General features: G+C 63.2%; 49 protein-coding genes and 2 pseudogenes (1 of these 51 running past the window's edge). 18 read left to right on the top strand and 33 right to left on the bottom strand.

Annotated features, from left to right (window positions below; translation table 11 throughout):
- The 15 genes from tssM to tssA all read right to left on the bottom strand — a co-directional run.
- Nucleotides 1–163: the beginning of a type VI secretion system membrane subunit TssM gene (gene tssM / locus J8I87_RS30680; RefSeq protein ID WP_209935924.1), read on the bottom strand. 3365 nt of this gene lie to the left of the window's left edge; 163 of the gene's 3528 nt are visible here — the first part of the coding sequence; the start codon lies at nt 161–163; its stop codon lies beyond the left edge, outside the window.
- 43 nt (nt 164–206) lie between these two features.
- A complete protein-coding gene (locus J8I87_RS30675) occupies nt 207–1496 on the bottom strand; it encodes a DotU family type VI secretion system protein (protein ID WP_209935923.1) in 1290 nt (429 codons plus the stop codon).
- A gap of 23 nt (nt 1497–1519) precedes the next feature.
- On the bottom strand, nt 1520–2854 hold the full coding sequence (tssK, locus tag J8I87_RS30670) for a type VI secretion system baseplate subunit TssK (RefSeq protein ID WP_209935921.1): 1335 nt from the start codon (nt 2852–2854) through the stop codon (nt 1520–1522).
- Nucleotides 2855–2896: 42 nt separating this feature from the next.
- Nucleotides 2897–4684 (bottom strand): type VI secretion system-associated FHA domain protein TagH, encoded by a 1788-nt coding sequence (tagH, locus tag J8I87_RS30665; RefSeq protein ID WP_209935920.1) that lies wholly within the window; start codon nt 4682–4684, stop codon nt 2897–2899.
- A 127-nt stretch (nt 4685–4811) separates the two neighbouring features.
- Entirely contained in the window at nt 4812–6800 is a 1989-nt protein-coding gene (locus tag J8I87_RS30660; RefSeq protein ID WP_209935919.1) for a type VI secretion system Vgr family protein, read from the bottom strand.
- Nucleotides 6801–6825: 25 nt separating this feature from the next.
- Nucleotides 6826–7215, bottom strand: a complete 390-nt coding sequence (locus J8I87_RS30655) for a DUF4280 domain-containing protein (RefSeq protein ID WP_209935918.1) — start codon at nt 7213–7215, stop codon at nt 6826–6828.
- 27 nt (nt 7216–7242) lie between these two features.
- Nucleotides 7243–9951, bottom strand: coding sequence for a type VI secretion system ATPase TssH (gene tssH / locus J8I87_RS30650; RefSeq protein WP_209935916.1), 2709 nt, complete (start codon nt 9949–9951; stop codon nt 7243–7245).
- 5 nt (nt 9952–9956) lie between these two features.
- A complete protein-coding gene (gene tssG, locus J8I87_RS30645; protein WP_209935915.1) occupies nt 9957–11036 on the bottom strand; it encodes a type VI secretion system baseplate subunit TssG in 1080 nt (359 codons plus the stop codon).
- On the bottom strand, nt 11021–12898 hold the full coding sequence (gene tssF, locus J8I87_RS30640) for a type VI secretion system baseplate subunit TssF (protein ID WP_209935914.1): 1878 nt from the start codon (nt 12896–12898) through the stop codon (nt 11021–11023). The genes tssG and tssF overlap by 16 nt, the downstream gene beginning before the upstream one ends.
- 4 nt (nt 12899–12902) lie before the next feature.
- Nucleotides 12903–13415 (bottom strand): type VI secretion system baseplate subunit TssE, encoded by a 513-nt coding sequence (gene tssE, locus J8I87_RS30635; RefSeq protein ID WP_209935913.1) that lies wholly within the window; start codon nt 13413–13415, stop codon nt 12903–12905.
- The gene (locus tag J8I87_RS30630) at nt 13408–14247 is read right to left on the bottom strand and encodes a type VI secretion system accessory protein TagJ (RefSeq protein WP_209935912.1); all 840 of its coding nucleotides are present in this window, start codon (nt 14245–14247) and stop codon (nt 13408–13410) included. Before J8I87_RS30630 ends, tssE begins: the two co-directional genes overlap by 8 nt.
- A 117-nt stretch (nt 14248–14364) precedes the next feature.
- Nucleotides 14365–14853 (bottom strand): type VI secretion system tube protein Hcp, encoded by a 489-nt coding sequence (locus J8I87_RS30625; protein WP_209935910.1) that lies wholly within the window; start codon nt 14851–14853, stop codon nt 14365–14367.
- A gap of 45 nt (nt 14854–14898) precedes the next feature.
- On the bottom strand, nt 14899–16395 hold the full coding sequence (gene tssC / locus J8I87_RS30620) for a type VI secretion system contractile sheath large subunit (RefSeq protein WP_209935909.1): 1497 nt from the start codon (nt 16393–16395) through the stop codon (nt 14899–14901).
- A gap of 25 nt (nt 16396–16420) precedes the next feature.
- Nucleotides 16421–16921, bottom strand: coding sequence for a type VI secretion system contractile sheath small subunit (gene tssB / locus J8I87_RS30615; protein ID WP_209935908.1), 501 nt, complete (start codon nt 16919–16921; stop codon nt 16421–16423).
- Between the two features lie 76 nt (nt 16922–16997).
- Nucleotides 16998–18029 (bottom strand): type VI secretion system protein TssA, encoded by a 1032-nt coding sequence (gene tssA / locus J8I87_RS30610; RefSeq protein ID WP_209935907.1) that lies wholly within the window; start codon nt 18027–18029, stop codon nt 16998–17000.
- A 735-nt stretch (nt 18030–18764) separates the two neighbouring features.
- Between tssA and J8I87_RS30605 the strand changes: the two genes are divergently transcribed.
- Nucleotides 18765–19496: a hypothetical protein gene (locus J8I87_RS30605; RefSeq protein ID WP_245254281.1), complete on the top strand. Its 732-nt coding sequence runs from the start codon at nt 18765–18767 to the stop codon at nt 19494–19496.
- Complete coding sequence (locus tag J8I87_RS30600; RefSeq protein WP_209935904.1) at nt 19472–20275, top strand: protein phosphatase 2C domain-containing protein; 804 nt, start codon at nt 19472–19474, stop codon at nt 20273–20275. Before J8I87_RS30605 ends, J8I87_RS30600 begins: the two co-directional genes overlap by 25 nt.
- 51 nt (nt 20276–20326) lie before the next feature.
- On the opposite strand, the gene J8I87_RS30595 is transcribed toward J8I87_RS30600, so the two are convergent.
- The 3 genes from J8I87_RS30595 to J8I87_RS30585 form a co-directional block, all read right to left on the bottom strand.
- On the bottom strand, nt 20327–24970 hold the full coding sequence (locus tag J8I87_RS30595; RefSeq protein WP_209935903.1) for an S-layer family protein: 4644 nt from the start codon (nt 24968–24970) through the stop codon (nt 20327–20329).
- A gap of 127 nt (nt 24971–25097) precedes the next feature.
- Complete coding sequence (locus tag J8I87_RS30590; protein ID WP_209935902.1) at nt 25098–26780, bottom strand: ShlB/FhaC/HecB family hemolysin secretion/activation protein; 1683 nt, start codon at nt 26778–26780, stop codon at nt 25098–25100.
- A gap of 8 nt (nt 26781–26788) precedes the next feature.
- Nucleotides 26789–29050 (bottom strand): CHAT domain-containing protein, encoded by a 2262-nt coding sequence (locus J8I87_RS30585; RefSeq protein ID WP_313066886.1) that lies wholly within the window; start codon nt 29048–29050, stop codon nt 26789–26791.
- Nucleotides 29051–29376: 326 nt separating this feature from the next.
- Here J8I87_RS30585 and J8I87_RS30580 point away from each other — a divergent pair, with 326 nt between their 5' ends.
- Nucleotides 29377–31410, top strand: coding sequence for a serine/threonine-protein kinase (locus J8I87_RS30580; RefSeq protein ID WP_245254280.1), 2034 nt, complete (start codon nt 29377–29379; stop codon nt 31408–31410).
- 42 nt (nt 31411–31452) lie between these two features.
- Complete coding sequence (locus tag J8I87_RS30575; protein WP_245254279.1) at nt 31453–33264, top strand: murein transglycosylase A; 1812 nt, start codon at nt 31453–31455, stop codon at nt 33262–33264.
- Between the two features lie 53 nt (nt 33265–33317).
- On the opposite strand, the gene J8I87_RS30570 is transcribed toward J8I87_RS30575, so the two are convergent.
- Nucleotides 33318–33881, bottom strand: a complete 564-nt coding sequence (locus J8I87_RS30570; protein ID WP_209935900.1) for a hypothetical protein — start codon at nt 33879–33881, stop codon at nt 33318–33320.
- 330 nt (nt 33882–34211) lie between these two features.
- Between J8I87_RS30570 and J8I87_RS30565 the strand changes: the two genes are divergently transcribed.
- The gene (locus J8I87_RS30565; protein WP_209935898.1) at nt 34212–35390 is read left to right on the top strand and encodes a TIGR03118 family protein; all 1179 of its coding nucleotides are present in this window, start codon (nt 34212–34214) and stop codon (nt 35388–35390) included.
- 15 nt (nt 35391–35405) lie between these two features.
- On the opposite strand, the gene J8I87_RS30560 is transcribed toward J8I87_RS30565, so the two are convergent.
- Together J8I87_RS30560 and J8I87_RS30555 are read right to left on the bottom strand one after the other, a co-directional pair.
- Entirely contained in the window at nt 35406–35654 is a 249-nt protein-coding gene (locus J8I87_RS30560; protein ID WP_409518843.1) for a porin, read from the bottom strand.
- Entirely contained in the window at nt 35609–36376 is a 768-nt protein-coding gene (locus tag J8I87_RS30555; protein WP_245254277.1) for a Rieske 2Fe-2S domain-containing protein, read from the bottom strand. The genes J8I87_RS30560 and J8I87_RS30555 overlap by 46 nt, the downstream gene beginning before the upstream one ends.
- Nucleotides 36377–36448: 72 nt before the next feature.
- On the opposite strand from J8I87_RS30555, the gene J8I87_RS30550 reads away from it, so the two are divergent.
- On the top strand, nt 36449–37207 hold the full coding sequence (locus J8I87_RS30550) for an IclR family transcriptional regulator (RefSeq protein WP_209935897.1): 759 nt from the start codon (nt 36449–36451) through the stop codon (nt 37205–37207).
- Nucleotides 37208–37484: 277 nt separating this feature from the next.
- Here the strand turns inward: J8I87_RS30550 and J8I87_RS45800 are convergent, their stop codons facing one another.
- Genes J8I87_RS45800 through J8I87_RS30530 form a run of 5 tightly spaced genes read right to left on the bottom strand, consistent with a single transcriptional unit; the run spans nt 37485 to nt 40241 of the window.
- On the bottom strand, nt 37485–37715 hold the full coding sequence (locus J8I87_RS45800; protein ID WP_313066880.1) for a GDCCVxC domain-containing (seleno)protein: 231 nt from the start codon (nt 37713–37715) through the stop codon (nt 37485–37487).
- A 22-nt stretch (nt 37716–37737) separates the two neighbouring features.
- The gene (locus J8I87_RS30545) at nt 37738–38232 is read right to left on the bottom strand and encodes a DoxX family protein (RefSeq protein ID WP_209935896.1); all 495 of its coding nucleotides are present in this window, start codon (nt 38230–38232) and stop codon (nt 37738–37740) included.
- Nucleotides 38229–39053, bottom strand: coding sequence for a DNA-binding domain-containing protein (locus J8I87_RS30540; protein ID WP_209935895.1), 825 nt, complete (start codon nt 39051–39053; stop codon nt 38229–38231). Before J8I87_RS30540 ends, J8I87_RS30545 begins: the two co-directional genes overlap by 4 nt.
- Nucleotides 39025–39915 carry a DUF692 domain-containing protein gene (locus tag J8I87_RS30535; protein ID WP_209935894.1) on the bottom strand — a complete coding sequence of 297 codons (891 nt, stop codon included), beginning with the start codon at nt 39913–39915 and terminating at the stop codon, nt 39025–39027. The genes J8I87_RS30540 and J8I87_RS30535 overlap by 29 nt, the downstream gene beginning before the upstream one ends.
- A 14-nt stretch (nt 39916–39929) precedes the next feature.
- Nucleotides 39930–40241 (bottom strand): DUF2282 domain-containing protein, encoded by a 312-nt coding sequence (locus J8I87_RS30530; protein WP_209935892.1) that lies wholly within the window; start codon nt 40239–40241, stop codon nt 39930–39932.
- A gap of 160 nt (nt 40242–40401) precedes the next feature.
- Between J8I87_RS30530 and J8I87_RS30525 the strand changes: the two genes are divergently transcribed.
- Together J8I87_RS30525 and J8I87_RS30520 are read left to right on the top strand one after the other, a co-directional pair.
- Complete coding sequence (locus tag J8I87_RS30525; protein WP_245254276.1) at nt 40402–41025, top strand: sigma-70 family RNA polymerase sigma factor; 624 nt, start codon at nt 40402–40404, stop codon at nt 41023–41025.
- A complete protein-coding gene (locus J8I87_RS30520) occupies nt 41022–41681 on the top strand; it encodes an NrsF family protein (RefSeq protein ID WP_209935891.1) in 660 nt (219 codons plus the stop codon). The genes J8I87_RS30525 and J8I87_RS30520 overlap by 4 nt, the downstream gene beginning before the upstream one ends.
- Nucleotides 41682–42319: 638 nt before the next feature.
- Here the strand turns inward: J8I87_RS30520 and J8I87_RS30515 are convergent.
- Nucleotides 42320–43717: a PLP-dependent aminotransferase family protein gene (locus J8I87_RS30515; protein ID WP_245254275.1), complete on the bottom strand. Its 1398-nt coding sequence runs from the start codon at nt 43715–43717 to the stop codon at nt 42320–42322.
- A gap of 244 nt (nt 43718–43961) precedes the next feature.
- On the opposite strand from J8I87_RS30515, the gene J8I87_RS30510 reads away from it, so the two are divergent.
- The 7 genes and pseudogenes from J8I87_RS30510 (at nt 43962) to J8I87_RS30480 (ending at nt 49281) form a co-directional block, all read left to right on the top strand.
- Nucleotides 43962–44612, top strand: a complete 651-nt coding sequence (locus J8I87_RS30510) for an FMN-dependent NADH-azoreductase (RefSeq protein WP_209935889.1) — start codon at nt 43962–43964, stop codon at nt 44610–44612.
- Nucleotides 44613–44630: 18 nt separating this feature from the next.
- Nucleotides 44631–44893, top strand: a pseudogene (locus tag J8I87_RS45120) (DUF3331 domain-containing protein).
- 13 nt (nt 44894–44906) lie between these two features.
- Nucleotides 44907–45611 (top strand): annotated as a pseudogene (locus tag J8I87_RS30500) (SDR family NAD(P)-dependent oxidoreductase); the annotation flags it as partial.
- A gap of 132 nt (nt 45612–45743) precedes the next feature.
- Nucleotides 45744–46697, top strand: a complete 954-nt coding sequence (locus J8I87_RS30495) for an AraC family transcriptional regulator (protein ID WP_209935886.1) — start codon at nt 45744–45746, stop codon at nt 46695–46697.
- A gap of 352 nt (nt 46698–47049) precedes the next feature.
- The gene (locus tag J8I87_RS30490) at nt 47050–47685 is read left to right on the top strand and encodes a nitroreductase family protein (RefSeq protein ID WP_209935885.1); all 636 of its coding nucleotides are present in this window, start codon (nt 47050–47052) and stop codon (nt 47683–47685) included.
- Between the two features lie 184 nt (nt 47686–47869).
- Nucleotides 47870–48415: a carboxymuconolactone decarboxylase family protein gene (locus J8I87_RS30485; RefSeq protein WP_209935940.1), complete on the top strand. Its 546-nt coding sequence runs from the start codon at nt 47870–47872 to the stop codon at nt 48413–48415.
- Nucleotides 48416–48585: 170 nt separating this feature from the next.
- Complete coding sequence (locus tag J8I87_RS30480) at nt 48586–49281, top strand: glutathione S-transferase N-terminal domain-containing protein (RefSeq protein WP_209935884.1); 696 nt, start codon at nt 48586–48588, stop codon at nt 49279–49281.
- A gap of 32 nt (nt 49282–49313) precedes the next feature.
- On the opposite strand, the gene J8I87_RS30475 is transcribed toward J8I87_RS30480, so the two are convergent.
- Nucleotides 49314–49571, bottom strand: coding sequence for a hypothetical protein (locus J8I87_RS30475; protein WP_209935883.1), 258 nt, complete (start codon nt 49569–49571; stop codon nt 49314–49316).
- Nucleotides 49572–49650: 79 nt separating this feature from the next.
- On the opposite strand from J8I87_RS30475, the gene J8I87_RS30470 reads away from it, so the two are divergent.
- The 3 genes from J8I87_RS30470 to J8I87_RS30460 all read left to right on the top strand — a co-directional run bounded on the left by J8I87_RS30470 (nt 49651) and on the right by J8I87_RS30460 (nt 52007).
- Nucleotides 49651–50157, top strand: coding sequence for a YkgB family protein (locus J8I87_RS30470; protein ID WP_209935882.1), 507 nt, complete (start codon nt 49651–49653; stop codon nt 50155–50157).
- A gap of 50 nt (nt 50158–50207) precedes the next feature.
- On the top strand, nt 50208–50744 hold the full coding sequence (locus J8I87_RS30465) for a DUF3788 domain-containing protein (protein WP_209935939.1): 537 nt from the start codon (nt 50208–50210) through the stop codon (nt 50742–50744).
- An 858-nt stretch (nt 50745–51602) separates the two neighbouring features.
- Nucleotides 51603–52007, top strand: a complete 405-nt coding sequence (locus tag J8I87_RS30460) for a hypothetical protein (RefSeq protein WP_209935880.1) — start codon at nt 51603–51605, stop codon at nt 52005–52007.
- Between the two features lie 367 nt (nt 52008–52374).
- Here the strand turns inward: J8I87_RS30460 and J8I87_RS30455 are convergent, their stop codons facing one another.
- The 5 genes from J8I87_RS30455 to J8I87_RS30435 form a co-directional block, all read right to left on the bottom strand.
- On the bottom strand, nt 52375–53136 hold the full coding sequence (locus tag J8I87_RS30455) for an SDR family NAD(P)-dependent oxidoreductase (RefSeq protein ID WP_209935938.1): 762 nt from the start codon (nt 53134–53136) through the stop codon (nt 52375–52377).
- 63 nt (nt 53137–53199) lie between these two features.
- Complete coding sequence (locus J8I87_RS30450; RefSeq protein WP_209935937.1) at nt 53200–54252, bottom strand: hypothetical protein; 1053 nt, start codon at nt 54250–54252, stop codon at nt 53200–53202.
- An 88-nt stretch (nt 54253–54340) separates the two neighbouring features.
- Entirely contained in the window at nt 54341–55597 is a 1257-nt protein-coding gene (locus J8I87_RS30445; RefSeq protein ID WP_209935879.1) for an LssY C-terminal domain-containing protein, read from the bottom strand.
- Nucleotides 55594–56868 (bottom strand): LssY C-terminal domain-containing protein, encoded by a 1275-nt coding sequence (locus J8I87_RS30440; protein ID WP_209935936.1) that lies wholly within the window; start codon nt 56866–56868, stop codon nt 55594–55596. Before J8I87_RS30440 ends, J8I87_RS30445 begins: the two co-directional genes overlap by 4 nt.
- Before the next feature lie 89 nt (nt 56869–56957).
- Nucleotides 56958–57671: phospholipase D-like domain-containing protein (locus tag J8I87_RS30435; RefSeq protein ID WP_245254273.1), on the bottom strand; the 714-nt coding region annotated here is incomplete at its 5' end.

Raw genomic sequence — 57671 nt, 5'->3', positions numbered from 1 at the left:
CGAACAGCACGGCGATCACGACCCAGCGGCTCCCGGCCGTTTCGAGCGGCGCCTTGCCCGCAAACGCGAGCAACGGCCCCTCGATCCAGACGACCAGCGCGAGCGCCAGCACGCCAAGGAACGTCAGCACGATCGGGCGGCGCAGCCAGCCTGTCAGTTTCATGGGCGGTCATCCCCGAAGAGATGCGCGCGGATAGCAGGCCGGGTCACGATGCCGCTCCGGGCGCGAGAATGGTGATGTCGACGCGACGGTTCCTCGCGCGGTTCGCCGGTGTGTCGTTGGGCGCAATCGGCTCGGTATCGCCGCGGCCTTCCGCGGTGAATCGGCCAGGCGATCCCGCGCGCGCGGCCAGCATGTCTTTCACGACATCGGCGCGCGCCTGCGACAGATGCCAGTTCGACGGAAAACGCGCTGACACCAGACGCTGGTTGTCCGTGTGTCCCGCGACGACGACATTGCCCGGCACATCCCGTAACGCGTCGCCGATGCGCTGGATCAAGCCGAGGTACTCCGACGCGAGTTCGGCGCTGCCCGATGCGAACAGGCCGTCGCCGTTGATTTCGACGACCGTCCTGTCCGGTCTTTCGGACACGCGCACGAGGCCCTGAGCGATCTCCGGCGCGAGGAATTGCGACAGCTTCGGCGCGAGCGCGGGCGGCGGCGCGGCCTTCGCCGCGGCGAGCGGCGGCGGCGCGACGCGCACGCTGTGCAAGGCGGCGAACACCGGATCGGACTCGTCGTTCAGACGCAGGCTCAGCACGAGATGCGCGCCGACGAGCAGCACACCCGCGACGGCGGCCGCGACCCACAACGGCACCAGTTGCAGCAGCGGCTTGCGTTCTCCCTTGACGGGCAACCAGTGCACGGACAGATCGCGCTCGGCCGCCCCACGTTGCGAACGGATCATCGTTTCGAGCCGTTCACGAATCGTGTCCAGCTGCGTGCGTCCGCCGTCGATCAACCGGTATCGGCCTTCGAAGCCGAGCCCGAGAATCACGTAGATCAGTTCGAGCACATCGATGTTCGCAGCGGGGTTCTGCGCGAGCCGCTGCAAGATCAGGAAGAAGCGCTCGCCGCCCGACGCCTCGTTATGAAACGTCACGAGCAGGCTGCGGCTCGCCCACATGCCCGCGCCCCACGGCGTGCTCGAAATGGCCTCGTCGAGGAACGTGCACAGACAGTAGCGCGACGCGCCGAGTTTCTCGTCGTCGATACCGTTCGCGCGCCCTTGCGTCTCGAATGCCCGCATCATCTGCATGAGCTGAGTGCGCAACGCTTCGACGTCCGGATGGGTCGGCAACTGGCGCAGCGGCACGGCCAGCTCGAGCAGCGGATTGGCCGCGCGCAGCAGCGGATTCAGGCCGCCCGTATCCGGCGAAATCGGCGCCGCGGTCGCGGCGGCCGCCACGAATGTTGTGCGGGAGCCGCCCGGTGTCGGAATCAGGATCGTCGCGCCGGGATCGTCGAGCGGGCCGCGCGGTTCATCTGGAGTCACGATGTATGTCCTCGATCAATCCCTCACCGGCGAATGGCCCAAAATTCCATCGCCAGCCCCGGGAATTCGCCCGCGACATGCAACGCCATTCCGGCGGAAGTCGCGAACTGCTTCCACAGATCGTTGCCGCGATCGAGCTCGAAGTACGTGAACCCCGCATGAAACGGCAACTGGCGCGGTGCGACAGGCAGCGCACGTAGCCCGATGCCAGGCAGCTGCAGGTTCACGAGATCGCGGATGCGCTCGACCGGTCCGATCTTCACTTGCGGCGCGAAGCCCGTCAGAATGTTTTCCGCCGGCATCTGCGCGCGCACGGCCAGCACGAACATCGCCGAAGCAAACAGGTTCCGGTCCGGCACGAGCGCCACACGCAGGCCGAACTTGCGTTCTTCGAGCGGAATCGGCACCGCATGCGGGTCCATCACCATGCTGAGCGACGCGCGCAGATCGTCGATGACGGGCGCGAAGGTCTCCTTGAGCCGGTCGTGCCGGTACACGGGATACGCGGACGGCCGCTTCGTCGGCTGGCTGAACGTGGCCAGTTCGCCTGCAAGCTGCAACGCGATCCCGTAGAGAGTCTCCGGGTGCAGCCCCGTCATCGTCGACAGATGCGCGGCGAGCGGCTCGTGCCGGTTGATCAGTTGCAGCAGCAGGAAATCCGCCACTTCCGCGACGCCCGTCACGCCGGGTTGCGCAAGACGCGCGGCCAGCGCCTCGCCGCGCTGGTGCAGCAGGCCGACAAGGTCGTCCACGAATGCGGCGAGCCGGCGCGCCACACGATAGTCGAGACATGGCGGGCTGTAGTCGCTTTCGAGCACGACGCGGTTATCCGGCAAGCGTTCGACGACGCGCGCGACACCCAGTACCGCATACGCATTCGCCACATCGGATTCGAGCGCGAGGCGCACGCGCAGCTTGCCGATCTGCATAAGCGCGGGCGTGGCATTCGGATCGTTGCTGTCGCCGACTTCGAGTTCGGACACGCGATGCCGCGCGAAATTTTCTTCACTCCCGTCATCGCCCGTTTCCGCTATGCCGGGTCGGCGCACGGGCAGCGCGAGGCAGATCAGCGCGTTGCGCGTGCCTTCGGGAATATCGAGCGGCTCGGGGAGATCGTCGTCGGCGGGCAGGTTCAATGGCGTGCCGTCGGGCATCACGCCCGCGCACGACAGCAGCGCGACCTTGCCGAGCTTGAGCAGTTGCTCGTCGATCTCCAGCGCGGTCAGCCCCCAGCTATACGCACGCAGTCCCGCAGCCCGAGTCTCGAGTTGAGTCTGCAGATAGCGGTCGTGCTGCTGCAGATGCTGCGGCTGCAGGAACATCCCCTCCGACCAGATGACTTTGCTGTTCCAGGACATGTTGTCTCGTCGTATCCAGTGGTTTTCTCGTAGCGACCAGGTTCAGCGGTTGCGTGACGGGTCTGTCCTGCCGCTCTTGCGCGCGGTGCGCAGCGCGTCGATCTGCGCTTCGTACGCGTCGTTGAACGCCTTGCCGAACAGCCGCTGGAAGTCGTCCTGAGCCTCGCGTGACACGTTCTCGTGGCGCTCGACAAACAGGTCCCACAGCCTGGCCTTGCGATTGGACAGCACCTTCTCGATCATGCCGCCTTCCTTCAACTGAGCCTCGATGTGGGCGGGATCGAAACGTCCAAGCACTTCCGCGAGTGCCGCGCGCATGCCGGCGATCACGGCCAGCTCATGCGACTCGATGTCGTCGAATGCGCACTCCAGCGCTTGCGCCGGCGGCAGATAGCCGGCGCCCCGGCCCGTCAGCATCTGCTCGAGCGCGCTGTCGACATCGGGGAAAAACTTTAGCGGGTTGTTGTCTCGCGCGACGATCAGCGTGATGTCGAGCCGCACCTCGCGACGCGTCATCGAGCGGGCGCGCAGCACGCCCATCGTGCCGCGCAACGCCTCGCGCAACATCGCGCCGACGAGCCGCGCCAGCTCCGCAGGCGGAACATTCGGCGCGCGCGAAGGATCGAGGCCGAGTCCTTCGACGAGCGCGGCGTAGGCGTCACCCTCCGCCCACGGGACGCGCGGTGTGGCGGCTTCTTCGCGCGCACCGGGCGACGCAGATGCGCATGCAGGCGTCGCGGCAGCACCCGGCGGCGGCGCATGCGTCGGGGCTTGCGGCGCGGGCACGGCAGCTTGCGCGGGCGCTGAAGCGGCGGGAGCCGGTGCCGGTTCCGGTTCGTGAACGGGCGCGAGCTCGGTGGGATCCTCGAAAACCTCCTGCTGTGCTGGCTGTGCTGGCTGTGCGAGAAGATCGTCGAATGGCGTCGCGGCTGCGCCTTCAGCGGCATCGCCGAGCAGACTGGCTGGCAGGCCTGTCGGTCCATGTTGTGTTGCGGGAACGGGCGCGCCTGGGGCTGGAGCGTGGACGGGATGCGCTCGAGGCAATGCCTGCGACGGCGTGGAGGCAAACGCTGGCGCGGACGCGGCCGCGCCGGACGCACCGCCTGGACGCGGCGACGACTCCCATTGCGCAAGCGCATCGGCGAGTGGATCGTAATCGGCGGGAATGCCTCCCGGCTGCGCGGCACGCACCGCGGACGAGCCGGACGAGCCGGACGAACCGGACCTGCCCGACGCGAGGTGCGGCACGACGGGCACTGGCGGCACCCGAGGCTCGGGCGCGGAGAACGCCTGAAACTCCGGCGCGACATGATCGCTTTCGGACCCTGCATAGCGCGGTCCCGACGCAATGGGCTTGCGCTCACCGAAGGCGGGTTGCCCAAGCGGATCGAGCGCGCCCAGACCGAACGGATCGCTTTGCATGTCGGCCGGCGACCGTTCGCCGAGCACCTTCACGGCCGCCAGCGGATCGGGTAGCCCCGTCATGCTGCGCACACCCGCGACGCGTTCTCCAATCGACACTTCGAGCAGATACGTGCCGATCATCAGCCGGTCGCCGTTCGCGAGCCGCGCCTCGCGCGTGCCGCCCAGCGCGTGCTGGTTCAGCACGCTCGGATTGCTGCCGAGATCGCACAACAGATACTCGCCGTCGCGGAACTCAATGCGTGCATGCACGCGCGAAATCGCGCGCTGCTGATCGGGCAGCACCAGGGTGCAGTCGGTTGCGCGCCCGATGGTGCCACCCGCCGCGCCGAACTCGACCACGATTGGCTCGGCGATGGGCTCGTCATTGAAGCGCGCGACGCACAACGAAAGAATCGGACCTTTCACCTGACTCCCCTGTCGGCCAAAGCGGGATGTCGACAGGAGCCGGCGCCCTGGCGCCTGCTTGCCGTCGCATGCCTTGCTCTGGCCGAATGCAAGATGGTTGCTGCGTAGTCAACCAGGCATCACGTCATCATTTCAGTTTCTTCGTGCCGTCGTCGGCGTCCTTTGGATCGGTGGGGTCGGTGGGCGACGAACCGCTGCCTGACCCCGCCGAGCCGCCCGAATTCAACAGAATCGGTGTGCCCGATACCGCGACGCTCGCCGGTCCCACCACGACGAATGCGCCCCCTGCCTTAAGCGTAATGCTCGCGCCCGCTTCAATCACGATATTCATGCCCGCCTTGATGTGGACGTTCATGCCCGCGTCGATCGCATAGTCCATCCCCACTTTTTCCTGCAGCTTCTGGCTGACGTTCAGCGAATCATTGCCCGCCACTTTCGCGTTCCGGTCGCCCGTCACGCTATCGTGCCGCGCACCCGTCACCGCAATGAACTCGTTGCCTGTCACCTTCAGATGCCGGTCGTTGCCGACGTTCGCCAGCATGTCGTTCCCGATCCACGTTTCGTGGTCTTTTTCTGCATGGAAGAACAGTTGCTCGCTGCCCTTCGTATCGTCGAAACGCATCTCGTTGAATCCGCCGCCGCCCTTGGTCGAGTTGCTCTTCCACGTTGAGAGGGCGGAATTCGCCGGCAGGTCGTACGGCGGCATCGTGTTGGCGTTGTACACGCAGCCGGTGACGAGCGGCCGGTCCGGATCGCCCTCGACGAAATCGACGAGCACTTCCTGGCCGATGCGCGGAATAAAAAATGTGCCCCAGCGCTTGCCCGCCCAACTGTGCGCGACGCGCACCCAGCAGCGCTTCATCCGTTCGCCCGCGTCGGCAGGCGGCGCAAACTGCTCCCAGTGAAACTGCACCTTGATGCGGCCGTACTTGTCGGTGAGAACCTCGTCGCCGTCGGGGCCGACCACCGTCGCGGTCTGCAGCCCGCCTATGACGGCGCGCGGTGTGATGCGTTCGGCGCGGAACTGGTTTTCCTTGCGCAGCGCGGTAAAGCTGCAATCGAAAAACGGCAGCGCGCGATTGTCGTTATAGGTCGATACGTAGGTGTCGGAATTGATTTCGTAGTCGGCGCGGACAACCAGATAGTCGTGATTCTGCGACTCGCACGCATGGCCTTGCAGCGCGAACAGACCGCCTGGCCACACGCCGCGCGCGCTCGTCCGTCCGCTGATGCTTTCGTTTCGCGCCTGACGTATTTCCACGCCGACTTTCGCGTAACGGTCGCCGTCGCCCGACTGGACGTGGCCGCTCAGATGTTCCTGCATCGTAAAGACGGGCGGATCGTAGACTTTCGGCCGTGTCGCGCGCGAGAGCAAGCCTTGCTGGTTGCTCGACGACGGCTTCTCGAAGTCGTATTCGTTGACTTCGTATTTGCCCGTCTGCAACTCGGCGCCCGACGACCATTGATACACGCATTCCTTCTCCTGGAGCGGTTCGTACCACCCGTCGTAGGAGATCGTCGCGTAGTGCTCGATCGACGTGTGAACGTCCGCCGAATCGGTCATCACTAGCGTGTGCTTGCCACCCTTGTGCTCGAAGTAGTAGTAGATGCCCTCATGTTCCATCAGCCGGCTGACGAAGTCGAAATCCGTCTCGCGATACTGCGCGCAGTGCTGCAACGACGGATAGGCCGCCGCGCATTTGTTACTCAGATCGATGTCGTAGTCCTGCAATACCCTGGCGATGATGTCGGGTACCGTCATATCGTGAAAGAAGCGGCTGTGCGACGCACGCGTGAGCAGCCACAGCCGGGGCCGCACGACGGCCTCGTAGCGCGCCATCCGGTTACGGGTTCGGTCGCCGGGCGCGATGAGGCGAAACGTGGTCACGATGCCGTTGATCTGGCGCTCGCCATCGGATGGCAGCGACACGGCAATCGACATGTCCTGGCCCAGCAGGTCGCCCGCATTGAGATCGTTGCTCAAGCCAAGCAGGTCCACACGGAACTCGCTGAGCCGGCCCAGCTCCTCGTGACCTGTCAGGCGCAGGAACAACAGATCGCCGCCGGCAGGCGCGCAACTGACGGTGACGTGGCGGAGCGGGTCTTGAGTGGTCATGGTCGCATGGCCTTGCGTCGACTTATCAGGGAATCATCGTCTTGACCGTGGCGGGATTGACGATCGTGACCACGCCGCCCCAGTTGCACATGCACTTCGAAACATTGTCGAGCGACGGCTGGTTGCCGAGCAGCACGGTCGGCGCACCCGTCACCCACGGCGACATCGTCGCGGGCACGCACGGCATCGGCGTCAGCACGCCCATCGCGGCAGCCGTCGCCGCGGCCACGGTCGGATTGCCGGGCGAACTGCACATGCCGAACGGCATGATGTTGACGAGGGGCACATGGTCCATGATGTTGGCCGCCGGCGGCCCTTCGCCCATCACGCGGTTCACCGGCAGCACGACGAGCGCCGAAGGCGCTGCGCCGAACGAGCATTGCAGCGTCGCACCCATGCTGACTTGTTGCGGCATATGAACCCTCCATCCAAGTGCGGGCGCTCAATCGAACGTATAGACGAATTCGCCGTTGCGCGCGCCGATCTGCACCTTCGACACGGTGGTGCCATTCATCATCCGCGCGAGGAACTCATTGCTGATGTGCGGCAGCAGCGTGTTCGTCAGGATCGCATCGATCATGCGGCCGCCGCTCTCCAGTTCGGTGCAGCGGCTCGCGATCAGCTTCACGACATCATCGTCGTACGAAAACGGAATCTTGTGCGAAGCGCGCACGCGCTTTTCGATGCGCCCCAACTGCAAGCGGATAATCGCGCCGAGCATCTCGTCGGACAGCGGATAGTACGGAATCACGACGAGGCGTCCCAGCAGCGCCGGCGGAAACACTTTCAACAACGGTTCGCGCAGCGCTTTCGCAATGCCCTCCGGCTCGGGCATCAGCTCGGGGTCCTTGCACAGGTTCGTGATCAGATCGGTGCCGGCATTCGTCGTGAGCAGGATCAGCGTGTTCCTGAAATCGATCACGCGCCCTTCGCCGTCTTCCATCCAGCCCTTGTCGAACACCTGGAAGAAAATCTCGTGCACGTCGGGGTGCGCCTTCTCGACTTCGTCGAGCAGCACGACGCTATATGGGCGGCGGCGCACGGCCTCCGTCAGCACGCCGCCTTCGCCATAACCGACGTATCCCGGCGGCGCGCCCTTGAGCGACGAGACGGTGTGTGCTTCCTGATATTCGCTCATGTTGATCGTGATGACGTTCTGCTCGCCGCCGTACAGCACTTCGGCGAGCGCCAGCGCCGTTTCCGTCTTGCCCACGCCGGACGTGCCCGCGAGCATGAACACACCGATCGGCTTGTCCGGATTGTCGAGACCGGCGCGGGAAGTCTGGATGCGGCGCGCGATCATCTGCGTGGCGTGAGCCTGGCCGATGATCCGTTTGTTCAGGCTTTCCGCGAGCTTCAGCACGTTCTCGATCTCGTTGCGCACCATCCGTCCCACGGGAATCCCGGTCCAGTCCTGCACGACGGACGCGACCGCCTGCTGGTCGACCGTCGGCAGAATCAGCGGGTCTTCGCCCTGATGCTGCACGAGCTTCGCTTGCAGTTCCCGCAGTTCGGCGAGGCGCGCCTCGCGCGCGGCAGGATCGATGGACGCAGCGGGTTCGATGGATGCGGCGCCCGCCGCGCCTTCGACCTTGCCTGTCTCGTTGCGCAGTTCGGCGCGCAACGCGAGGATGCGTTCGACAAGTTCTTTTTCCGCCTGCCAGCGCGCTTCGAGTTCGGCGAGACGCGCGCGTTCCGCCGTTACACGCTCCGTTGCCGCCGCGAGCCGTTCGCCCGTTTCGATACCGACAGCCGTCTCGCGCCCGATGATTTCCAGTTCCGTTTCGAGCGCGGCGATGCGCTTTCTCGAATCGTCAACGGAGGGCGGCGTCGCGTGCTGGCTCACCGCGACGCGTGCACACGCGGTGTCGAGCAGGCTCACTGCCTTGTCCGGCAACTGGCGCGCGGGAATGTAGCGGTGTGACAGCCGCACGGCCGCCTCCAGCGCTTCGTCGAGCACCTGCACCTTGTGATGTTTTTCCATGGTCGACGTGATGCCCCGCATCATCAGGATGGCCCTGGTCTCGTCCGGTTCTGGCACCTGCACGACCTGGAAGCGCCGCGTGAGCGCCGGGTCCTTTTCGATGTGCTTCTTGTACTCGGCCCATGTCGTCGCCGCGACGGTCCGCAGCGTGCCGCGCGCGAGCGCGGGCTTGAGCAGATTGGCGGCGTCGCCGGTGCCCGCTGCACCGCCTGCGCCGATCAGCGTATGCGCTTCGTCGATGAAAAGAATGACCGGCTTTTCGGAAGCCTGCACTTCCTCGATCACCTGGCGCAGCCGGTTCTCGAATTCGCCTTTCATGCTGGCGCCCGCTTGCAGCAGGCCCACATCGAGGGTTCGCAGCTGCACGTCGCGCAGCGTCGGCGGCACGTCGCCCGCGACGATGCGCTGCGCAAAGCCCTCGACCACCGCCGTCTTGCCCACCCCCGCTTCGCCTGTGAGGATCGGGTTGTTCTGACGGCGGCGCATCAGGATATCGACCACCTGGCGAATCTCTTCGTCGCGGCCGACGATCGGATCGAGCTTGCCGTTGCGCGCCTGCTCGGTCAGATCGGTCGTGAAGCGCCTGAGCGCCTCCTGCTTGCCCATCGCTGCTGGCGGCACGCCACCGCCGCTGTCGCCCGTGGCAGGCGCGCCCGCTGCCTGGAAGCCGTCGCTCGCGCTCATTCCCGCTTCGGGCGAGCCGCCCAGCAGCGCGTCGAATTCGTCGGCGAGCACTTCGAGCTTGACCCGTTCGAACTGGCGCGAGATCCCATACAGCGCGTTGCGCAGCGACGGCGTCTTCAGCAGGCCGACGACCAGATGGCCCGTGCGCACCTGCGACTCGCCAAACATCAGCGAGCCGAACACCCAGCCGCGTTCGACGGCCTCCTCGACCTGCGAGCCGATGTCGACGACGGAGCCCGCGCCACGCGGCAGCCGGTCGAGCGCATCCGTCAGATCGCGCGCCAGCGCCGACGGCTCGACGCCGAAGTGCTTCACAATGCGATGCAGATCGGAATCCTGCAATTGCAGGATCTGGTGGAACCAGTGGACAAGCTCGATGTACGGATTGCCGCGCAGCTTGCAGAACACGTTCGCACTTTCGATCGCGCGATATGCCACCTTGTTCAGCTTGCCGAACAACGCTGCACGTTTGATTTCGGCCATGTTGACTAGTCCTTGCGAGAATGTTGGGATGCTGACTGGCGCGTGCGCACGTCGCCGCGCGCGGGTTCGCCGGACCGTCGGGACAACGAAGCGGGATGCAGCCTGAGCTGACGCTCGTCCTGCGCGGCGGGACCGCTGAGCACCCAGCTCGTGTAGCCGAGCCGCGCGCCGCGTCCGAGGGCGAGACGCGGCACCTCTTCCTGTTTGAGCCACAGGTTCAGGTCCCAGTCGAGGCCGTCGCGCGCATAGTTGCGCACCCAGTCGGCCAGACGGCGCAGACTCTCGCCGCCGGGCAGAAAGCGCTCGTAGTCGGCGAACGTCAATGGACCGATGACGACGCGGAACTTGTGCTGGCAGTCCCACACGCGGGCGCCGAGCACCGTCGAGACGCCCAGTGCGGACGACCCGTCACGCGCGCCGAGCCGCGATAGCGTGTCGCGCGGCAGCGCCATCCAATGGCCGATCCATTGCTCGATGCGCACAGGCAGACTGAAAAAACGCGAAAGAATCAGTTGCAGCCCTGCGGCGGGGCGAGTCGGCGCGGCGAGCAGTCCGGCGAAATGCAGCTTGGCGAAATCGGGCACGGCGTCGCGCTCGCGCAGCGCCGCTTCGCCGAGGCCAAACGTGCTGCCGACATAGAAGGAAAAGCGGTCGCGCTCCCGGCGGTCGAGACTCACCGCCGGCTGTGCGTCGGCCCACGCCCGATAGAACAGCGACACCATCCGGTGATGGAAGATGTCGAGAAAACGCGCGAAGGTCGGATCGTTCGCGTTGCGCGCGCGGTCGCGCACATATTCGGTCAGATGCACGGGCATCGGCCCGTTCGGCCCGAGCAGGCCCATGAAGTTGACCGCGAGCCGCATCGCGTGCCCGTCGCGCGGCGCAATCAGCGTGGCGAGCGTGGCGGGATGAAAGATCAGTTCCGGCTCCTGCGTGAAGCGCACGGCGTCGTCACGCGGGCGCAGCGACTCTCCGATGCGCGGTTTGTCCCGATGTGCGTTTTCGATGAGCCGCACGGCCTGGAAGAAGTCGAAGCGCCACGTTTGCGCTTCGAGCTCGCGCAGCATGGTCAGAGCGTCCGGCATTGTCCGCCTCTCGCTGGCCAGCGCATGATCTCGCCGCGAGACAGCGTTTTCACCACCGTCTCGGCGAACGAATTGATCGATACGTATTGCGCAAAGTAATGCGATAGCACCGCGCCGAGCAGAAACGCACCCGCGCCTTCGAAAGCGGCTTCGTCGAGGGTCAGCGTGATCGCGAGGCCACGGCCGAACACGATCGGCCCGGCGAACGGCAGACGGCGCGTGACGGGATGCGAGTCGACCGAGCGCACACCTTCGATCATCCGCTGTGTCGCCGGGTCGCCGACGGGGCAATAGAGGCTCAGCAGGTCGCGCAACGCGCTGGCGCCCTCTTTCGCGCCGCTATCCACCAGCGACGCATAGTTCAGCGACAGATGACTCAGCAGCCGCCACGCGACCGCGCCATGCGCGTATGACGGCAGCGGACGGCTCGGGCCGCTCACGCAGCGCACGCCGTCGACGGGCGCCTCGACGTCGAGCGTGAAGTCGCTCTGGCCGCTGCCCATCGACAGCATGAGCGGCAGGTCGCGATTGGTGCACAGCGCCTGCAACCCGAGCTGGCGCAGATCGCCGCGAAACGGCGCGTTCGCCGCATCGACGAGCGCGATGAACGTCTCGCTGCCGAGATAGCTCGTGCGCGGTCCGCGTTCGGCCTGCCGGGACGAGCGCAGGCGCTTCTCTCGCCGCACCTGATAGTACGCATTGGCGCCGTGGCCCGCGCCGAGATCGTGCGCATGATAGAACGCCTCGAACGTCTGCTCGGCGGCCGCACCCGCACCATAGCCGGTCACTTCCTCGATCCGGTAGATTTCGAAGTCCATGGGCCGCGTGCGATCGGCGACCACGTGATATTCGAACTGCTCGCTGGAAAGCGCGATGCGGTCGGTGCGGCGCGGGAACAGGTTGATCAGCGGCGTACAGAAGAGCGCGAAATTGGACGCGTCGAGCGTCTGTTCGAGCATCGGATCGCCGCGCTCGAGCAACACGATCACTTCCACCTCGTTGTCGCCGCAGCGGCGCAGCGCCGGCTGCAAGCCTTCGATGGCGACGAACATGAAGCGCTGCGCGAACGCGAAATACTCCTGCAGCAGTCGATAGCCCTGGAACGACTGCTTGCCGATAGGGAGCAGCGCTTCGTCCTCCGCAAAGCCGACGGGCGCGACGGCCGTCCGCGGCAATTGCGCATGCCAGGTTGCGGCCCGCGAGACGGGCATCACCAGCACGCCGGCTACCGAGCCCAGCAGGCGTTCGTAGATGCGCGTCGGCAATGCGTCGGTGCCGCGCAGATAGAGGACCAGCCTGTCGAGCTTCAATTGGCTGATCTTCAAGCCGCACGTCGCGCGCAGACGCAACCGCAGGCCCGCCTTGACGCCTGGCGGCAGCGCGATGTCGGCGCCGCCGGGCGATCCGGAATGAGTGAAGAACTTCGCCTCGGCGATTTCGAGCGGCCACAGTGTGAGGTCGTGGGCGCTGCGATATTCGCAACGCGTCGAGCCGTTCTTGTCGAGCAGGCTGCGAAAAGCGCTGCCGCGCGGTATCTTCACCCCCTCCGCGAGCCCGGGGTTGCTCAGGTCGGGACGGATCTGCACGACGGCCATCGATGGCGTCGGCGCGAGATAGTGCGGATAGACCAATTCGGCGAGATGTTGGGTAAAGCGCGGAAACTCCGCGTCGATCTTCATCTGCACGCGCGCGGCGAGAAAGCTGAATCCTTCGAGCAGACGTTCGACATACGGGTCCGCGCATTCGAGGCTCTCCAGCCCGAGCCGCGCGGCGACCTTCGGGTATTCCTTCGCGAACTCCCCGCCCATCTCCCGCACATGCTGCAGCTCTTCGCTGTAGTACCTGATCAGTTCGGGATTCATGAGTTCAGCGCCCCCCGCTCTGGTCGATCACCCTGATTTCCCCCGCCTCCAGATCCAGCTCGGTCCGGAAATACAGCCGCTCCGGGTAAGGCTGCGCCCACAAGTCTCCTTCGATCAGAAACGACACGGTGTTGTGGCGCGCCGTGGTCTCTTCGGCCTGGACGGCCGTCACGCGCACCGTCTCGCGCAGGATGCGCGGCTCGAAGGCCCAGATCGCGTCTCGCACGTATTTTTCCAGCTTGGCCGTGTCCATGCTTGAAGCCGTCTTGCCTGCAATATCGGGAAAGCCGAAGTTCAACACCGACGTGCTCACGTACGGATAGCCCGACAGATCCTGCACGGAAGCGAGGCCATTCGCATTGAGAAGCCACGCGAGGTCGCGCTGCACGCTCTGGCGCAATGCGCGCATCGACAGCACGCGGCGCTCGCGCGCTTCCTGCTTGAGCTCTGGCTCGTGGTCGGTCAACCGGTCGAGCAAAGACGGCTGCAACCGGTCGCGCGCGCCTGCCTCAGCCATGATCCGGCGCGGCGCCGGGGCCGCCCTCGCTGCCGGGCGGTGCATCGACCGCCAGTTCGACCGTGCGGATATCGAGCAACGCATAGTCGTTCGCGTCGGTGGTCAGCATCCGTTGCCCGACCGGGCGCGCACCCGCCGCATCGCCACCGACCCATTCGGTCAGATGCGCGAGCCACAGTGCCTGCTTTTTCTCGGCCAGCGTGCCCGCGTAACGCGTTGGGATCAGACCCGCGGCCTGGCCTTCGTTGGCCCATGTGAAGGTCGCCGGCGTCCACACACGGTCGCGCAGATCGGTGGGCGCGTCGATTTCGATGCGCCTGATCCGGGAGAACGGCACCCAGAAATAACGGCCGTTGAGCACGGCTTCGAGCGTGGGGCCAAGCCGGCTGTCGGCATCGGCGATCCACTCGAACGGCTCACCGTTGATACGGCCCGATGTGGCTGGCGCATCGGCGAGTGCTGTGTCGCGCGCGGCTGCGGCGGCTGCGCCGTCGCCCGCGGCATCGAGCCGCAATGCCTCGACCAGCAACGCGAGCCAGCCGGTCGGCTCGCCGAAAATCAGCGGCGCCCGTGCGCCACGGAAGACGTCTTCGCGCAGCGCCTCGCATTGCAACGCCTCGCGATAGATTTGCACCATCGGCAGCGCCGCGGCGTCGAGATCGCCCACCACGTTCAGTTGCGTCAGCGCGCGGTCCCATGAGCCCAGCACCGCGAGCAACTGGAACAGGAACACACGCAGGGCCGCCTTCGACGGATCGTTGCGAACCTGCATCTGCAATTGGCGCAGGCTCTCGTCCAGATCGCCTTCGCGCAAGCTCTCTTCTGCCGTCATGTCGGTACGCTCCGTCTGGCTGGGTCAATGCTGTTTCGCGGCGCCCGGCGCCATGCTTCGCCGTCGCGTCGCCGTGCCGCAGCGACATTCGACTGCGGCACGGCGTCCTGCCCAGGTCTAGCTCGCGTCGTTCTTCGCAACGTCCCACTTCACCTCGACGACGCCGCCTTCTTTCGCGCCCTTCGCGTTCTGAGGCTGATACTCGATATGAAACTTTTCAAAGTTCAACGTGACGTTTTCGGTAAAACGCTCCTCGCCTCCCGAGCCGCCCGTCGAATACGAACTGACCAGCAGCGAAGTCAGCGTGACCTTGTAGTATTCGAGCGGATTGTCGCCGCCCGCCTTGCGCACGGTCAGCACCGCCGAGTCGATGTGAGAACCCTTGCAGCACGCCGCCATGATGGCGGGCGACGCCTTGTCGGTATATTTGGTGAACGAGAGATCCTGCACGTTCACCTTGCCCGCGCCGCCACCCGTGCCCATGTGCATCGTGCCGCTCTGACTCAGCCCCCAGCTCCATGCCAGCACTTCGATTTCTTCCTTATGAGTCTTGTCCTGGGACTCGCCCTTGATGTCGCCCAGCTTCATGAACATATCGACGGCCATGTTCCTCTCCACTCAAAACGTTTCGTCAGTAACAACGGAATTCCGTCATGCCGCCTTGGCGGACGGAAGCTTCGAGACCAGCCGCAACGACACGGTCAGGCCTTCCAACTGGTAATGCGGACGCAGGAAAAACTTCGACGTGTAGTAGCCGGGGTTGCCCTCGACTTCTTCGATCACGACTTCGGCGGCGGCAAGCGGCCGGCGCGCTTTCGACTCTTCGCTGGAATGGGCCGGGTCGCCGTCCACGTACTGAAGAATCCAGTTCTGCAGCCAGCGCTGCATGTCGTCCCTCTCCTTGAAACTGCCGATCTTGTCGCGCACGATGCACTTCAGGTAATGAGCGAAGCGGCTGCACGCAAACAGATAAGGCAGGCGTGCGGCGAGATTCGCGTTGGCCGTGGCATCGGGATCTTCGTATTCGGCAGGCTTGTGCAGCGATTGCGCGCCGATGAACGCGGCAAAGTCGGAGTTTTTCTTGTGCACGAGCGGCATGAAGCCGTTCTTCGCCAGCTCCGCTTCGCGCCGGTCGCTGATGGCGATTTCCGTCGGGCACTTCATGTCGACGCCGCCGTCGTCGGTGGGGAACGAATGAACCGGCAAGCCCTCGACCGCGCCGCCCGACTCGATGCCGCGAATCCGCGAACACCAGCCGTAGATCTTGAACGAGCGGTTGATATTCGCCGCCATCGCATACGCCGCGTTGGCCCACGCATATTTGCTGCTGTCCGCGCCGGCTGTGTCTTCTTCGAAGTCGAATTCGTCGACGGGATTGGTCTTCGCGCCATACGGCGCGCGTGCGAGAAATCGCGGCATCGCGAGACCGATATAGCGCGAATCTTCCGACTCGCGCAACGAGCGCCATGCGGCATGCTCCGGAGTCTGGAAGATCTTCGTCAGATCGCGCGGATTGGCCAGTTCCTGCCATGAATCCATCAGCATCACGGCGGGGTCCGCACCCGCGATGAACGGCGCGTGCGCGGCAGCCGAAATCTTCGCGATCTGCGTCAGCAGGTCGACATCCGGCCCGCTGTTGTCGAAGTAATAGTCGGCCACGAGCGCGCCGTAAGGCTCGCCGCCGAACTGGCCATATTCTTCTTCATAGAGCTTCTTGAAGAACGGGCTCTGGTCCCACGCGGTGCCTTTGTATTTCTTGAGCGACTTGTACAACTCGCCCTTCGAAATATTCATCACGCGAATCTTCAGCGACTCGTCGGTCTCGGTGTTGTTCACCAGATAGTGCAGTCCGCGCCATGCGCTCTCCACTTTCTGGAATTCTTCCGAGTGGATGATCAGGTTGATCTGCTCGGACAGCTTGTTGTCGATCTGCGCGATCATGCCCTCGATCGTCGCCAGGACGTCATTCGAAATGACGGCGGTCTCACGCAATGCCTGTTCCGCAAGCGTGCGCACGGCCGTCTCTACCGCTTCTTTCGCCTTTTCGCTCTTCGGCTTGAATTCCTGTTGCAGCAGATTCGCAAAGTCGCTCATTTCGAGCGCGCCCTCTGCCTGCTGCGTCTGCTCCTGGGGGGTGGGTTCGGCCATGGTCAGACTCCACTGATAGTCGCGCTTATTCCTGTGGCTTCGGCGCGGATGCGAGCGATTGCAGCAGGGCCGGATCGCTCAGTACTTTCGCGAGCAGCTCCTCTGCGCCGGTCTTGCCGTCCATATACGTCATGAGGTTCTGCAACTGGCCGCGCGCCTCGAGCAGCTTCGACAGCGCATCGACCTTGCGCGCGACGGCCGCGGGAGAAAAGTCGTCCATGCTCTCGAACGTCATGTCGACAGCGAGGTTGCCTTCGCCCGTCAACATGTTCGGCACCTGCACCGCGACGCGCGGCTTCATCGACTTCAGGCGCTCATCGAAGTTGTCGACGTCGATCTCCAGAAACTTGCGATCCGCGACGGGCGCGAGCGGATCGGCAGGCTGCCCGGACAAATCTGCCATCACGCCCATCACGAAAGGCAGATGCACCTTCTTTTCCGAGCCATACACCTCGACGTCATACTCGATCTGCACGCGCGGCGCGCGATTGCGTGCAATGAATTTCTGGCTGCTTTCCTTGGCCACGACAGTTCCCCTGGTTGACACCGCACCTCGAAAGGCGGGGCGGCGTATCAGTTACATTGCTGCTCAACTCCCACGACTATTCGTTTTCGATACCGCCAACCTGGCGAGCCTGGCCGAGACCTTCCGGCGCCAGGTCCTCCAGTATTTCGATGAAGCTCTTGTCAACGAGACGCCTCGCCCGGTTCAGCAACAGCGGCACCGGACTCGACGGCTCATGCTTTTCGTAGTACGCGCAGATCTTGTCCAGCAGGCGGATCACATCCTGCCGGCTGTTGACGTCCCCCGTCTGCGGCGCGGGCGCAGCGCTTCGTGTGGGCGCATCTATCGCGCTGCCGGCCGCCTGCGCCGCTTCCCCGGCGTGCGGCGCAGCCTCGCCGATACGCTCTGCAAGGAATCCCGCCGCCTGCTGCAACAGGCGAGACAATGGCGCCAGGTCGATTGCCCGGGCCGCGCCGACGCGTTCCGTCAACAGCGTTTCGATGCGTATGTTGCTGCTGCGCGCGCCCTGCAATGCAGCAAGGACGTTCGCGGCGTCGTCGCGCATGTCGGCGATCGCCGCATCGATCGATGCGAGCGACAGCGGTTCGACTGCATCGGGAACGGGCACGTCGCCATTCGCATATTCGATGTCCCGCAGCCTGACGACACCATGCGTGCGCGAGGCGACCAGCGGTGTGTCGCGCACGTCTGGCAGCATGCCGGATGGATCGGCGAGAACGGCCAGCGCATTGATGCGCGCAGTCGGATCGTTGTCGTCGTCAGGATCGAGTTGAGGGTAAACATGATCCCAGTGCATTTCGAGCAGGCCTTCGACCAGCGCAAGGCCTTCAGCGAGGCCCTCGAAGCCTTCCCGATGCAGCAAGGCGCGCGCAAGATACGCAGCCACGCGCAAGTCGCGGCTCTTGCCGAACAGCTCAAGAGAAAGCGCCTGGGCTGACTTCCAGTCAGGCGGCGTCGCAGCGACGACGGTATCGCCGTACTGGACGTCGGGCTTGCCGTGCACGACCTGTTCGAGTTCGAGAAACAGCGGGTCGTACTCCACGTCATCCCCACAGGGATGTTCTGGTGATATCCCGGCAAGCAGTACCCCGGCATCGAGCGTGGCCATTTTTGTATTCGCTGCGGTCAGAGACGAATAGTTCTAGCGTGCTTGCCCTTCGCGACGACTCACGCCACGTTAACCCGCCGAAACTGGACTCCTCCGAACGGAAGAGTCAACCTGAACGATTTGGATTACTTATGGACATACGCGACCCTGCCGCCATGTTGCGACAAGGTATCTGCTGCAGAAGACCGATCTGAGCATAGCACGCAATCCTTAAAATTAAAGGCAGTGCGCCATGCTCTGGATTTAGCAAAGTCGATTCAAAAATTCAATTAAAAATGGAGTTTCTAAGTACCTTAAAAAAACGCAAGATGCGCACAGATTCGCTGTTTTGCGTCGATGACGGCATGCACATCCGCTCGAACCGTTACTATCTAGTAAACGTTTAAGTCTCGCGAAATTGAAAAAAGCACGTTTGGACACAATACGGTAAACACTCATATAGCTTTGTCGCCGCGTATGCCATAACTATTGAAGTTCTTTTCGCAGTATTGCGGTTAATGGCCGTTTACTCTATTAATCGAGCATTGACGGCAGCGGACTGAGCGCTGGACGCAAGCCGGCTCCCGGCTTCGACGGACCAACGCCTGTCGGGTACTGAATCCGCACAGTGTGACGCTGTGCTTTTATGCGGGGTGACGTGTGACACACATCAAAAGCGCACGCGCAACTGATCGGGTCTGCGACGCAGCGTTGCCAGACCTGTGGCAACGCCGCACATGTCTGAGTCGTGACGAAATGGCATCGATCTATCTGATCGTGCGCCGCGCGCTGCAGACGTATTACCCCTTCGAATTACAGGCGCTGGGCGAAGACAAGGAAGAATTGATCTCGCAGTTCATCTATTGCAAGGTTTTCCGCCTCGAAGCCTCGCATGCTCACACGGAAGCGTTTCCACTCCATAGCGCGCCCTCCAATGGGCACGCAGTGTGCGCGTATTTTCGCCGCTATCTGATCGATTGCCTGCGCAATGCCAGCCATCAGCGCAACGTCCTGTTCGACAGCGAAGGCGTGCTCGCGCAGATTGAACAGCAGACGGCCGAGCAAAGCGATCCTGTCGGTTCGGTGCTGCTGCAATACGGGCTCGACGAGCGCATTGTGCGGGAATCGGCGGAGCGTTTCATTGCAGGACTCGACGAGGCCGACCAGTTGCTGCTTGGGGGGAGTCTCGGCTGGCTGTCGAACGAAAAAGGCGGACTGGCTGAAATTGCCGCGCGCTATCGGATAGCGTCGTATCACTATCGCGCCCGCAAGCTCGGCGTGACGCTGAAGAAAGGATCGCTGCCCGCCGATTTCGCCGCGACGATCATCGGCGCGTGGATCGAAAAGACACTCGGCATCGACATCGCCCCGGACAACCGCATCGCGATTCTGCTGGTGCTGGGCATCCTGTCCGAGCAATCGCATGCCCCCGCGGCCGAACCCATTGCGCAAAGAGGCTTCCTGTGCAACTTGCCACAGCAAGCCTGACGGACCGCGGCGGCCGGCAAGGCAACGAAGACTCGCTGGGCCAATGGGCAAGCGAGCGTCTTTACTACTGCGTGCTCGCGGACGGCGCGGGTGGACACGGCGGCGGCGATACAGCGTCCGCGATCGTCGTCGATACCGTGCTTGCCGATCTGCGTTATCTGACGGTCAGCGAGCTGCCGCCGACGGGGCAACGCCTCGTGAGCGCGCTTGCGCATGCGAACGACAACATCGTCGAAGAGCAGGCGCGCGGCGGCGCTTCGCTGAAAGACATGCGCTCGACGGCCGTGCTGCTCGCCATCGATTGCGCGCGGCGCACGGCCGCGTGGGCGCATTGCGGCGATTCGCGTCTCTACTGCTTCCGTGGCGGCAACCTCTGCGCGCAGACGCGCGATCACAGCATGGTTCAGGAGATGGTCGACGCGCGCCTGCTGTCCCCCGAGGCCGCGCGTCATCATCCGCGCCGCAACGTGCTGCTCGCTGCGCTCGGCACGCGCGGCGAACTTCACATCACGGGGTCCGACGGCACCTTCGACCTGCTCGATCGTGACGCTTTCCTGTTATGCAGCGATGGACTGTGGGAGTACGTCGACGAAACCTACATGCGCGACGCGTTGCACCAGGCCTCGACGCCGGACGCCTGGCTTGGCGCGCTTGCCGCGCAAGTACGCGTGACGGCGGCCCGAAACCATGACAACCTGAGCGCGATGGCGGTATGGATCGTCGACGCGAACGACGACACGCAGGCAACCCTGTTGCAGGTCAGCCGCGCGCCTTCATGACGACGCGGCTCGCCGCGCTCAGCCGTCGATCCACGCCGGCCCTGAACATGGTTAAAAATCGCCGCAACCATGCGGACTGCTCAACAACATGCAACTGTTCAAATTAGGTTGCGAACGAACGCGCTTCCATTCGACCGCGAGAATGTCCTGGTTGTCGCCCGGTGCGGCCGTCGTGAAGAGCGGCTGATTCGAACCAATGCAGATGTTCGCGCCCTGCAGGTTGTTTTCGTAGACGAAGGTTTGCTCCTCGTTGCCAAAGAACGACTGCAAGCCCGCCCGTACAACCGGATTCTGAAATGTGGTCACGGTCAGCGTGGCGGGCACCTCGTTGACGATATACCCGACGTTCGAAACGAAGTTCGGATTGATCGGATACTGTCCGGGCTGCGAGTTCTGGTTAGCCGGCGTCGTCAGTGAACCCGTCAGCGCGCCTGCCGCCGTATCGCCGTTGACGAGTCCGCTGGCAGTGAAAGTGAACGCGGGGTTGGGGGCACCGGCGAAGCGCGTCGCGCCGTCGGCGGTGACGGTCACGGTCGGCCTCGCGGCATATACGAAGTGGTTGCCCGTCGTCGGCACGGTGCCGCCCCAGCTGCATCCGGCACCGAACGTGCATCCGTAGAAATTGGGCTGCGCCGTGTTCGGCTCGACATGACCGCGCACTTCCTGTTGCCACGTGCCCGTCCAGATGCGCCATCCGTTCGCGGCGCTCAGCGCGCCCGAACTGCCCGCCGTGAAGACGCCGTTCTCCGCCACGAGATCGACGGTGCCGCCCGAGGTCAGCCCCGTATTGAGCGCGACGTTGCCCGTCGAGGCCTCTGCCACGAGATTGCCAGTCATCGCCGAGTTCGTGCCGTCGATCGTGGTCAACGTACCCAGGGTCGCGTTGTACGTCGGGCTCGAAACCGGTCCGATCGCAAAGCCATGCGAGTCGACGAAACTCACGCTGCCCGCGTTGACGAGCGCAAGCACCCCGACGTCGTTTTGCGGATCGGTCAGCGTGAACGTGCCGGGACCCGACAACACGAGATTCGCGGCCTGGATGCCTCCAGGGTCGGTCACGGCGCCCGCCGACGCCAGCGACAATGTGTGTCCGGTGCCAAGCGACAGTCCGAACGCCAGTCGAATGCCCTGACTGCCCGAGCCCGGATTCGACAAGGCGAGGTTCATGTTCAGGCCAGGCTTCACGAGCTGACAAGGGCCGCTCGCCGACCCGCACACACCGTTCACGGTAATGAGCCCCGTGTGCGTGTCCGAGCCGAGCGTGAGGCTCTGGAAGTTCACGAAGCTCGCGAAAGTCTGCGCGTCGATGCTCATGCCGCCGCTCGTGCCGAACAACGTAATCGGCGTCGCGTCCTGCGGCGTGAAGGCGAACGTCGACGGACTGACGCCGGCCGGCAGGATCGACAGCACGCCGCCGCCACCCGAGATGCTCGCGCCGCGGCTCAAGATGCTCTGCGACGTGTTGTCGTTCGACGCGCGCAGCGCGATCGCGCCGCCGGGCGCGCCGTTGACCGACACGGGACCGGCCACGTGGGCGAAGTCCGGCACCGGCACCGCGCCGAACGCGAGGCCCGCGTCGGAGGTATTGGTCGATCCGGCGAGCGAGACCGTGCTGCCGGGCTTCGTCGCGCTCACGCTGCCGTTCAGGATCAGCGTGCCGTAGTCGAGCTGAACGACGCCGCCGCTCGCGCCCGTCGCAGGACCGGTGACCACGCCACGGATATCGATTACACCGCCGTTGTTCGACGTGATCTGCGTGCCGTCTGCAATCAGCACGCCTTGCGAGTTCGAACCAGACCCGCTGCCGTAGATACTCAACTGACCGCTGCCGGTGGTGATCGCCGAGGGCGTCGGCACCGACGATTCAGTCTGGCTTTCGAGGACCACACCCGTCGAGGCAAGGGTTGACGCGGGCGCACCCGTGGTGGTGCCGGACAGCGCGATCGAGCCGCTCGTCGACGATATCGATGCATTGTTGAGGTCGAACCCGGTGCTGCCAGACGTCGTGGCAGGCGTGCTCCCCGCCACCACGATGTTGCCGCTGCCGGTGGCGATCAGCGGCAACTGGGTGACGCTTGCGTCGGCGTTGGTGAGCTGGAATCCGCCGAATGTGCTGACCCCATTGCCGAATTGCGTCGCGCCGGTAACGACGCCGTTCACCGAGACGTTGCCGCTCGTGGTGCGCATCGACATGTTGCTGAGCAGGACGCCGGAGCCGCTAACGGCGCCATTCGCAGTGCCGCTGACCGTCACATTGCCGCTGCTCGCGCTGAGCAGCGTATTTTGCAGGAAGGCCGCCTCGGCCGAATTGCTAGCCGTCGCGGTGCCCGCCACGCCGATCGCACCCAAGCCGGCGTCGAAGGTGGCGTCGATGACGGAAAGACCGGTGCTGGTCGTGGCTTGTGCGTTGCCGCTGACGGAAATCGAACCCGTGTCCGTCGCCGCGAAGGCGGGCGTGGTGGCCTGCCCAGGCAGGCTGGCGAAATCGCCGTTGACGATCATGCCCGTCGCGGACCCGGCGGCCGAACTGGTTGCGACGCCTGCGACGGAGATCGAGCCGGGCCCGCTCGTGCGCATGCCGCCATGCTCCATATCGACGCCGACCGCTTCCATGTTCGACGCGCCGGTTACGTTCGACGAACCGGCCACGCCGATGCTGCCGCCGCCCGTGCCAAGCAGCGCATAGCCGAGCGCCACGCCGGCCGCCACGGTCGACCCGTACCCTATCGCGACCTGCCGGTTGGTGGACACCGAGCCCGTCACCGATATGCCCGCGCCGCCCGTCTCGATCGTGCTTTGTTGCATGCTGACGCCGTTCGCGAACGTGCTCGACCCGAAGAGCGTGACGTTGCCGCTGGTCGTCGCGAGCCGCGAATAGCCGATGGCGACGCCGTCATTCCCCGGCCCCGCCACGCCGGCGATATTCATCGCACCCGCTTCCGTGTTCACCGTCGCGCCGTTGATGATCACCGCGCTCCTGCCGGTGCCGCCGATTGTCAGCGCCCCGCCGTTGGTATCGATCGAGACATTGACGAGATTCACTGCATTCGCGGGGGCGACGCCGCCCACATTCGCGTCGAACACCAGATTGAGCGGGCCCGCCTGCGACGTAATGTTTTGCGCGATGTCCGTGATCGAGCCCGCGGCGCTGAAGGTCAGCGTCGTCGCGTTGTTGCCGGCCGGGGACAACGCGGTCTTCGTGATCGGTGTCTCGATGAGAATATTGCCCGGCTGCCCGCCCGTCGTTCCCGTCGAGATCGCGACCGACGTGCCGTTGCCGAGAGGCGTCTCGATGTCGCTGCGAAAGACGATGCTGTTGTTCCCCCCTGCCGTGAACGTCGCCGTGTTATTGGCCGTCGACGGCGTGACTGGCGTCGTGATAATCGCAAGTTCGGTGTTGTCCGGCTCGATGTAGATATCGAACGGATCGAGTAGCCAGGTTCCGGCCTTCCCTCTGACTGCCGACGCATCGATCTTCACACCCGCCGTATCGAGATAACGGCCCGACGTCTCGATCGATCCGCCATTCCCACCCTGCGCGCCGCCCTTCGCCGACAACGTGCCGTAAATCCGGCTCGCAGTTTCGCTGAACGCGACGACATGTCCGCCGTTGCCGTTTTCCGATGCGTCGGCATGAATGCTCGCACCCGGCGACATCCAGATCGCGTTCGCATTGCGGATATCGGCATCGCGGCCCGCGGCGGCACCGCCGAAGCGCACCGTGCCGCCGCCCGCCGCGCCGCTCGCGTCGACGCGCGCGCCGTCCTGCAGCGCGACATCATGGCCCGTCACATCTACCCGTCCTCCCGTCATGCCCGCGCCACCCGTGGCGTCGAGCGCGCCACTCGCGATGACGACGCCGTTCGCGCCGCCGTCCAGCACGATGCGTCCGTTGCGTTCGGCAAGGCTTCGCGCGCGCACGATCCCCTGCTGGTTGATCACCGTGCCGGCCAGCGCTTCGGCCGTCTGTGCGCTCATGATGACGACCCCGCCATCGGCTGCCAGCGAGCCGGTATTGCCGATCAGCGCGTGCGCCGCGCCCTCGTTGATCTTCAGCGTGGTCAGTCCGTCGCCGGCGAAGTCGAGCGTGATGTCGTTGCCCGCGCCAAGCGCCACGGTGCCAAGACGCGCGTTCACGGTACCCGTGTTGCTAACGGTCCCGCCAAGCAGCACGATCGCGCCGCCCGGACTCGCCGTCAGCGAGCCTGCGTTGCTGACAGGAGCCACCGACTTGCCGACGAAGTGGTAGTTGCCCGCCAGAAAGTCCGCGTTCGAGATGGCGAGAGTCGACGCGACCAGCGAGCCGACGTTTACCGACGAGCCTGGCGCGAAGATCACACCCGCAGGGTTGACGAGAAACACCTTGCCGTTCGCCTGGAGGCGTCCCGCGATCACGCTCGGATCGTTGCCCATCACGCGGTTCAGCAATGCCGCGCTCGACGACGGCTGCGCAATTCTCACCCCCTCGCTCCCGCCGATCGAAAACGTGTTCCAGTTGACGATCGCTCTGGGCGACGATTGCGTGATGTTCATCTGCCCCGCGCCGGGCGATTCGACGCTCACCGTTCCCGACACCACTTGCGCGCCAGTCGGGTTCGCGAGCGCCGCCGGTCCGCACGACGCCGCGAACAGCGCGGCTACCGCACTGGCAATCGTGCCCGCACGCCGCGGCCGCACATAACAGGGCTTGTTCATCGCACACCTCAGCGCCGGACCGAGCCCGGCTCGATTCACGATCCAACGATCCCGTTCTCCGAATGCGAGATGCTCGCCCGCCTTTCGCTCGCCTGCGGAGGTAAAGATACTTCTGACTTCTGCGACGTCACTGGAACGTCTTTGTCATCTGCACATAAAAGCGCGGCACCTTGTCGTTGCCCGTCGTATCGGAGCCCGTCGTGCGCCACGCGATGGTGCCCTGCAGCGTGATGCCGCCCGGCGCCGACCAGAACGCGCCGAATCCGACGCCGCTCCTGGTGATCGTGTTTGCGCCCTGGTTCGGCCGCGGGTTCGCGTTGTAGCGGCCCGTGCCGAAATCGAAGAAGCCGAACACCGTGGTTTTCGCGTTGACCGCGTAACGTCCTTCGACGGTGGCCACGAAGCCTTCGTCGACGAGCGCTTCCGACGGCGAGTAGGCGCGCACCGCGTGCGGCCCGCCGAGCAGAAAGCGCGATGAGTTGTCGAGCGTCGTGCCCGCCCACTGGCCGGAAATGCCGGCAAAGACGCTCACGCGTTCGGTGATCGCATTGAGCCGGTTCGCAAAAAAAGTGGTCCGCATTTCGGTGCCCTGGGTGTTGCGGCCGAACGGCGACGCGTCGAGCGTCTCGGCCTGCGCATTCCTGAAATGCAGGCTGCCGATCAGCAGCTCCACGTCCGCACTGTTAAAGCCGCCGCCAAGCCATGCATCGCGGCTTTCGTAGCTCAGACCGACGCTGCCCTCGACCAGAGAGCGCGGGTTGTGCACGTCCGCCACGCCGATGTTGTCGATCAGATCGCGATACTCGAGGTTGACCCGCGCAAGCAGGTTCTGGCTGCGCGTGCGCACGAGCGGATGCGTGAGCGTGAGGTCCACGACGGTCGCCTCGCCTTGTGCGTCGAGCGACGCGAACTCTTTCCCGAGCGCATAGTTGAGCCGCGACAAGGCGACGCCCACGCGCGTGCCGGATGCGTTGACAGGCGCCTCGTAGCCGATCCGGCCGTACACGGTATCGAGCCGCTCGCTGGCTAGCAGCCGCAAGTCCAGGTTGTCGCCGATCATGAATGGCGAATTGAGCCGGGCCAATGTTCCGAGCCGCCACGTGCCGCTTTCCGGCGCGCCGTAGTTGTCGATGTCCACAGCGAAGATCCAGCGCCTCGCGGGCGCGACGTTGATGGTCAGATCGACGGTGCCTGGCTCCGAGCCTGTTTCAATCGCCGACGTCACCTGGATGCCCGGCAAATCGGACAGCAGCAGCATCGTGCGTTCGATTTCGTGCTGCTGCAGAGGCTTGCCCACGGGAATCTGCGCGACGCGCTCGCGCAACAGGCTTTCACGGATCGGCGTGCCTGCAGCGATATCGAGCCGCACATGACCCACGCGCCCTTCGAGAACGGTGAGCTCAACCGTCCCCGCGCTCACGTCCTGCGGCGGAATCACCACCTGCGCCAGCAGGTAGCCGCGCGCGCGATACACCTGGGTCACCTTCGCGGCGATCGCTTCGATATCCGCGAAGCCGACCTGCTTGCCGATCTGGTCGCGCACGGGCGCAAGCAGCGCGTCGGACGCAATCGTATCGTTGCCTTTGAACGTGATGCCCTTGAGCGTGAACGTCGGACCGGGCGCGCCGACGGCGGGCGGCGTTGCCGGCGGCACGGCGGGCAGCGCCTCGCCGCCGCCCGGCGGCACCGGGCGCGTTTCGCGCGGCTCGACTTGCTGGAGAATGCTGCCGGCGTTCGGCAGCGTCTCGCCCCACGCGAATGTTCCGCTGCAGGCCAGTGCCGCGGCAATCAGTCGAAGTGGTGTCTTCATTGTTGTTCTTAGCGCGCGATGCTCAGGCGCCAACCTCCCATCAGGTCGAACGGAGCCCAGAAGAACGGATGCGCAAAGCGCGGATTCTGCATGACCGCGAGCTGTGCGGTCCGCATTGCGTCGATCGCCTCATGGCCGTCGGCGAGTTGGGCGTAGAACGTGCGCATCGTCAGCGCGCTGGATTCGTCGGCCACGGGCCACATCGACACGATCAGGCTGCTTGCGCCCGCATAGAAAAATGCACGCGTGAAGCCCAGTATCTCGTCGCCGCGCGCGATCCTCCCTAGTCCTGTCTCGCAGGCCGACAGCGTGACGAGCGAGACGTCGTTGAGCTTCAGGTTGTAGATGTCTCTCGCGAGCAGCGAGTCGGGGCCATCGGCAGGCTGCGTCGCGGGCGCGAGCAGGATACGCGAATGCAGCGGGTCGATCGTGTCCGCTTCGGCGTGCGTGGCCACATGCAGGACGCGCCCGGCGGGCGCATTGTCGCGAAAGCTCACACGCGTCGCGCTGGCTTGCAGAAACACTTCGTTGCGCGCGAACAGCGGCGCGATGCCGCGCACTTCGGCCTCGGCGCCCGGCAACGCAAAGGCGGGCGCGATGGTCGGATTGCCGAAGGCCACGAGACTGCTCGCGACCTGCCGCTCGCGTGTCTCAAGTTGCACCGCAACGCTTGCCGACGGTTCGAGCGCAATCGGATGGCGCTGGATCAGAAATCCATCGGCATCGTGCAGCGCCTGAAACGGCAGGTAGTGAAGCGCGCCGTGCGGAACGATGATCAGCCGCTCGTTGTCGTGCAGCCCGAGCGGCGCGATCAGCAGCGCATAAAGTTTGTCGCCGTAGGTGATGGCCGTCTGCCGGCGGCGCACGATCGCATTGCGCATATCGGTGACGGCGGCATCCATGTCGGCGCGCGCAATCGGCAGCGTATAGCCCTTGAGCCCTTCGTTGCGGATCACCCAGACGATGATCGACTTCTCGAGGCTGTGATATTCGACGATCACCTCGTTCGGCTTCAGCGCGTTGCGCACCACATCGAGACCCGGCACGTCGCCGTTCAGTTTCCGGTCGTCGACGCCCGCGTCGACGCGATTGCGCACGACGTCCAGCAGTGCGCGCGCCCGGCTGCGCTCGGACAGGCTCCATGCCGATGCATAGTCGCCGACCTCGACCGTGAGCGCGATGGCCTTTTCGAACACCGCCTGCGTGTCGCCGAAAAGACCCGTCTTGAACTCGTCGCTACGAAAGCGCGCGCGGATGCTTTCGGAATCGTCAACGGCGAGCAGATACGCTTCGCGTGCCTGGCCGCGTTTGCCGAGTACGAGATCGGCGCGCCCGATGCCTTCGTGCGCCCACAGCCGATCGTAGTTCGCATCGCCCGAACTGCTCTCCTTCAGCAGCGCGCCAAACGCGTTGCGTGCGTCTTCCGGCTTGCCTTCGGCCAGCAGCAGATTGCCTTCGATGCGGCGATAGGCGGGCGCGAGTTCGGCTGTCGGCGAAGGGCTCGCCGCGTCGAATGTCTTGCGCGCGTCAGCCGTGTCGCCTGCGGCAATCTGCGCATTTGTGATCGACAGCAACACCAGAGGCCGGTAGCGCGGCGACGCTGTTTCCAGTGCGCGGTGATAGGCAGCGATCGCATCCTGCGGTTGGCCGCGGCGCAGCGCGACATCGCCGAGCACCTTGTTGGCGGGCGCGAATACCTGCTCGGGCGCTTTGGGTGTCGAGGCGAGGGCTTCCTGCGCGTATTTTCCGGCGTTGTCGAGATCGCCCGCGTAGCTGTACGCGATGGCCAGGTCGCGCTTGGAGAGCGCGGCAAGATCCGCGTTGTCGGTGCGCTGCGCCATCACCAGCGCACGGGCCGCCGCCTCGACGCTGTCGCGGAAGTCGCCGCGCTCCGCCGCCGACACCGCCATGCTGCAATAGTCGTATGCGGGCAGAGCGACGCGGTCACGCGACAGCAGCAAGCGCCCTTCGGCCGTCAGCGTCTGCAGGGTTTCGGCGTCGCGCTCGCGCTCGGCTGCCTGGCGAAAGCCGGACGATTCGGGTGCGAGGCCTGGTGTGACGGCGCCTGAGGAAGCCGCGCCCGCATTGGCGGCCAATGAGTGGCCGCACACGCCGAACGTCAGGCAGGCGATCAGCGCAATTGTGCACGCACTGACCCGGACGACATGAAAGCGCGCTTCGGACAAGCGCATGTGCAGCATGGCGCCCGGTACGATTCGCCACGCGTTCTTCGCTCTCCTGGACAAGCGGATTCTTTCGAGTTCGTCCACATCGTCTTCCTGCTGGACGGTCCTGCGACGCGACCGGAGAGCCGTTGTGACTGAAAGCGTCGGCATGCTGACAAAAACGCACGCCGCGCGAAGACCCGCAACGACATACAACTAAACGAATCAGCATGTGCAATTTTGAAAGCCGCGCGGCGCGTGCGGCGACGCGGCATCGCGCAAGCCATCGTGCGAATGGCTGGAAAAGCGCTTCGCAAAGCGCTTCAAAATCGACCTTGTCATTCGTCTTGTAAGTACACGTGCGTGCGTGAGGATGCCGCATGCGTGTTCGCTGCGCCGCGCGACTCGACTCACATGAACATCACGCCCCGATGACAAGTCCCGACGACAAGACGGTAATCGTGTCGCAGCCGGGCGCGTCCGCCACCCGTCCCGCGAACGTCGACACGGCAGTCGCAGGCAATCCAGCTGTCATGCCATCGTCGGCCGCGAACGTCGAGTCGCATCACGCACTGGCGATCGGCGCGCGCGTCGCCGACTTCGAGATCAAGGGGCTGATCGGCGAAGGCGGCTTCGGCATCGTCTATCTGGCTTATGACACTCAATTGGGCCGCAACGTCGCACTCAAGGAATACATGCCTGCCGCGCTTGCTTCGCGCGGCGCCAATGACGAAGTCACCGTGCGCTCCGGGCGTCACGAGGAAACCTTTCGTGCGGGCATGAAGAGCTTCGTCAACGAAGCCAGGCTGCTCGCGCAGTTCGATCATCCGTCGCTCGTCAAGGTGTACCGCTTCTGGGAAGCGAATGGCACCGCGTATATGGTCATGCCCTACTACGAAGGCTTGACGCTGCGCGATACGTTGCGAACGATGAGTTCGCCGCCCGACGAAGCAGGTCTGCGCGCGCTGCTGGGTCCGCTACTCAGCGCGCTCGGCGTGATGCATGCCGCGCAGTGTTTCCACCGCGACATCGCACCGGACAACATCCTGCTGCTCAAGGGCAGCGGCCGCCCGCTGCTGCTCGACTTCGGCGCGGCAAGACGCGTGATCGGGGACATGACACAGGCGCTGACTGTGATCCTGAAACCGGGTTATGCGCCCGTCGAACAATATGCGGAAGTGCCGTCTCTCAAGCAGGGACCATGGACTGATCTGTACGCGGTCGCTGCCGTCGTCTATTTTGCGATTCTCGGCAAGACGCCGCCGCCATCCGTTGGGCGCATGATGAGCGACAGCTATGTGCCCCTCGCGAAGCAAGCCGTGGGACGCTATACGCCCGCCTTTCTGCAGGCGATCGATCACGCGCTCGCGGTAAGGCCCGACGAGCGTCCGCAAAGCGTTCATGTGTTTGCTGCCGAACTGGGCCTGCCGCTCGGCGATCAGGATGACGCCGACGCTCCCTCGCTCGCCATGACGCGCGGCAACGCAGGAGTGCGCGATGCCGGGGACAGCGCGCCGGGTCTGCGCGGAGATTCGAAAGCGGGTGGCCCGAAAGCATCCGTGCGATCCGCGACGGATGGCGCGCCGCGTGAAGCAAACCGGCGATCCATATCGATCGCAGCCAGTGCAGTGGTCATCGCAGGGCTCGCCGCGCTCGGCGGCTGGCTCGCGCTGCGTCCCGCAGGGACGCCCAGCCCCTCCGCCGACGCTCGTGCGACAGTTGCGCCAAACGGCAATGCACCCAATGGCATCGCGGCAAGCAATGGTCTGGCTGCATCGAGCGCCCCTGCACGGGCGCAGTCCGCATCCGTGACGGCTGCTTCCGCGCCGCTAGCGAGCGCCGCGCCGCCGCCATCGACCGCAACATCGACCGCAAACGTGAACCCGGCGGCGAACACAGGCGCGACGGCCGCGCGACAAGCCGCCACCGCACTTCCGCCCTATTCGCCCGACGGCGAACTCGAGCGGATCGCGGCCCTGGCCGATCCGTCGATTCGCGTGACGGCGGCCTCGCGCAACACCACCGCGCGGATCAACAAGGATCGTCTGCAGTTCACGGTCAGCAGCAACCGCGCGGGATATGTGTACGTGTTCATGGTCGATCCCGCCGGTCAATATCTGATGCTGTTCCCAAACGGACTCGACAAGAACAACACAATCAACGCCGGCGAGTCGCTTTCGTTGCCGCGAGCGAGCTGGCCGATGACGGCGGGTGCGCCGGCGGGCCCGAATCACTTCCTCGTGCTGGTGTCGCCGGCTCGGCGGGACTTCTCCGATGGCGGCCTGCATCGCGGGACGGTGTTCGCCGATTTTCCCGAAATGGCGCAGCGCACGGCTGCGGCGCGCCGCACCGGCAGCTATTCACCCTTTGCCGGCCAGGCGCGCTGCACGGCTGGCGCGGCGGACTGCAAGGATACATTCGGCGCGGCAACGTTCACGATCGACGTGATCGGACCGTCGACATAGCGGACCACGCAAGCGCCCGCGCAGCGGCATGAAGGAGGCGGCATGCGCAAGACAGATGGGATGCTCGTGGCGGCAGCGATGCTCGCAGGTTGCGCCAGCGACCAACCCGCCAGTACGACGACGATTGGTCCGCTGCCATCCTCTGCTCAGGTGCAGGCGAAGGAATCCGAGCAGCGGGTTGCCCCCGTCACGTTGCCGTCGTCTGAGGCTCGGGCGCAATCTGCCCCGATGCAGGCGATGCCGCCAGCATCACCTGCGCCCGCGAGTGTCACCATGGCCGCTGCGCCGCAAGCGAACGCAAACGCGAACTCGATCGCCACCGTCGCGTTCGCGACGCGTCATGCGTACTACGAGGCATCCCGCTTCGCCGACCTGCCCGGGTGGAACACCGACGACCTCGGCAGTTGCTGGGATGCGTTCAAACGCAGTTGCGCCGCGCTCGGCTCACGCACGGGCTGGTCGGAACCGTGCGCGGCGTCGCGCGCCGTGGATGCGCGCAACGTCGCCGCGGTCCGGCTGTTCTTCGAGAAGTACTTCAACGCGTACCAGATCCGCAATACGGACAAGAGCGGCGAAGGCACGCTAACGGGCTACTACGAGCCGCTTCTGAACGGCAGCGACCAGTTCGGCGGCGCCTTCGTCTATCCGATCTACGGCACGCCGGATGACATGCTGTATCTCGATGCGCGGCGCCTGCCCGAGCGAGCGCGCGGCACCGTGAGCGCGGCCCGCGTCGACGGGCGCGTGGTCATTCCCGTCAGCGATGTCGAGGCGAATGGCGTCAAGGGCGTCTACGCGCTCGACCTGCGCGGCAGCGTTCCCGACATCCGCGACAAGAAGATCCGTCTGCGCCTCGATCGCGATCGCATCGTGCCTTACTACACGCGGGCCGAAATCGAGCGCGGCGCGCTCAAGGCGCCCGTTCTCGCGTACGTCGACGATCCTGTGATGCTCTATTCGATGCAGGTGCAAGGCGCAGGCAAGGTGCGCATGCGCGACGGCAGCGTGCGGCGCTTCGCTTACGCCGAGCAGAACGGCCGTCCGTTCATGCCGCCCGTCGCGCGCGCGAGCGGCGGCAGCGGCCAACGGATCACCGTGCGAGGCATGGATGTGGAGATCGATGTCGAGGATGCGCCATCGATGGACAGCGCAGGCACTGTCAGTCCTGGCGATGATCCATCCGTGACCGCGCGTGCAGACGATGACGAGCCGTCATCGCCATTGCTGCGCGGTTTCGAGCTGGCGGCAGCGACACCGCAAAGCGGCGGATCGGTGACGCCCGCCATTCGCCCGGCCGGCAGCAGCAAGGCGGGCGCGACTTCGAATGGTTTCGCCGTTTCGAAGACACGCGAGGCCGCTGCGGGAACCGCAGGTACACCCGTGAGCAAGGCGCCCGTCAAGCGATTATTCGCCGTCTCCGATCCCAGCTATGTGTTCTTCCGTTCAATCCCCGATTCGCCGTACGGACCCGTCGGAGCGCTGGGCGTGCCACTGTCGCCGGGCCGGTCGGTCGCCGTCGATCCGCGCACGACGCCGCTCGGTGCGCCTGTGTTCGTCTCGACACGCGACGACCCGCAAGCACCCGGCGCAATCGACCGGTTGATGATGGCGCAAGATTCAGGCGGCGCGATCCAGGGCGCTATACGAGCCGACTATTTCTATGGCTTTGGCCAAAGCGCCCAGGCCCAGGCGAGCCGAACGAAGGAACGCATCCGCATGTGGGTGCTGTTGCCGAAAGGGCTGCCCGTCGCCGCGCAGGATGCGTCGATGAAGACGCGAGGCGGCGGCGCGCCCGTGTCGGGTGCCGATTGCCTCGTCAGCGATCCCGATTTTTGCGTCGACGATGCGCCCTGAGCGATGCGCTGTGCTGCTTCGCGCTCGTCTTCAACTGCGAGATGGCATCCTGGCTACAGCCGTATGCCGTTCTGGATCAGCAAGTGTTGAAGCCGATGTGCTTCTTCCCATGCAACCACAACAGTCAAACCGGGATACAACCGGCTCAGCTGACCCAGCACGCCCGGTGCGACGAGTCTCTCGTTGAGCCCTTGAACGCAAGGCGAGCAAGGCCGCTGAGAGACGATGATTCTGAGCCATTCGCCGTCTGTATGCGGTTTGTGCGGAAGACTATCCATTGCGTCGATGAAAGCATTGGCGACATCCTGCTCGGCGTGGTCCCGGAACGCGGCGTTTTCGCGAGGGGCGTTGATATGATCGGTCGGGTCAGGAATACGCGTCGTCGCGCGAATCGTCGGCGATGCACCGACGAATCTTCTGGCACTCAGTCCATCGATACCCGTCCACCCGACGGCAACCGTATGCGCCGAATCGGGAATGCCGTATTCGCGCCGGGTTTGCGCGAGCAAGGCTCGCCCGATGGCAAGCCAGTCTGTGGGACTCGTCGGCTGAGGGACGGCGTGGCCAGGCATTACACGCGAAGCCGATGCGCCGATTGCGTTAAGTGATTGGGACATAAGGTCTGCTTCCCGTTTTCATGTCATGCGCCGGGTGCGCTTGATTCTTCTCAAGCGTGTTTCGCATGTAGTCATGCTGAACCTTTCGCGAAGACATGTACATATCGCTGACGGCCAACGCTCGTCACGTTGACGCCGCCTTTTGGCCCCTTCTGCGAGGTCGACAACCTTCATCGCATCGTCGAGCATTTCAAGGCCCTCGCCGGGATCCACTGCAGCGGCGATAGCCAGCATTTTGGGAGTACAGCGGAATATTTGGTGCGCACCGTTCGTTTCTCTGGCGCTCACTTGCGGAGCAATTTCTCACCAGACAGAGTAAGGAGGGTAGTCATGTCACAGGTCTCTTGGCGTCTTAAAGCGGCGGCCGTGATTGTCCTCGCCGCCGGTTTCACAATCGGGCATGCCCATGAAGACGATGCTTACGTCGTCACACCACTCGTGTCCAACGTGGCGGGCGCGGCCCCGAAGGTCGACGGGGTACTACAGAACGCCTGGGGTATCGCGTTTACTCCGGCGGCAAGTCCATTCTGGGTCAACGACAACGCCACAGGCTGCTCCACGCTGTACGACGGCGCGGGGACAAAGGTGGTGGCGCTGCAGGTCTCCATCCCGCTGCCAGGCAATGTCATACCGGACAGCGCGTGTCGCCCCTTCTTTCCCAACAATCCGCCGAAGACCGCGCCCGCGAAGCCGACCGGAATAGTGTGGAATCCTTCGCCGGCGTTTCTCGTGCCAGGTACCACGATCCCGGCCGCATTCATCTTCGCGACCGAGGACGGCACGATTTCCGCTTGGGCTCCTGGGCTGAATCCGCCCAACCACGCCGTGCTCGCGGTCGATAACTCGTCCTCTGGGGCCAGATACAAGGGTCTTGTCGTCGGTGTGAACGCGAAAGGAGTATTCCTGTTTGCGACGAACTTTCGCTCGGGGCGGATCGATGTATTCGGACCGAGCGGCGGCACGAAGGGTCTGTTCATGCCCGCGACGACGGACGGCGGCTTCATCGACCAGCACATCCCAGCGGGATACGCGCCGTTTGGCATCGCGAACATCGATGGCGACCTTTTCGTTACCTATGCAAAGCAGGACAAGGACAAGGAGGATGACGTTGCAGGCAACGGTCATGGATTCGTCGACGTATTCGATACAGACGGTCACCTGCTGCGCCGCTTCGCCAGCCGAGGTTCACTCAACTCGCCCTGGGGAATCACGCGTGCATCATTTGCATTCGGCCGCTTCAGCGGCAAAATCCTGATTGGCAATTTCGGTAATGGCCGAATCAATGTTTTCAACAATGACGGCAGATTCGTCGATCAGTTGGAGGATCAGTTCGGCAATCCACTGGCTATCGACGGCCTGTGGGCTCTGACACTCGGCGGCGGCCGCAACTCGAGTCCGGACACGGTGTACTTCTCGGCAGGTCCTAACAAGGAGGTCAATGGATTGTTCGGTATCATCGCTCCGACGAGCGCCTCCAAGGAACACGGGTCGGTTGAGGACGGGCAATAGCCGGCAGCGGCTCACTCACTTGTGCAACCCCAAGGGCAAAATATCTGACCAATTGATGCGATTGCCGGTGTTGAGACGAAACAGCGTGCCGGAGCCTTGCTTCGCCGCATGCGTCACGTACTCGACGCCCGAGTCGAGAATGCCGTAGAGCGTCACAGACAACTGAGCGTGAGCGGCCATGCTCGCCGACGCGCATAACGTAGAGGCGAGCGTGGTCCTTACCAGTCGCGTAGATCGCTGAACGGGGGAATGAGCGTGTACCACGGGAAAAGGTACTGCGTGATGCGCCAGTAGTAAGAATCCGGCTCGCCATTGCGACGCCCGAACAGCGTGAGCCCGAACGGCTGCTTCTCGATTTCGAAGATGACGTTGCCGTCTGCCTTGATGTATTCGAGCGCCTTGGTGCCCGGGTGCATCGGGTCTTCGTCGACTTCGTAGCGATGCACGTACGAGACATGGCTGGTATCGATGCCGCCTTCCATCGCCTGCAGATAGTTCGACTCCTGCAGACGTTTGGAGACGAATACGTGGTCCGCCGGCAGGTTGCACCATTCGAGGTCCGGCGGCGCCGGTTGCTTGTCCTTTGGCCCCATGTAAGCCCAGACGATTCCCGCGCGCTCGATACACGGATACGCCGTGATGCTCATGTGCTTGCATGCCTGCGGCGCCGACGGCACTTCGACGCAGTTGCCGTTGCGGTCGAACTTGAGGCCGTGATACGAGCAACGGATGCCGTTTTCCTCGTTGCGCCCGAAATAGAGCGATACGCCTCGATGCGAGCAGAACTCGTCGATCAGCGCCGCACGCCCGTCCGAGTCCCGAAAGGCCAGCAACTTTTCCCCGAGGATCTGCACGCGCACCGGCGGGCAATCCGGTTCGGCGATTTCACTCGCGAGCAGGATCGGCACCCAATAGCGCCGCATCAGATTGCCCATTGCGGTGCCGGGACCGGTGCGCACCAGCGTTTCCGACATGTTCTTGTCCATGCTCAAGCTCCAATTCGTATGTGAGGTTGACGCTTGCGGCGCGGCCCGAGGGGCAAAAAGGGACAGGAAGAAATGGAAGAAAAGAAGGCGCACGAAAGCGTTCGTGCGGTTGAGCGGGCGCTGGAAATACTTCTCGCGTTCAGACCGGGAGACAAATCGCTGACCGTCGCGGAGCTGGTTACGCGCGTGGATCTGAGCCGTCCGACGTTGTATCGGCTGCTCAATACGTTGGAGCAGGCTGGTTTTCTGGCATCGTCGGGAGAACCGCAGCGCTTCAGTCTCGGTAGCTCGGTCGCACAATTGGCTCATGTCTGGTTGAGCGACCACAGCATCGCGGAGCTTGCGCAGCCGGTGCTGCGGAGTCTTTGGGAAGCGACGTCCGAAACCGTCGCACTCTTCGTCCCCGACGACACTTACCGGCTTTGCGTCGCGGAACTGGCAAGCAATCAGCCGCTCAGCTTTCGACGCGGCATCGGCTATCGCGAGAAGCTCGTGCGCGGCGCGAGCGGCCGCACCATCCTTTCGCAGATGCGACTCACGCCCGAGGAATTGCGGCGTTATCTCGTCGATCCCGAACAGGACGTGGGGGCGGTGATGAGCGACATCGAACGAATTCGCGCCAAGGGGTTTGGCACGAGCCATCACGAATTGATCGAAGGCGCCGTCGCCGTCGCAGCGCCGTTCTTCAACGGCGCCAATCAGGTAGCGGGGTCGATATGTATTTTTGGCCCGAGCGTCCGGGTTACGGAACAGCGAGTTGAACAGTTCGCGGAACTGCTCAAGGAGGCCTCTGCAAGACTATCTCGTCTGCTCGGGCACCAAGGTTCTTAGTCGATCTGGCGTTCGCCGAGGACGGGTCGAACAATCGGGACGCATCGCTAAGCGGCCGTTAAGATCTCACCCAATCGGCCATCTGCGGTCACTGGTCCTTTCATTTTCACTGGCATTCGAGCGTCGGCAATGCATCACAGCGCGGACATCGACTCATCTACCGTGTCTAAAGTCTCGTTGGTCTCCGGCAAAGAAGAACTACAAGGACAACCTCCAGGCGGGCAACCTTGGCGACGTGTGACTAACGTGGTCGATCCATCGACCGCTGAGTTCGTATCTATCGTCGCCTTGTCTGAGGTTCGGAGCACGCGCGCTTGTACTGAATAGGCGGACACGGTACCGAGCCGAAAGAACAGAATACGCAGCCGTCGCCCGGCTTCGGACGCAGCAGCGCATGACAGGCCGGACACTGGCAGTAGAACTGGCATGCATCCGTGGGCATGGCTTCGGGCGTAGCAGCCCCGCATTGCGGGCAGGTCGGGACAGATGTGAGAACGATTCTGTTCACAGTGGGTGTCTTCCTGTCGAATTCAACTGTCACCGCGCTGACGCCCGGGGACTTCCGACGAAGCGTCCCTCCACCATCGCTGACGTATCAGTTGGTCAAGCGACAAGGCTCCGGCTCCCCGGCACAGCAGGACGAGCAGCATGGCTGCCCACTGAATATGCGTCGGCCACGCCTGCGGGTAAACAAAAATCTCGATCACGGCGGTCATTCCGAGCAGAACCAGCGCGGCGGGCCTGACGCCCAGGCCGAGCACCAGCAACACCGGCATACTCAGTTCTATCGATACGGCAATGTATGCCGCCACATCCGGCGGCAATACCGGCAGCCGGTATTCGTCGCGAAACAGTTCGAGTGCCGCATCCCAGTTCGCGAGCTTGGTCATCGCCGAATTCCAGAAGACCGTTGCAACCGCGAGGCGCAGCGGGATGGCCAGCAGCCAGTACGGCACGCGTTCCAGCAGTTGGACCGCCCGCTCAAAGACGTTGCGGCCTTCTGCATGGTTGGAGGGGAGAGTCATGTCGATGATCCCTGGTCGATCCGGGCGCGGCCGGCAATGTGCGACGCCTGAGCAAAGCATCCGCGCGCCATGTATGCGGCAATGAGTGCGTATCCATCCGATTCGGGCGCACGAGCCAGCGCCTCGCCGAGCGTCTCGCCCGTAAAAAGCGCCTGGCTGATGCGCCACTCTCCAGCGCTCAAGCGGAGCGTATCGACGCCTTGGGCCACGCGTTGCACGAGCAGACGGACAGGACCGTGCGCGAATTCGATCGCACGCAGCGCGGCGTCGTCCTCCTGGAGCACGGCGCGCCAGATAGCGTCGGCGGGAGAATCGCAGCGCAGCAGTCGTGCGGCCGGATGCGGCGACAATCGCAGCGAGCCGAGCGCGTCATCGTCGAGTCGTACGAGACACGCGGGATCGAGCAGTGGGACGTCGGGCGCGTGCAGCACGCCATTCACCTGCCATTCGAGCCGCGCGACGTCCGCCACATACGACATCGATGAAATTTGCGGCATCTGCGCGAGGAAGTCCGGAAGCTGTTCGCCATATTCGTCGAGCCATGCGCTGCGCGGCGGCGCGACGCCCACGAACAGACGCACCGCACCTTCAAAGAAGTCCTCGCCGACCAGACGCCGCACGGCGGGAAAGGCGAGCCGCATGGCTTTGACGAGCACGCCTTCCGCCGTATTGCGGTAGATGTTCAGGCGCGCCTGCGGATCGAGACCGTCGGCCAGCACGGCAGAGACCGCGTCTTCATCGGCGCCTCTATCGGCACCTTCGAGCAGGCTCCGGCGCATGGCCTGTTGAAGATCAGCCAGGGATGGCGTGCGCATGTTCATGTCGAACCGCCTCCAGTGCCGAATCCGCCGTTGCGGCCTCCTCGATGAGAACGTCGAGCGGCGGCACATCGGTGTCCCATTCGATCAACGTCGGCACCGGGCCGAAGCGTTGCAACGCAGCCGCATAGAGCGCCCACACCTGCGGCGCGACTCGCGAGCCGTGATCGTCGATGCGCAACACGCGATCGCCCTCGAGGTGCCTCTCGCTGTGGCCGGCAAGATGGATTTCGCCGATGGCTGCCGGCGGCAGCGCGTCGAGATACGTGTGCGGATTCCAGCCGTGATTGCACGCGCTCACGTAGATGTTGTTCACGTCGCACAGGAGTTCACACCCCGTGCGTTGCGCGAGATGCGCGAGGAACTCCCACTCCGGTATGGTCGAATGCGCGAAGCGAAGATAGGTGGACGGGTTCTCCATGAGAATGCGCCGCCCCAATGCCATCTGCACCTGATCGACGTTCCGGCACACCACGTCGAGCGCCTCCTCGGTCATCGGCAACGGCAGCAGATCGGCGAGGTACGTGCCGCCCGTCACGCTCCACGCGAGATGCTCGGAGATGAGGCCTGGCTGCACGCGCGCGGCGACGTCGCGCACGCGCGCGAGATGCACTGGGTCGATTCCATCGGCACTGCCGAGCGATAGGCCCACGCCGTGCAGCGAGACCGGATAGTCGCGGCGGACGGCATTCAGATAGCGCGTAGCGGGACCACCACCCATGTAGTTTTCTGTATGCACCTCGAACCACGCCACGGCCGGACGTTCGTCGAGCACGGCCCGATGGTGGCGAAAGCGCAGCCCCACGCCGGCCCGCGTGGGAATCGGGCCGGCTGGCACGCGTGCGCGGGCGACGGTTGCATTCATGGCCGCAACACCTCTCAACCCGCCTTGGTCTGGCCGCCCGCGATCTTGCTGCAATCGCCTGCCGGCAACAGCACGAATGACTTCGGGTCGCGCGCCTGCGTGGCCTGGCCTGCGCAAGAGTGTGCTCCTTCGGCACAGTCGTTCTTCGCCACCGCATTGATGCCGTAGCACTTCTCGAGGTGGTTCTGTGCCATTCTGGCCATGTTGTCCTTCACGACCTGCGGCGGGTTGCCCATACCCTGCGCCTGCGCGGGGAGCGCCTGCATCGCGAGCGCCATGCCGATCGCTGCGGACAGCGACGAGATGGTCAAAGCGGACTTGCTCATAGTATCTTCTCCAAGGGTTGGGGTCGCGAAGATGCGACCACACAACCAGATTCGATCCGTCGCCGCCAAAGGTTACGCGCCGCGTCGAAGATATTTGGATTGCTTGCCTCATCCACGAAATGCAACGATGTCCGACTACCGAGACCGACGCGCCGCGCACATGCAGCCCGACCGAACTGCACCCGCCGGCAAGGGGCCGCGCGCCGCCAGGCTGGATGACGCGATCCGGCCCGATGGCACGCCCGACTGGTCCGTTTTGATGGCGCGGGCGCAGCAAGGCGATCGCGACGCCTACCGACACCTGCTACAGAGCATGACACCGTACCTGCGCAGTCTCGCGAGCCGCAACGGGGTCCGTCACGACACCATTGAAGACGTCGTGCAGGACGTTCTCGCCACCGTGCACCTCGTACGCCACACCTATGATCCCGGCCGACCGTTTGGCCCGTGGCTGCTGACGGTCGCCATGCGCCGCATCGTCGATACGCTGCGCCGCGATGGACGTCTTGACGCCCGTGAAGTGCCGCTGGACGATGAGCATGAAACCTTGGCCGACCCCACAGCGAATCTGATGGAAGAGGCCACGGATGCGCGCATGCTGCGCGAGACGATCGAGCGCCTGCCTGCCGGGCAGCGCGACGCGATACGCATGCTGAAACTCGAGGAAATGTCACTGAAAGAGGCGGCTGTGGCGAGTGGAATGACTGTTGCCGCGTTGAAGGTTGCGGTGCATCGCGGGCTGAAGGGCCTGCGCAAGCTCCTGACGCAGGGAGACCGCAAATGAGTCCAACCTCCGATCTGATCGAAGCGCTCGTTGCCGACGCGAAGCCGTTGCGCCCTCTGCGCGCGCCTGCCAGGCGGGCGGCCGGCTGGCTGCTGTTCGCCGCACTCGTGCTCATTCTGGTCGGCGTGGCGCATGGTTTGCGGCCCGACCTGACGGCGAAGCTCCAGCAGCCGGTATTCGTGACCGGCGTGGCTGCGGCCGCGTTGACGGGGATTCTTGCTGCCGTCGCGTCGTTCGTTGCGAGCGTGCCGGGAAGGTCGCTGCGCTGGGCGCTGTTGCCGCTGCCCGCGCTGGCGGCTTGGGTATCGACGATAGGCTATGGATGTCTGACGAACTGGGTGGAGATCGGCCCGGACGGCATGTCACTGGGGGAGACCGCGCGCTGCTTCGCGACGCTCGGCCTCACGGGTATCCCTCTCTCACTCGCCCTGCTGATCATGCTGCGTCACGTTGCGCGACTCGCGCCCGCTCCCGTGGTGATGACGGGCAGCCTGGCCGTTGCCGCGCTCACGGCTGTAGCGCTCTCGATGTTTCATCCGCTCGACGCGACGGTCATGATCCTGGCCTGGAATTTCGGCGTCGCGACGATACTGTTGCTGATCAGCGCGCGGTACTCAAACCGATTGTTCGCGTGGGTGATATCGCCTGTCCGATGACAGCACTGGCGTGCCCACTTGTGGTATCAAGTGCACGCCGATCGTCCATCGATATGAAGTGCTTAAGGACGAAGACAAGACTGGCGATTTTTCCGGAACCGTGCGACTTTCGTACCGTTGCTCGTGGCCGCTCCGGTGTCTGACATGCGTGCCATTGCGGACGCTCACGAAGTCGAGCACTGAATGACGGAAACGGGTCGGGCTGCGCCAGTCCGCTCTTCAAACTCATCGCTGCAAAGGGGCCAGTGGAATTCCGCTGCCTGGAAACGGCCCGCCGGCAGTGCGTACTCCCGACCCTTCTCGATCATTCAATTCCAACAGTGGAACGTCCGGATGCGACCGTATAGCCGACGGCGCGTTTTAGACAGACGGTGTTTCCGGGGAACCAGGAAAAAAAACCGAGCCCGCAATGCGACCGAGCCGACCGTCCTCGCGCAGGGCAGAGTCCATTTTGGCCGCGGTCGGTCGCGAGTTCTCGTAGCTCGAGTGCCTCGGGCTGGCATCGTGGAGCGAAGCCGACGGTGTCCGGAGCATGGCTGACGATCCAAACGGGACCGACACTACGACGCGCAGCAAATCGGCTGCCGAAGAAATCCACCATGCTCATCAAACCCTGCAGCGACGCCCGGCGTCTGTCATCACCTATATCGGTCAATGATGTCGAACAGACGCCGACATGATGTAGCGACGTGCTGTTCAGGCGCCGTAGCGACGCCGAGCAGAAGGCCTGACACAGTCCAGGACGGATTCGCGAACCAGACGGACAATGGTGATGGTGCCATGCCAACGGTCATCGCATCGCGAACGATCCGCACATCTGGTGCGCCCTCGGGCAGTCGGAGAAGTACTGCCAGGCCGGCATTAACCCACTCCGCCTCGCGCATACGCAACTGCTCGCATAGTGCGTCACGCTGCGCGGAGTAGATGCGCTTGAGCCGGCGAACGCGCCGGATGTAGTGGCCGTCACGCATGAATTGAGCCGTGGCGAGTTGAATGACTGGCGATGGCGCGGGAGCAAGTGTTGCAGCGACCTCGGAGAATGCGTTGGCCAGTTCAGTCGGCGCCACGACGAATCCAAGCCGCAGAGCCGGGTTAACAGTCTTGCTGAAAGAACCGATGTGGATGACCCGCTTTCCCTCGCCCAGCGATGCCATGGCAGGGGCCGGCCTACCTTGCAGTTGTAGCTCGCCAAGGTAGTCATCTTCAATGATCCAGGCGTCGCTTGAAGCCGCCCACTCAAGCAGCTGAAGACGTCGCCTCAACGACAGGGTCGAGCCCAAGGGTGCCTGTTGACCGGGCGTCAAGACGACTAACGCAGCGTCCGCGGCCTGCTCAATACCATAGTCTACGTTGAGACCGTCGGCATCCACCGGTATCGGCACGATATTCAAGCGAGCAAGCTCCAGGCCTTTCCGGGTGACCATGAAACCAGGCTCTTCCATCCATACTTTCTTGCCGTCCAAACCTAACACCCGCAGCGCCAGGCCTAAGCCGGAGCTATATCCTGAAGTAATAAACACCTGCTCAGGATGGCAGTGAAAGTTTCTGGAGATGGCAAGATTGCCCGCGATCTCCGTGCGCAGTTCGAGTTCGCCTCGCGGATCGGGATAGAGCAGGGACGATAAACATCCCGTCTTCAGTAAATTGGACGAGCGGGCCCGCGAAAAAAGCTTTTCCGGTAACCCTTCAAACGCCGGAATGCCCAACTGAAAGATCGCCGGCCCAGCGTTCATTTCCTCATAAGCCCTCATAAAGGCTCCCAGCCGCGGGGCTTTGGGTTCAGCCGCCGCCACGAGGGGCCGGGGCGCCACGCGGGTCCCCCCTGCCCCGAACGTTTCAATCATTTGCGCGTCGGACAAACGTTCATATGCCGCTTGAACTGTTCCGCGCGCCACGCCGAGTTGCACGGCCAGGTCCTGCCACGAGGGCAGCCGGGCGCCAGGCGCGAGCACGCCCGACTCGATGGCCCTACTGATGCTCTCACGAATTTGTTCGGCCAAAGACAGCTTCGCTGTCCGGTCGAGCCGAATCTGCAAGTCTGAGTCCATGTTCTTGGTACACACGAAAATGGGTGATCTTGGTTCTTCTAGTCATACCATCGATGGTACAGAATATTTGCACCAGCGTTTATTCAAGCGTAAGGCCAATACGGAGATAGCTGGCCATGAGCATTCGTCCGATTCTGCCCGCTTTTGCGTGACAACCGGGAGCTTCGTACGACGAAGTGCCCGTCATGCACGATGTCGCTATCGCCGTTGTGAGTCAGTCGGAGAAAATTGTATGAACATCCTGCACATCGATTGCAGTCCGCGACGGGAGTCCCACAGTCGCCAGCTCTCGTCGGCGATCGTCGAAAAGCTTCTCACGATGCTGCCCAGCGCGCATATTAGCCGCCGCGATCTGGGATATGAACCGATACCTCATGCAGGCGCCGCCTATGCCGCCGCGCTCGCTACGCCCGCGTCGCTAGCCGCGGCAGGACGGTCCGCCGACGCGATACTGCTGGCCGAGCAACTCATTGAGGAAGTCGAGCATTCCGATGTCGTAGTCATCGGTACACCTATGAATAACTTCACGGTTCCGTCCGTCCTGAAAGCGTGGATCGATCAGATCCTCCGTGTCGGCCGCACAATGAAGTCGACACCAACCGGCAAGATCGGAATGCTTCGGGACCGCCCCGTATTCATCGGAATCGCTTCGGGTGGCGTGTTCGCTGGTGATGGCGCCAATCAGCCAGACTTTCTTACGCCCTACCTTTCTGCCGCACTTGGCTGCATTGGTCTCAATACAGTCCATTACCTGCCGTTGCAAGCAACGGCATTCATCGATGATGCCCGCGCGGCGGAACTTCGCCGCTTGCTCATCGCAACGATTGAACCGGCGATGGTCCGCTTCGTCCGGAGCCGCATCGGCGAAAACGAATACCAGTAATCTACGAGGGGCGAATACATGACCCTGTCAATCGTGGAGAAGCTGTCGTCATCGACGATCAGCATCCGCTGGAGCGATCCTTGTCTCGGTCACTATGAGAGTCAGATCTGGGTATCGGCCTTGCGCGCGCGGATGCCATCTGTGTCCTGTCCGGTCAGCCAATACGCCGCGGGGATTCGATATTTCGGCCGCGCGCCTATGGATCGCATGTGCCCATCAATCGCCACCGGATGATTCTCGCTTCCGTAGTAGCTGGCTTTTTCCACGATCCGTCACGTTAAACGATACGAGAACATGAGCACATCAAGAAGGGTTGTCGTCGTTACGGGTGCGTGGCGAGGGCTTGGCGCCGCGATTGTTCGTGCATTTCGCAAACTTTGCTATTCCGTCGTTGCGACATCACGCGCGATCAAGCCGTCGGACGACCCGAACGTCCTGACAGTACCTGGCGACATCGGCGATCCAGCTGTGGCGCAACGCGTCATTGCCGAAGGAATCGCCCGATCTGGCCGGATCGACACGCTGGTGAACAATGCGGGCATCTACATCGGGAAGCCTTTCACCGAACACACCGCCGAAGACTACCTTGCCGTTGCGCACGTGAACATGGCGGGCTTCTTTTACATCACGCAACTCGCCATTGCCGAAATGGAGAAGTGTTCGACCGGCCACGTGGTTAGCGTGCCCGCCAGCGTCGCCGACACTGCTTATGCCGGCGTATATTCGGTATTGGCAGCATTGACGAAGGGCGGCCTGAACGCCGCTAAAAAGTCGCTCGCGATCGAGTACGCAGCAAAGTGTATCCGCGTGGATGCCGTTGCTCCGGGAATCATCAAATCACCGATGCAAGCACCGGAAACTCATGATGCACTCGGCGCTTTTTCCCCGCTGGGCCTCATAGGCGAGATGAGCGATATCGCGGACGCAATTCTCTTTCTTGATTCCGCGCCGTTCATCACGGGAGAGATTTTGCACGTCGACGGCGGCCAAAGTGCTGGTCGCCGAGATGCGGCGGCGCTGATCGTGAAGGAGGAACAACGTGACGGTCAAGCATTCGTTTTCCATGCGCGTGCCGTCGCGCTCGCCAGATTGGTCCCCGACATTTTTTCCTGCGAGGCCTAACGGAGTGCTATGTCCCAAGTCGACTGGCTGAGCGACCTGCTGCAAATGATCACCGTGACCGGCCGACCGGAGGTGCGTTGCATCTACGGTGCGCCGTGGCGCGTGGCGTGGCCGCAGTCCGCGACGCATGAGATCCCCTACCACGTGGTGCTCAACGGCCGGGCGATCATCGAGGATACTGACACCCAGACGGCGCGCGAATTGGTCGGCGGCGATATTGTGCTGCTGCCGCACGGCTCGGCGCATGTTTTGCACGATGGAAGTGGACACAAGGCTCGCGCAACCCACGAAAGCCAAGGCGCTGCCGGACTAACGGTCAGTGAGAATGACGGCCAGGGCGAGCGTCTGGACATGTTGTGCGGGCGATTTTTTATCAGACCGCCCCATGATCGGCTCATCCGCAATTACCTGCCCGCGAGTCTGGTGGTACGGACCGTGGACACCGATGGTGAAACAGCAATCGGGGCTGCTCCGAATCACCTCGCCGCCTTCGTGCGGCTGATGCGCGACGAGTCCACGGGTGACAAGATGGGCGGATACGCGATTCTCAACGCCCTAAGTTCGGTGCTTTTCACCCTCGTACTGCGCGAGGCGAGCACGTCCGACCACGCCCCGGCAGGCTTGTTGGCGCTCGCCGGCCATCCGAGACTTGCTCCGGCTCTTTCGGCCATGCTCACCGATCCCGCGCGCCCCTGGAGTCTGCCCGAGTTGGCCGGCCTGTGCAGCATGTCGCGCGCCACCTTCATGCGGCACTTCCAGGACACGCTGGGGCGCTCGGCCATCGACTTCCTGACCGATATCCGCATGAGCCTGGCCGCAAACGAGTTGAAGAAGCCCACGATGACCACCGAGGCCGTCGCCGAATCGGTAGGGTATCAATCCGTTTCGTCATTCCGGCGCCTGTTTGCCGACAGGATGGGCATGACGCCGGGTCAATGGCGCCGTCTCGCGCGCAACGCCTAGTAAGGGATGCGAATTATCGCTTCGCGGTCGGCGCGAAGCCCGGATGAGGCGCCATCGATTTTGGCGCGAGGCGCGCCGCTCATCCGCAGCCCGGGCTTCACCGCATTCTTCTTTTACCTGCGGCAGGTGGACCTGGATCTCGACGAGACGGGACGACATGTCCCGTCCCCCTTGTTGAACCGAGGAATCGATTGTCTGCCTCGACTTGATCCTTTTCGATAGTTTATTGAGCAAATCCAGTCTCGAAACAGCTGTCCGGCAGGCCTAAAGTGGAGGCTCAAAACCAGCTGACGAAGTCTAGAACGAAATCATTCGTGTACCCCAATCTATCTTCATACCCAAAGGAGGCACCATGAATAGTGGAACAAGCATGACCAATGCAGTCATCGAATGTATTCTGAGCCGCAGCGCCGCAAAGTACTACGACCCTTCCGCGACCTTGAGCGACGACCAGATCCGCGAGCTCGTACGCATCGGCACCACCGCGCCGACATCCTTCCACCTGCAGAACTGGCGCTTCATCGCCGTACGTACGCCTGAAGCGAAAGCCCGGCTGAGCCCGATCGCCTGGAACCAACCCGCCGTCACCGATGCGGCCGTTACCTTCATCGTCTGCGGCCAGCTGGTCGATACCAGCGTCATACCCGAGCGCCTCGCTCCGCTGGTCGAAGCGGGCGTGATGCCTGCCGCGATGGTGCCGGAATGGGAAGACCCCGCACGCGAGCTGTACATGGCGTACCCCCAGCGCCGGCGCGACGAGGCCGTACGCACGGCCACGTTCGGTGCGTCGGCGATGATCTATGCGGCCCGCTCGCTGGGCCTTGGTTCGACGCCGATGATCGGTTTCGATGCCGACGCGGTACACCGCGAGTTCGGACTGTCCGAGGACGAAGTGCCCGTCATGCTGTTGTCCATCGGAGCGGAGCGTCCGGGAAACTGGACGCAGAAGCCACGCCGTCCGGTGGCCGAGGTGCTGGCGTTCGTTTAGGTGCGTCGTCGCCGCGTTCATCGCAAGGAACGATCAAGCGGCCGCGAACATGGGAGGCAAGGAAAGTACCTTCTATCTCGAACGCCTGTCCGGCTTCGAACCAGGACTATATACGAACTACCGGAAATCGTTCCGCAAGAAACTTTCCCCAAGCAGTTTAACTAGTGACTTTAGAGAGACCATGATGACAAGGACTACTATTTTAAAGCAGGATCAAGTGCCGACAGATTCGAAGCCGACACTCGATGCATTTACCAAAAACATCGGTTTCACTCCGAATATGATGGCGGCCTTCGCGCAGAGCCCGATAGCGTTTAACGCGTGGTCAACTCTGCTCGGCTCGCTGAGTAAAGCGCTCGACGTGAAGACGCGTGACAGCATCGGCCTCGCTGTCTCGGAAGTGAACGGCTGCAACTACTGCCTGACGGTGCACAGCTTTACGGCCGAGCACATGGCAAAGCTGCCGGCCGATGAAATCATTCTCGCGCGGAAGGGCCATGCCACCGAGCCGAAGCGGAACGCTGCCGTCCAGTTTGCGCGCAAGGTTATCGAAGCCCGAGGACAGGTCACTGATGCCGATCTGAGGACTGTCCGCGATGCGGGCTACACAGATGCAAACGTGATGGAGATCGTCGCGCTGGTGGCCATGTACTCGCTGACGAACTTTTTCAACAACGTGTTCGATCCCGAGAAGGACTTTCCCGCCGTTACGCCGGCCGGCTCGATCTGAACTCCGACGCTCCGCTTTCGTCCGCGAGAAGCAGGGAGCGCGAATAGCTCCGCCCTCCCTGCGAAACATCAATGTCCGTTTGCCGGGCGGCGGTGGCCAGGCACAGAGCCAGGCGGAACAGACGACCATGTTCCCTTTAGGACTGGCTCGTCCCGCTCAACAGGAAAAACATGACACTCGATCATCAAATTTTTACGCGCTGGCCGGCGCAGTACCCCGATCGGCTCCAGCTCTTTTCCTTACCGACGCCCAATGGCGTGAAGGTTGGCATCATGCTGGAGGAGACGGGCCTTGCCTATGAGGCACATCGTATCGACATCATGGCGAACGAGCATCATGATCCGGCATTTCTCGCGCTCAACCCCAATGGCAAGATTCCGGCGATCCTTGATCCGGACGGTCCGGGCGGACAGCCGCTTGCGTTGTTCGAATCGGGAGCGATCCTGATCTATCTCGCCGAGAAGTCGGGACAGCTGCTCTCCAGCGCCCCTCACACCCGCTACGAGACGATTCAGTGGCTGATGTGGCAGATGAGCGGTGTCGGGCCGATGTTTGGTCAGGTCGGCTTCTTCAACAAGTTCGCTGGCAAAGCCTATGAGGACAAACGCCCGCGCGAGCGCTACGCAATGGAATCGGCACGGCTGCTCGGTGTCCTTGACGAGCGACTCGAGCGCCGCGACTGGCTGATGGGCGCTGACTACAGCATCGCCGATATTTCACTGCTTGGATGGGTACGCAACCTGATCGGATTTTACGAAGCGCGCGAGCTTGTCGGCTTTGACCGCTTTTCGCATGTCCAGCGCTGGTTCGAGCGTGGTCTCCGGCGTCCGGCGGTGCAGCGCGGGTTGGTCGTCACCGCGGCTTGAAGCAATACCGCGAGACAAGTCAGGAAAGCGACCTATGGCGCCGTCCAAATCTTTTCAAGGAGGATGTCCGTGATTGAAATCAGCGCCGACGCCATACCGCCATGCGGCTTTACGACAGCGTGGCTGATCGCTCTGGTTTCGTTCACACCGGAAAGCAATAGCGTGAAACGCACATTGCGGCGACCCTCAGGACGTTTCCGATCTGTCGTCTGCCGGGCGAGATGCGACGGGTGATCGGCGTCGAGCAGACCCTTGTTACTTTGAATCCTTCGTTGTGTTTTATTGAGCACATGCAGTCTCGAAACAACATCTGGCAGCCAAAATTAAAACTGCCAACTATTCCACGAACAACCTGGATGGGAAACCAAAATGAACGTCCGCGTAAATCAGTTTCGTCTTCAGATCGCTGAACGAAGCGCTGGATCTCTCTCGAGTCTAGCCTTGCTCAGATGGGCCCTGGTCGTCATCTTCATCTGGTTCGGTGCGATGAAATTCACCGCTTACGAAGCCAACGGCATCGCTCCATTCATCATCAACAGCCCCATCATGAGCTGGTTGCACTCCCTATTGGGAATTCGGGGTGCAAGCTACGCAATAGGTGCACTGGAGTTGTCGACCGCAGCGGCTCTGATTATCGGAGCGTTCCAGCCCATTTTCTCCGCATTGGGAGCGGCGATGTCGGCTGCGACCTATCTGATCACACTCACGTTCTTCTTGAGCACGCCGGGGGTCGCCGAAGCGACAGCGGGCGGGTTTCCCGCAATTTCAGCCTTGCCCGGTCAGTTTCTTCTCAAGGATGTCGTTCTGCTGGCCGCGTCGCTTTCACTGCTCCTCGCATCCGTTCAAGCCACCAGGCCTGGCGTTAGTAAGTCGTGAGCCAGATAGAAGGCAAGACATCAAGACCGGGATATTCGGCGAGACACGAGATGCGAGCCGCGACCGAAGTAGTCACCCCGGGCAAGAGAGAGTGGACGGATGAACACAAGGAGGAAAGCAACGTGAACCATTGCAACCAGATCGGCGACAGAATCGCTGACAAATCTTCACCGCCCGACAAGCGTGCAGTGCGTGACTGGTTGGGGCCTGAGGCGTTCACACATTGGGTCGAACTGCGTAGCTGGATCGAGGCGTCGTACCCCGGTGTTTTCGAGCCAGATTGGCTTTACGGTGGTAAGAAACGCGGTTGGTCGCTACGCTACAAGAAGACCAGGGCCTTGTGTACACTGCTGCCGGCGTACAGGCAGCTTTCGGTTCTGGTGGTCTTGGGGCGAACTGAGCGCGACAAGTTTGAGGAGCGACGTTATTCCTGGAGCCCACAGTTGGTCAAGCTCTACGATGACGCCCGAGCATACCCTGACGGTAAGTGGTTGATTGTTCCTATCTCATCCGCAAACGATCGGCATGAGATAACTGAGCTTATGACGATGAAGCGCCCCACGCGTTCATTCGGACAAACGTCTTGACAGTCGTAAACTCCGGAAATGTTTCCCGGGCCCGATCACGCTGCCGTTGCGGCGAACTGACTTTGCCGTCGATATGCGACGTAGCTTCGCCAGTCTCGCGTCCGTCTTCGAGCTTGCACGGCGACGATCCAATGCCCGTCCGTGCGTCCGAAACCCCTCTCCGACGTCATTCTCGCGAATGATAGAAGTTCGCGAGACTCGTGCCTGACCGGCCGTCCCTGATTGACCCACAGCCGCCAAGGGAAACGAGTTGCTGATCGTGAAGCCACCGCCAAACTGCGTCTGGCCGAAGCCGGGGTTACCGGTGGCGCCGTTGTTGATCGACAGCATGGCGCGGGTCAAGGGGTTGTGGTTCTGAACGGGGAATTTTCGCCCCGTCGCATCCTGCCGCCCAAGATTGCAGACTCGCGTTACGGAAAATGCATCGGCGCAGCGTCGGCAGGCAGCGGCCAACGGACAGGATAGACCGTTCATCCATGCCGTGAGCCAGGGAGGCCTGATGAAATCTACCTACAACTTTTGCACGCTCTCATCTACGAGGAGGGCCGTTCAAACCGCCGTTTGGCAAAGTGCATAAGAGTGTCAAACCCTCGCGATCATCCGCGCCGCCGCCAAGTCGTAGACCGCAATAAATCTTTTGAAATACGACACGTTACATGGGACCAAAGTCCAATACCGGCGGCGAGACGCGGCAACTAAACTGGTCAGCACGGAGCGCGAGGCGTGGGTCTACGCGCGGAGGCGGAAAGCCGTCGCCACGCTCATCAGGTCTTCCGCATCAAGCAGTCGCCATTACCATCACGCCCGGTGGCACCAGATAGCAAGCATGGTTTTGCGAAACAGCTATTGGAGGCTGGCATGCCATTTCTCGGCCCTGAACGTCTGCTTCGGACGCGTTGCGCGCGTGCCGTGTTTGCCGCGGCGTTCCTGTTCAACTTCGTTGCCGTACAGGCCAGCAATCTCAACTTCCTCAACGATACGCCCTTGTCATACATGAAGCCGCGCGATATGGATTCGATCAAGCGCGCGCTGACCGACGTGCTCAACACGAAGAGCGATGGCGAAGCCAGTCAATGGACCAACGCGGGCACCGGCAATAGCGTGAAGATCGACGCAATGATGACGCCGTCCGACACAAGCCATGACGGCAAGAAGACGTGTCGTCACGTTGCCATCGTGCTCTCGGCGAAAGGACAGTCGATGAACCTGCATCCTGTCTTTTGCGGCACAGGGAAGACCGACTGGGCGCTGCAAAAGCGTTGAACACGCGTTCTGGTTCGACATGCCTCGAGAACGAAATCAAGGCCGATTGATGCGCCGGCACCCTGGATGCATCGCCGCGCTGATGATCGCCCCGACCGATGCGAGCTTTGTCCGACCCGTGTTCCGTCAGCAGCCTGTCCCATCGACGCGAGTACTTGACGCGTCTGTCCCGCCATATCGTGGGTAACCCCTCATTGGGTACCTGACCGGCAAGGTAGATTTGTCCACTGATGAATAGCGACTTCAGCAGACGCTTTCCGATATGGCTGCGCTTGATTTCGCAGCTGACATCGCTGGCGTGCGCGTCGAGGGATGTTGACGCATGGATCCGGAATGTCTGGACCCTGATCCGCGTGGCACGTACCGCTCATATCACCGCTCCTCCGTTCGGGCTGATGACCTGGCCGACGAGGTAGTGCTTGCCCGCCAGATAGGTCACGAGCGACGCATATTCGTCCATCGTGCCGAGCCTGCCTGCTGGACAGACCTGCCAGAACTGCCGGCACTTTTTCTCTCCCGCCGTTTTAAAGTACTGCTCGAAATCGGGCGTCAGCACGCCGCCGGGTGCAACTGCGTTGACGAATACGTTCGCTCCCGCGACTTCGGCCGCGACAGCTTTCGTGAACGCGATGACCGCGCCCTTCGTCGCGCTGTAGTGCGGACTGTGCGCGCTCATCGCCGACAGGCCGGCGATTGACGCGATGTTGATGACGCGACCGTACCGTTGCGGCTCCATCAGCTTCAGCGCTTCGCGCGTGCAATAGAAGACGCCGTGCACATTGACACCCCAATATCGCATCCACTCTTCGTCGCTCATCTGACTGGTGAATTGCAGCGACTGCCGTGGAACCGGCGTGGTCAGATACGCGTAGTGCTTGTTGCGCCGCACCTCGTCCACCGGACGATTCGGCACGACGGCCGCGTTGTTGACGAGAATGTGCAGCGTGCCGCACGCGTCGACGATGTGGCGGTACATGGCTGCGACCTCCTCGCTCGACGACACATCGCAGCGCAATGCCAGGCACCGCCCGCCCAACGACTGCACCGCTCTGCGCGTATCCGCGAGCGCGGCTTCATCGATATCGCAGATGGCGACCGTCGCGCCTGCTTCAGCCAACGCGATCGCGATCGCGCGCGAAGTCGATGCAAATCAACAGCCTTCAGGATCGGACACCCACGCGCGTGCACGGGATTAGCGGATGGGCTCTGCCAGATCCTCCTCCACAAAGCGCAAGATAGCCTCCACCAGGGCCTCCCGCGGGTAGGCATTCTGGGTCACGAACAGTGCGCCGATCGTCGGATGTGTCCGGGCAATTGGCACCGCCAGCGCCCAGTGATCCGCATTGACGTAGGCGAGCAGCGTGCTGCCGGGCACAACCTGATCGTAGAAGATGACCTGACTGTCGTTTCGCGAGTCGACGCGCGAGAGCTTGTCATAACTCGATTTCAGTATTGACGAGATGCGTTCCGGCTGCGGGAACGTCACGACCGAGTAGTACCGCAGGTCGCCCGGAAGAGGGTGCTGCGCAAGCCACGCCTTGCGGGTCGCCGGTCTCAGGCTCTGCACTGCGCGACCATCGCCCGACGTGCAGGTCGCGCCCGGAAAGTATCGCAGCAGATCGGCCTGGTACTGCTCGGCGTCGTTGGCGAGCGGCGAGCCGCCGATTGCGCCGGCTGCACTCGCCACCGCCGCGATGCGGCTTCGAATTTCCGGGTAGGCGACCAGCGCTTCGAGGATGTCGGGCGCTCCTTTTGAATAACCGATCAGCACGATGCGCGGCGCGCCCTCGGGCGCAGGCATGGCCATGATCGCGTCGCGAATCTGGCGTGCATTATTCGCTGAACCGGACAGCGCATCGACATCGATCAGCGTTGCGTCGAAGCCGAACTGGCGCAGGTGCGTGATGACAGTATTTGGTGGATCAAGCCACGGTTTGAAACAGTCATAGCCGATTCCCGACACGACTGCGGCGGTGAGGTGCCGTCTCGATTGACCCAGTTCGACGGCTTTGCCGGTGCCAGGGGGCTCTGTGCCTACCCGCGTCAGCGCCTCCTCGCAGGGCCGGTAATCGGGTACCTCAGGTCCGCGCGCCTCCAGCACCGCGCAATAGATTTCCCGGAAGCGTCCGCGCCTGTCCACGACCCCGGCCTGGGATGCGGGCACGAGAGCCATCGGCGGCGTATCGGCCGAGTACGGGATCAATGGCTTCGTCGCGCATGAGCCGAACAGGGCGCACGCCGCCATCGTCGCCAGCACGACGCAGATCCGATGCCACGCGAAGATGGCGGCTGCCCGCCGTCCTGGTAATACGGGCGACGGTCTCCGGTTCGCGTCACTGACGTGCATCGCCGGTCGCTCCAGTAGGTTGACGGGCATCCGGCTCGTCCAGATAGGGCACCCAGTCGAGAAACTCCACATCCGAAAGGCTGCGCGGCCGGGTCGCGAAGAACACGACCGCACGCAATCCGTCCGTATAGTAGGTCGCGCCATCGAGCGTCGTACGGGGCCGGGTCGGCGGTGCCACGCCAACACCGTTCACGTATCCGAGCTTGTCCAGACCACCCGAGTACATCAGGTCCTGGACCAGGAGGTTGCGTGCCTCGTCGACGTTCTCGTGCAGCGTGAGGTGTGTTTCGCCGCGTGGCGCGAAGCGCCCCCCGACAGGGCGACCGACTGCCGCGACGTAGACCAGTTGCCCCTGAAAGCGGATCGGGGCGAGCCAGCCCCGTATCCAGGTTGCAGGCGCCCCCGCCTGCGCCTGCTTGCGCATGACGAAGTCCGGTTCCCGTCTGAAGACCCGCTGCGCGAGGTCGGACGCGCGCGCGTCGCGCCGATAGTCGCGCCGCACCATTGCCGCCCCGATGTCGGTGAGCTGGCCGATGCCAACGGCGTTCAGGGGATCGGCCTGAACCGTCCCGCTCGCGTCCGTCGCACAGCATGGCAGCCGCTCGAGCGCGGCGCGCAGCGATGCGAGGTCCTGGCAGTCCGTGATCGCCGTTTCGGGGAACGGGAAAGGGATCTGCGCGAGACGCGGATCCACCGTGCCGCCGGGCACGCGCAGAAAAAGCGAGAAGGGAATCAGCGTCTGGCTTCCGAGCAGATCGACATTGACGAGCTTGATACCCTGATCCGGGTTGGTGAACAGGATGCCCGACCGTGTTGCGCCCGGCGGAATCGGGTTGCCGAATCCGAGGTCTCGGAAATAGTGGTCCATGCGCGTATTCGTTGCACCGCCAAACAGAGTATGCATGGACCACGCAACTTCGTGAGGCGAAAAGTAGTCCGGGTCGGTACCCGAGCGCAACAGCCACAGCGGCTGCGAAGTCCCGTTCTGCACTTCGATCCATAGCGGCTGGACGCCCGTCCTGTTGATGTCGGCGCCATACATCCGCTGGCTGTCTTCACTACCGAGCACAGTGGCGCTCGCGCGCACGCCGCGACTGGTCGCACTGACCTCACGCTGACGCAGCGGCCCGTCGTCGGCCTCAGGCGGGGCGTGCCACGTCGCACAGCCGGCCAGGGCAAGCGCGAGGCATAGCGCGCGTCCCGCGTGGAGCAGTGCACGATGCAGGATCTGCAAAATGCTCATGGTTTCGCTCCGGGCGCCAGGTGCATGACCCCGTGAGGCGTGATCCACGGGAAGACCTCGATGTCCGAGAGCGGTCGCGGCGTCCGGTCGAATACCAGCACGACACGATCGCCATCGGTGTAATACGGATCGGTCGTCAGGTTCTTGCGTGGCGCGCTTTCCAGTACGGCACCCACGCCCGCCACGAGACCCATCGTCATGAGATTCTGCGAATACGCCATGTCTTCGGCCAGCGCGGTGCGCGCCTCATCCACGTCCGGGTCGATCTTGTGGGTAGTGAATGTAGAAGAATGCCAGGTCAGACGGATACCGATATCGCGGCTGATCTGTCCTACCCAGACGAGTTTGTCGTGGTAACGCATGTTGCTGAGCCACAGGCGCATATGGTTGCGCTGGTGGATATCGCCCCGCGCCTTTTGCAAGGCGAGGTCCTGTGCGCGCCCGAAGAGGTAAAGGTCGCTCACGGGTGCGTTGACATACGCTTCGCCGGACAGTGCGGCGCCGATCATCCGCCGGATGGCGCCGGACCATTTCTGCTCCGTGAGGCTCCAGCCCCGCCGCACGAGTGCGGGAAGGGCGTCGTCGCGGCCGCCGACGATCACCAGGTTGAGCGGGTCGCCATTCTTCGAGCCGTCCTCGTTGGTCGCGCAGCATGGCAGGGCCTCGAGCGCGGCGCGGAAAGTCGCGTCATCCGTGTAGTTCACGGTGGGCTCTTGCGGATCGGTGATACGTTTGAATACCTCGCTGCGCTTGAAGTCGGCTTCAAACCCGGGTACGGCCACGAAAATCGAAAACGTCCGGGCGCGCTCCTTGGCGACGAGGTCAATCTGTACGAGCTTCGCACCTTCGTTGAGATTGGTCAGGACAAACCCGGAGACTGTCTCTCCAGGACGGATAGGGTTATGAAAGGCCAGGCCACGGAAGCGGCGGTCGAGGTCGGCCCGCTGGTCGGCTGAAGTAGTGCCGGCAAACGCCTCGGCCGCCTCCGACGCTGGAAAGAAGTTCGGATCGAGGCCCGGCGACAGGAGAAAGTATCTACGGTCCTCGCGATTTCGGACCTCAACCCAGACGGGCTGGATGTTTCTGTCGGCTAGCGGAACACCGTAAATCGCCACACTTTCCTCCGGCGACAGCACGGCGGTCGAAACCTCGATGCCGCCCTCCGTGCGTGTCAGGGCACGGTTCTGATAGCCGGGAATGGAATCCGTTGGCCGGGTTGCAGTACAGCCCGCCAGTATGCAGCCAACGAAGATGACGGCCAGCATCTGCATCACGATGCGACGGACTGCGCGCCAGCCGGTGGTCGCGCAGCGCACGCGAAGAGTGCTGCTGCCACGGTAACATTCGATAAGAATTCCATTCATAGCTCAGATTCGATCGGAAGCAGTCCAAGGAACCAGATGCTCGCGCGCCGCATGAAAGATACATCTGGTTCCGAGTCATATTCCGTCACCGTTCCGTTCCCTTCGGTGTCGACCCAGACGATCCGGCTCTTGCCGTTCGTGTCAGTGCGTTGTTCAACTCGCCAGGCGATCAGGTCCAGTTTCGGTTCGACGCCGTCGATAACCTGGCCGGCAATCGCCGGACTGTCGCAAAGCACGCCAATCTCTGTATTGAGCTTGCTTGAGCGAGGGTCGAGATTCATCGAGCCAATGAAAATGCTTTGCCGGTCGAACACATACGTTTTCGCATGCAGGGAGGCTTTCGACGAACCGAAAAGCTTTTTTTGCGTTTTGACGCCGGGCGCGCCAACCGGCTTCAGCTCATAGAGTCGTACGCCTGCCGCGAGCAGATCCTGGCGGTAGTCTTGATATCCAGCATTCACTGCGGCGACATCGGTTGCAGCAAGCGAGTTGGTCAACACCGTGACGCGCACTCCGTGCGCGGTCAGATCGCGTATCCATGCAACACCTTCTTTCCCCAGCACGAAATAAGGCGAGATGATGAGCATCTCATGTGTAGGTTTGAGGTTCAGCGCCGCGAACCGCGTCATGAGGTGAGGTTGACCCGGTTCGACGGACGGATTTGCAGCCAGCGATTTGATGCGATCTAACCTCCGTTGAGTGTTGAGTCG

It is taken from the genome of Paraburkholderia sp. LEh10 (assembly GCF_017814945.1).
Lineage (GTDB): Bacteria > Pseudomonadota > Gammaproteobacteria > Burkholderiales > Burkholderiaceae > Paraburkholderia.
The sequence above is the reverse complement of the archived record's forward strand: the minus strand, read 5'-3'. Positions and strand labels throughout refer to the sequence as shown.

Bases quoted from the DNA above. Each gene is read 5' to 3' on its own strand.
- tssK (WP_209935921.1), bottom strand. From the start codon at position 2,854: ATGTCCTGGAACAGCAAAGTCATCTGGTCGGAGGGGATGTTCCTGCAG.
- J8I87_RS30660 (WP_209935919.1), bottom strand. From the start codon at position 6,800: ATGACCACTCAAGACCCGCTCCGCCACGTCACCGTCAGTTGCGCGCCT.
- J8I87_RS30655 (WP_209935918.1), bottom strand. From the start codon at position 7,215: ATGCCGCAACAAGTCAGCATGGGTGCGACGCTGCAATGCTCGTTCGGC.
- tssH (WP_209935916.1), bottom strand. From the start codon at position 9,951: ATGGCCGAAATCAAACGTGCAGCGTTGTTCGGCAAGCTGAACAAGGTG.
- tssG (WP_209935915.1), bottom strand. From the start codon at position 11,036: ATGCCGGACGCTCTGACCATGCTGCGCGAGCTCGAAGCGCAAACGTGG.
- tssF (WP_209935914.1), bottom strand. From the start codon at position 12,898: ATGAATCCCGAACTGATCAGGTACTACAGCGAAGAGCTGCAGCATGTG.
- tssE (WP_209935913.1), bottom strand. From the start codon at position 13,415: ATGGCTGAGGCAGGCGCGCGCGACCGGTTGCAGCCGTCTTTGCTCGAC.
- J8I87_RS30630 (WP_209935912.1), bottom strand. From the start codon at position 14,247: ATGACGGCAGAAGAGAGCTTGCGCGAAGGCGATCTGGACGAGAGCCTG.
- J8I87_RS30625 (WP_209935910.1), bottom strand. From the start codon at position 14,853: ATGGCCGTCGATATGTTCATGAAGCTGGGCGACATCAAGGGCGAGTCC.
- tssC (WP_209935909.1), bottom strand. From the start codon at position 16,395: ATGGCCGAACCCACCCCCCAGGAGCAGACGCAGCAGGCAGAGGGCGCG.
- tssA (WP_209935907.1), bottom strand. From the start codon at position 18,029: ATGGCCACGCTCGATGCCGGGGTACTGCTTGCCGGGATATCACCAGAA.
- J8I87_RS30605 (WP_245254281.1), top strand. From the start codon at position 18,765: ATGGCATCGATCTATCTGATCGTGCGCCGCGCGCTGCAGACGTATTAC.
- J8I87_RS30595 (WP_209935903.1), bottom strand. From the start codon at position 24,970: ATGAACAAGCCCTGTTATGTGCGGCCGCGGCGTGCGGGCACGATTGCC.
- J8I87_RS30590 (WP_209935902.1), bottom strand. From the start codon at position 26,780: ATGAAGACACCACTTCGACTGATTGCCGCGGCACTGGCCTGCAGCGGA.
- J8I87_RS30580 (WP_245254280.1), top strand. From the start codon at position 29,377: ATGACAAGTCCCGACGACAAGACGGTAATCGTGTCGCAGCCGGGCGCG.
- J8I87_RS30575 (WP_245254279.1), top strand. From the start codon at position 31,453: ATGCGCAAGACAGATGGGATGCTCGTGGCGGCAGCGATGCTCGCAGGT.
- J8I87_RS30570 (WP_209935900.1), bottom strand. From the start codon at position 33,881: ATGTCCCAATCACTTAACGCAATCGGCGCATCGGCTTCGCGTGTAATG.
- J8I87_RS30565 (WP_209935898.1), top strand. From the start codon at position 34,212: ATGTCACAGGTCTCTTGGCGTCTTAAAGCGGCGGCCGTGATTGTCCTC.
- J8I87_RS30555 (WP_245254277.1), bottom strand. From the start codon at position 36,376: ATGGACAAGAACATGTCGGAAACGCTGGTGCGCACCGGTCCCGGCACC.
- J8I87_RS30550 (WP_209935897.1), top strand. From the start codon at position 36,449: ATGGAAGAAAAGAAGGCGCACGAAAGCGTTCGTGCGGTTGAGCGGGCG.
- J8I87_RS30545 (WP_209935896.1), bottom strand. From the start codon at position 38,232: ATGACTCTCCCCTCCAACCATGCAGAAGGCCGCAACGTCTTTGAGCGG.
- J8I87_RS30540 (WP_209935895.1), bottom strand. From the start codon at position 39,053: ATGAACATGCGCACGCCATCCCTGGCTGATCTTCAACAGGCCATGCGC.
- J8I87_RS30535 (WP_209935894.1), bottom strand. From the start codon at position 39,915: ATGAATGCAACCGTCGCCCGCGCACGCGTGCCAGCCGGCCCGATTCCC.
- J8I87_RS30530 (WP_209935892.1), bottom strand. From the start codon at position 40,241: ATGAGCAAGTCCGCTTTGACCATCTCGTCGCTGTCCGCAGCGATCGGC.
- J8I87_RS30525 (WP_245254276.1), top strand. From the start codon at position 40,402: ATGCAGCCCGACCGAACTGCACCCGCCGGCAAGGGGCCGCGCGCCGCC.
- J8I87_RS30520 (WP_209935891.1), top strand. From the start codon at position 41,022: ATGAGTCCAACCTCCGATCTGATCGAAGCGCTCGTTGCCGACGCGAAG.
- J8I87_RS30510 (WP_209935889.1), top strand. From the start codon at position 43,962: ATGAACATCCTGCACATCGATTGCAGTCCGCGACGGGAGTCCCACAGT.
- J8I87_RS30495 (WP_209935886.1), top strand. From the start codon at position 45,744: ATGTCCCAAGTCGACTGGCTGAGCGACCTGCTGCAAATGATCACCGTG.
- J8I87_RS30490 (WP_209935885.1), top strand. From the start codon at position 47,050: ATGAATAGTGGAACAAGCATGACCAATGCAGTCATCGAATGTATTCTG.
- J8I87_RS30485 (WP_209935940.1), top strand. From the start codon at position 47,870: ATGACAAGGACTACTATTTTAAAGCAGGATCAAGTGCCGACAGATTCG.
- J8I87_RS30480 (WP_209935884.1), top strand. From the start codon at position 48,586: ATGACACTCGATCATCAAATTTTTACGCGCTGGCCGGCGCAGTACCCC.
- J8I87_RS30470 (WP_209935882.1), top strand. From the start codon at position 49,651: ATGAACGTCCGCGTAAATCAGTTTCGTCTTCAGATCGCTGAACGAAGC.
- J8I87_RS30465 (WP_209935939.1), top strand. From the start codon at position 50,208: ATGCGAGCCGCGACCGAAGTAGTCACCCCGGGCAAGAGAGAGTGGACG.
- J8I87_RS30460 (WP_209935880.1), top strand. From the start codon at position 51,603: ATGCCATTTCTCGGCCCTGAACGTCTGCTTCGGACGCGTTGCGCGCGT.
- J8I87_RS30450 (WP_209935937.1), bottom strand. From the start codon at position 54,252: ATGGCGGCGTGCGCCCTGTTCGGCTCATGCGCGACGAAGCCATTGATC.
- J8I87_RS30445 (WP_209935879.1), bottom strand. From the start codon at position 55,597: ATGAGCATTTTGCAGATCCTGCATCGTGCACTGCTCCACGCGGGACGC.
- J8I87_RS30440 (WP_209935936.1), bottom strand. From the start codon at position 56,868: ATGCAGATGCTGGCCGTCATCTTCGTTGGCTGCATACTGGCGGGCTGT.